Here is a 57,671-nt window from a genome sequence, read left to right on the forward strand (position 1 = left end):
TTAACAATAATACACTCTGCATAAGAAATAATCTTTAAAACTACCTGCCATAAAATCAATCAAAATAAGAACAATTCACTGCTAACACTATATTTTGCTACCTTTACGTCATATTGCCTTAACAATCATAAATAGGTAATCTTCCTGTAATGCTTAGCTAATACCTCTAGTTTGAGCAAATTTATTTCAACTTAAATAGAGAATGATACTAAATAAGCTTCAGTTCTCAGGGAAAAGTTTTTTAAAGGAGTGTTTTATGAAGCGTGAACAATGGGGTTCTCGTGCAGGATTTATTCTTGCAGCAGTAGGATCTGCTATCGGTCTAGGTAATATTTGGCGTTTTCCATACATGGCGTATGAGAATGGCGGCGGTGCTTTCTTCATCCCTTATCTATTTGCAATGCTAACTGCTGGTATTCCATTTATGATCATGGAATTTGGTATGGGTCATAAATTCAGAGGCTCTGCACCACGAACATTTGCAAAACTAAACAAAAAATACGAATGGCTTGGTTGGTTCCAAGTATTAATAGCCGCTGTGATTACAGTGTACTATGTTGCTGTTATTGGCTGGGCTATCTCTTACTTCAGTATGTCTTTTTCTCAAAGCTGGGGACAAGATACTAACGCGTATTTCTTTAGCGAATACCTAAAGTTAGGTGACAACTCACCAACAAAACTTGGTAGTATTCAATGGCACATCGCTATTCCAATGGTTATTGCTTGGGCTATCACTTTTGCGGCTATTTTTGGTGGCGTAAAAAGTGGGATAGAACGTGCAAGTAAGATCATGATGCCTTTACTGTTTATTATGGTAATTGCTCTTATTGCGCGAATGATTTTCTTACCTGGTGCACTCGATGGGCTTAACTACCTATTCCAACCAGATTTTAGCAAGATCACAGATCCAAAAGTATGGTCAGCCGCTTATGGTCAAATCTTCTTTACCCTAAGTGTCGGCTTTGCCATCATGCTGGCTTATTCAAGTTACTTACCTGAAAAATCAGATGTGAATAATAACGCCTTTATGACGGTACTGATTAACTGTGGTTTCTCTATTATCGCCGGTATTCTTATCTTTTCTATTTTAGGTAACATGGCACATGAGCAGAGTAAACCATTAACAGAAGTGGTTAGCGCTGGTGTTGGGCTTGCTTTTGTTACTATTCCGGCAGCAATTAACTTACTACCGGCGCCTTATATTCTTGGACCTCTATTCTTCTTTGCTTTAGTTGTGGCTGGGTTAAGTTCTCACATTTCAATCATTGAAGCGGTAACGTCTGCTTTCATTGACAAATTAAACTGGTCTCGTAAAAAAGCAGCGTCTGTTGTATGTAGTGTTGGTTTAGTGGTTTCAATGGCATTCGCAACTAATGGCGGTCTATTACTGCTTGATTTGGTTGACTACTTCATCAATAACATTGCGCTATTAACTAGTTGTTTAATCGAACTGTTTATTATGGGTTGGTTAGTGAAACTGGCTGATATCCGCTCGCACGTTAATAAAATATCTGAGTTTACGATTGGTAAATGGTTTGAGATCTGCTTACGCTTTGTAAGCCCTGCTTTCCTAGTGGTTATCTTAGGAACAAATATCGTTAATACGTTAACTGATGGTTATGGCGGTTATGCTCAATTCGATTTACTGCTACTTGGTTGGGGTCTTATTGCCGCAATGCTAGTGGTTGGTATCGTAATTAATAAATCAAGCAAGGAGGCTTAATATGACAACTGGTGCAATCATTATGATGGTTCTTGGCCTTGGGATCACTTGGGGAGGCGCAGCCTTCTGTATCCGTAAGGCGATGAACAGTAACTAGAAACTACTTTCTAGAAAATGTTAGTCTTAAAGCAGATCTTCGGATCTGCTTTTTTTTCGCTGTTTCATTTTAAATTAATTTAGAAGGTAAAAATGACCATTCTCTATTCATTTCGCCGCTGCCCTTATGCTATGCGTGCACGGCTTGGGCTTGCTCTCTCTGAAAAATCGGTACAGCTTCGTGAAATCATATTGAAACATAAACCAGAAGCAATGATACAGGCATCCCCTAAAGGCACTGTTCCTGTCTTAATTGAAAAAGATGGGCATGTGATAGATGAAAGCTTAGATATCATGAAATGGGCTTTAGAAGGCTCTCAACTGTTAAATTCAGCAACGAATACCATGCATTTATTAATAAAAGAAAATGATGAGGTATTTAAAGGCTGGTTAGATAAATACAAATACGCAGATCGCTACCCTGAACATTCAGAAGTTTACTACCGTGAGCAAGGTGAGATATTTTTAGAGAAACTAGAACGACAGTTAACTAATTCAAATAGATTATTTAGTGATGAATACAGTTTTGCTGATTTGGCCATTCTTCCTTTTATTCGCCAGTTTGCGTTTGTGGACATTGATTGGTTTAACCAAAGTAAATATCAACACGTACGTGATTGGCTTACGAATTTCATTGATTCAGCGCTGTTTCTCAAAATCATGAAGAAATATCCGACTTGGTTAGAATCACATCAAGAAATCTCGTTCCCTGAAAAATAACCCTTTGTTTCTCTTCTTCTCAAACCAGAAAACAAAAAAGGAGACTCGAAAGTCTCCTTTTATTAATCATCGATAAAACCGATAATTAGTTATGAGTAATCCACTCATTCATGTCTGTTTTCAAGTTATCCGATTTAGTACCGAAGATAGCTTGAACACCAGAACCAGCAACAACAACACCTGCAGCGCCAAGTTGTTTCAGTTTGTCTTGATTTACCGCTTCAACACTTGCTACAGAAACACGTAGACGAGTAATACAAGCATCAAGGTTTGTGATGTTCTCTTTACCACCAAATGCAGCAACCAACTCACCAGCTAACTCAGAACCAGTTACAGCAGGACCTGCATTTTCATCTTCATCTTCACGACCTGGAGTCTTAAGGTTCATCGCTTTAATTACAAAGCGGAATACGATGTAGTAAACAACTGCATAAACAAGACCAAGACCAACAAGAAGAAGCATGTTCTCTGCACGTGGAGATTGAACTACAAAGTCAATGAAACCATTCGAGAATGTGTGACCGTGAACAATACCTAATGCGTTAGTTAGCATGTATGCAACACCAGCAAGTACTGCGTGGATAGCATAAAGAACTGGAGCAACAAATAGGAATGCGAATTCAATCGGTTCTGTGATACCAGTAAGGAATGAAGTTAACGCAGCAGATGCCATGATACCCATTACTTTAGCGCGGTTTTCAGGTTTTGCTGAATGTGCAATTGCGATTGCAGCAGCAGGAAGACCGAACATTTTGAATAAGTAACCACCAGCAAGTTGACCGAAACCGTTACCTGCAGCGCGAGATGCGTCATCAGCAGTAAGGAAACAAGTCATGATACCATTTACTTGCTCACCAGCGTTGTTCACACAAGAACCCGCTTCGTAGAAGAATGGTACGTTCCAGATATGGTGAAGACCAAAAGGAATAAGAGAACGTTCAACAACACCGTAAATACCAAATGCCATTACTGGGTTTTGGTTTGCTGCCCAATCAGAGAATGCCGCAATTGCGCCACCGATTGGAGGCCAAATTACTGAAAGAACTAGACCTAGAGCGATAGATACAAAACCAGTAACGATTGGCACTGCACGCTTACCAGCGAAGAAGCCTAAGTATTCTGGAAGTTGAATACGGTAGAACTTGTTGAAAGCCCAACCAGCAACACCACCAGCAAGGATACCACCAAGAACACCAGTCTCGATACCATCAACACCCATTACTGTTGCCATCACTTTAAGTGTAGCAACCATGATGCCGTAACCAACAACAGCTGCTAGACCAGCAACACCATCATTGTTTGTAAAACCAAGTGCAGTACCTACAGCAAATAGCAGAGCCATTTGACCGAATACTGAACCACCAGCTTGTTCCATTAAGTGAGAAACCACTTCAGGAAGGAAACTAAAGTTGGCTGCACCAACCCCTAAAAGAATACCAGCTACTGGAAGAACTGATACAGGCAACATAAGTGCCTTACCAACTTTCTGTAGATTGGCAAAAAGGTGTTTAAACATGTTTTGCTCCTAATAATTATAAATACAATTGAAACACTCAAGGCCTACTAGTGAATTACGGCAATATCCCCCTTGCCTATATGTAATTAACATAATTGTAAGTAATCGTGTCTCTAATCAAACTGTCGCTAAATATAGACCTATGTAAAAACAGTTTCTAGCATGTTTTCATTTATTGTTTTAAAACCCTGCAGCGATCACAAAAGTAAGGCGTAGCAAAAGTAATACAAAAAATACACCTTAAAGATAAGGTTATGATTTATATAAAAAATAATTAAAAACAGTCGAAAATCAAATGTTATTTTTAGCAACAAAAATAGATAGGGCAAATAAACGGCTACTGCAATCGATTACTTATAAAATAAGTAACGAAAACCTGCAAAAAATCAATTTAATAAAAAAAAGAGAGACTAATGCCTCTCTTTTGATTGTTTTATCAACAAATTCAAATTATTTGTTCAAAAAAAGTTTCTTGAAATTATTGGTGGTTACTTGAGCAACCTCTTCAAATGATTTTCCTTTTAATAAACCAATATACTCAGCAACATCCCTTACATAAGCAGGTTGGTTCTCTTTTCCTCGAAATGGTACTGGAGCTAAATAAGGAGAATCAGTCTCGACTAATAGACGATCTAAAGGTAAACGGCGAACCACATCTTTCAATTCAGCGGCTTTATTAAACGTTACAATTCCTGATATAGAAATGTAAAAACCTAAATCCATCGCTGCTTCTGCAAATTCCCAATCTTCAGTAAAACAGTGTATTACACCACCACATTTATCTGCTTGACCATTTTTTAGAATAGCTAAGGTATCTTCTCGAGCTTGTCTTGTATGAATAATTAATGGTTTATTATACTCAACCGCAACTTCTACTTGCTGCTCAAATAAATCACGCTGACGAGGAGCACTTTCTGGTTGGTAAAAATAATCTAACCCCGTTTCACCTATCGCAATAACACGCTCATTTGCTGCATATTGACGAAAAATAGACAAATCAAACTCAGAATCAACATCTAAAGGGTGGATCCCACAAGAGGCATGAACTTCAGGGTGATCCTTAATCATTTCCATCATATTTGGAAAAGCATCCAAGGTTACCCCTACAGTAAGAAACTGCTCTACTCCACGCTGTTTGGCTTTTTCAAGCACATCTTCAACACTAGTATGTAGATCACTGTAATTTAATTTGTCTAAGTGACAGTGTGAATCAATTAACACATTACTCTCCAATAAACTCAAATAACCATTGAGTTAATAATAATTCTTTATTTAGCCCTGGATGAGCATTCAACTGTTGTCGTAATTCATTCAAGCTTAAATATTGTTTATAAACTATATTGGTTGGGATACTTTTTGCTAAACGCTCAATACTCTCTTGCTCATCACAGTGAACCCAACCTGTAACAACGCCTAATTGTCGCTTTTGAATATCGGACAGTAAGTAGCTTAACCAACAAAGACCTTCATCTTCTAGCTTAATTAAGCTTTTAACGACATCTGACGTCGCACAAAAAGACGATCCCACACAAGCGCTAAAATGAGAAAGAAGCTGTTGGTGACTCGCTTGTTTCTTATCTTGATAAAAGCTTTTAACAGCTAATGGTAAATAATTATTCAATCCTATTGATTGTGGACTAACTGTCAGTTTTTCTGTCTCAGCTAACCATTCAGTAATTACTTCTGCACTAATCTCTGGTTGCAACCAAACTTGGCAACGACTGCGAATTGTTGGTAATAAATGGTGCGCAGAATTGGCTAACAGTACAAATTGACAGTTCTTAGGTGGCGCTTCTAATGTCTTAAGCAATGCATTGGCTGCAGACTCTGTCATTTTCTCAGCAGGCTCAATAATGATCATTCGTTTAGCATTAAACTGTGATGACTCTAATGCCCACGAATTACACTGCCGGATCTGGTCAACCGAAATAGATTTCCCTTCAACTTCGGGTCTAATCCAATGCAGATCAGGATGGTTTCCCGACTCAACCAAACCACAACTATGACAAAAGCCACAAGGCTCGGTTCCTTGTGTTAAACACAGTAAGGTATCAGAAAAATACTGAACGAGAGCATCTCTACCTGTTCCATCTGGCATCGCACACAAGATGGCATGGGGCAATCGATCTGTCGCTATCAATTGCTGCCATTGCTGCCAAACACCTTGCTGCCAAGGATATAATTTAGTTGCCATTAGCCGCTAACCACGTTTCTAATGCACTAATAATTGACTGTGTTACTGTTTCTAAATCTTGTCCTGCATCAATAGTAATAATAGTTTCATCGCTATTGGCAAACTCTAAGTAACGTTCACGACTGCGCTCAAAGAAATCCAGCTTCATCTGCTCAATTCGATCCAATTCTCCACGGGCTGATGCACGTTGAAGACCTAATTTAGGATCAATGTCCATATAGATAGTGAAGTCTGGTTTGAAATCACCAAGAACAGTATTTCTCATTGTCGCCATTAAATCACGATCAAAACCACGACCACCACCTTGATAGGCTTGTGAAGATAGGTCATGTCGATCACCAACAACCCACTCGCCTCTCGCTAATGCCGGCTTAATCACATTACCAACTAGCTGTGCTCGTGCTGCATACAGTAGTAATAACTCGGCCATATCCGTTAATGGCTCATCAGGATGACCTTGTTTAACCAACTCACGCATTTTTTCAGCTAATGGCGTACCGCCTGGCTCTCTTGTCGTCACAGGACTATCAATACCATGCTTAGCAAGGGTCGCTAATACATTTTTAATTGCTGTGCTTTTTCCTGCGCCTTCTAGGCCTTCAATTACAATAAATTTAGACATAATTAATTTCTTAAGGTTCTTAGATAAGCTCTAACTGCTTTGTTATGCTCAACTAGTGATTTAGTGAATTTATGACCGCCTGTACCATCTGCAACAAAATAAAGATAACGACTAGTTTCTGGGTGCAGAGCTGCTTTTATCGATGCAGGGCCCGCCATTGCAATCGGTGTTGGCGGTAGACCATTTATTGTGTACGTATTATAAGCTGTTGGCGTACGTAGATCTTTTTTACGAATATTACCATCGTATTTATCTCCCATTCCGTAAATTACGGTTGGATCTGTTTGTAAACGCATCCCACGCTTTAAACGGTTAACAAATACAGAAGATACTCGTTCTCTTTCTGAATCAATCGCTGTTTCTTTTTCAATAATAGAGGCTAAGATCAACGCTTCATAAGATGATTTTAAAGGTAGGTTTGCTGATTTAGTTTTCCACTCTGCATCCAGTAATGCCACTAATGCATTATGAGAGCGCTCTAGAATATCAAAGTCACTCATACCTGCCGTATAATGGTATGTTTCAGCTAAGAACAACCCTTCTAATTTAGAACGATCAACCCCTAATTTCTCCGCAATTTCTTTTTCTGAAAGATTGCTTAGTTCGTGATCTAAGTAAGGTGCTTGCTCTAATTGTTGCTGCCATTCAGAAAAACGACTTCCTTCAACAAAGGTAATCGAAAATTGATGCTCTTTACCTGTTTTTAATTGAGTTAATACTGTCGCTAAAGATTGGTTAGGTTCAACCCAATATGTGCCTGCTTTAATTTCAGTAAGCTCTGGAAACAATCGATGAGTAAAACGCGCCCATTTAGTCTCTGAGATCCATTGCTTCTGTTCAAATTGACGAACCAGTTTTCGATAACTAGTACCTGGTTTTACCTCAATTAGCTGAGCATCCTTTAATAAAACAGGCTGTTCTGTAAATTGAGTCGCTTGTTGATAGCCCCAAAAGCCAACACCAACCGCGCCTATCGCGATGAGTAAAATAAGGAATAACAATTTCTTTAGCACGAGTACAATTTCTCCTGAAATCTGTGTGTAAATTTATGTTGAGTGAATTTTGTATTAACAATTGCATTGATTGGTACAATTTCAAATAAAGAATTAGTAATAAAAACTTCATCAGCATTTTCTAGCTCACACAGTTCTACACTAACTTCATTTAACTCTAATTGAGATTCTTCTATCAACTGTTGCAGGTGCTTTTTCATCACACCTTCTATACCTGAAAAAGATAAATCAGGAGTAAAGATTCTACCATCCTTAATCCAAAAGATATTACCTATCGAGGTTTCTATAACTTTGTTATTAAGATCAAGAACCACAACATCTGTTGTTTCTGTTTTTTCTATTTCATCTTTGATTAATACTTGCTCTAATCGATTTAAATGCTTCATTCCAGCAAGCTGTGGAGATGATAAACCAAGCTTAATCGTAGAGACACCTAATTCAATGCCATTTTTTTGCCATTGCTTATAATGGCTTGGATATTGAAAATCAGACACAATGACCTGAGTAGTCACACACCCTTCAGGTGAATAACCTCTGCCACCAGCACCCCGACTAATTAATATTTTAATGCCACCAAGCGCCAGACTCTTCGCAACACTGCAAACCTGCGTTTCTAAATCATGCCAATTAGGAGATGTCATCATTAAACGTTTTGCAGAGGTTTTAAGACGTTCTAAATGAAAAGGCCATAAACATACCTCACCATTTTCAACTTTCATGGTGGTAAAGAAGCCATCTCCATATTGGGTACTTCGATCATTAATCGGCAATGTTTCGGATTCAACACCATTAACCCAGTACATAGAAACTCCAGATAATAAAAAAGGCGATTTGATATAATATCAAACCGCCTTCAAAATATAACTAACTGAATGAAACTAATTAAGCTTCATAAACAAGTTATTACATTTTCTTAAAGATTAGTGAACCGTTAGTACCACCGAAGCCGAACGAATTACAAATAGCGTATTCCATGTTCGTTACTTTACGAGCAGTATGAGGAACTAGATCGATATCTAGGCCTTCTTCAGGATCATCAAGATTGATCGTTGGTGGAACAATTTGATCAACCAAAGACAGTGCTGTGATAATTGCTTCAACAGAACCGGCAGCACCTAATAAGTGACCTGTCATTGATTTTGTTGATGATACTAATACTTGCTTAGTACCCGCTTCACCAAGTGCACGTTTAATGCCCTTAACTTCAGCAACATCACCCGCAGGTGTTGAAGTACCATGAGCATTAACATAACCGATTTGTTCACCCGTTACGCCTGCATCACGCATTGCTGCTTCCATCGCTAGCGCACCACCAGAACCGTCTGGTGTTGGTGAAGTCATGTGATAAGCATCACCGCTCATACCAAAGCCAACTAGTTCACAGTAGATTTTTGCACCGCGAGCTTTTGCGTGTTCATATTCTTCAAGAACCATCATACCGGCACCATCACCTAGAACAAAACCATCACGGTTTTTATCCCAAGGACGTGAAGCACCTTGTGGGTTCTCATTGTTTGTTGATAGTGCTTTAGCTGCACCAAAACCGCCCATACCTAGCTCAGTAGATGCTTTTTCAGCACCACCCGCTAGCATTGCATCAGCGTCACCATAAGCGATCATACGTGCAGCATGACCAATATTATGAAGACCTGTAGTACAAGCCGTTGAAATTGCGATATTTGGACCACGTAGACCGCGCATAATCGACATATGACCAGCGATCATATTTACGATAGTTGAAGGCACGAAAAACGGACTGATCTTACGAGGGCCTTTTTCTTTAAATGCTTTGTAGCCAGCTTCGATTAAGCCAAGACCACCAATGCCTGAACCAATTGCAGCACCGATACGGTGAGCATTTTCTTCAGTAACTTTAAAACCCGAGTCATCTAATGCCTGGATGCCAGCAGCTACGCCGTATTGGATAAATAAATCCATTTTACGAGCGTCTTTCTTAGACATATACTCTTCAGCATTAAAGTCTTTAACTAGACCTGCAAAACGAGTAGTAAACTCAGTGGTATCAAAGTGTTCGATATTAACGATACCACTTTGGCCTGCTAGCAGCGCTTTCCAAGATGCTTCAACAGTGTTACCCACCGGTGTTAGCATACCCATGCCTGTAACAACTACACGACGTTTGGACACGATATATTTCTCCGGAATTAATTGATATTAGATAGGGATTGTAGCGTACTAAAAACTCAGGCGGTCAAGATGACCGCCTGGAAGGTATTTCTTTTATTACTGTGCGCTAGTTACGTAGTCGATAGCAGCTTGAACAGTAGTGATTTTCTCAGCTTCTTCATCTGGAATCTCAGTGTCAAACTCTTCTTCTAGAGCCATAACTAGTTCAACTGTATCTAGTGAATCTGCACCTAGGTCATCAACGAATGATGCTTCGTTTTTAACTTCAGCTTCACCAACACCTAGTTGCTCAATGATGATTTTCTTTACGCGTTCTTCAAGATTGCTCATTTTAATTTTCCTAATTACAGATTTCGCTGATTTGCGATACTTGCTGTATTTTATTCATTAATAAGAAAGTTGCAAGGCCAAGATTGCTGGTCAAACCACGAAAATCGTGATTTTTAGTGCAATTTTGACCCAAAATTGACTTAAGTCACCCTTAAGTCAATTTTATAAATTAAACCATGTACATGCCGCCATTCACATGCAAAGTTTCGCCTGTGATGTAAGCTGCTTCTGGAGATGCTAAAAAGACAACTGCAGCAGCAATTTCTTTAGGATCACCTAAACGACCAGCAGGTACAGATGATAGTGTTGCAGCTCGCTGCTCATCATTCAAGGCTTTTGTCATATCAGTTTCAATAAAACCTGGAGCAACTGTATTTACAGTTATGCCACGAGAAGCAACTTCACGAGCCATTGATTTAGTAAAACCGATAACACCAGCTTTCGCCGCTGCATAGTTTGTTTGTCCTGCATTACCCATAGTGCCAACTACTGAACCTACGTTGATAATACGACCATTGCGTTTTTTCATCATGCCACGAAGTACCGCTTTAGATAAGCGGAAAATAGACGTTAGGTTGGTATCAATGATATCCATCCATTCATCATCTTTCATACGCATAAGTAAGTTATCACGAGTAATACCTGCATTGTTTACAAGAATATCTAATGCACCAAACTCATCATTGATGGTTTTTAATACTTCGGCAACAGACTCTGCATCCGTTACGTTCAGAGCAAGACCTTTACCGTTCTCGCCTAGGTACTCACTGATTGCAGCAGCGCCATTTTCAGAAGTAGCTGTACCAATAACCGTTGCTCCGCGCGACACTAATTGCTCAGCAATTGCACGACCAATACCACGGCTAGCGCCAGTAACTAAGGCAATTTTGCCTTCTAAATTCATCATTTACTATTCCCTTTAATTACTTAGCAGCTTCAAGAGAAGCAGCATCATTTACTGCTGCTGCGCTAAGTGATTTAACGATTCGTTTAGTTAAACCAGTAAGAACTTTACCTGGACCAACTTCATATAAGGTTTCAACACCTTGTTCAGCCATTGTTTCAACAACTTCCGTCCAACGTACTGGGCAGTATAATTGACGAACAAGTGCATCTTTAATTTTTGCAGGATCAGTTTCAGCAATAACATCAACGTTATTAATAACTGGCAATGTTGGAGCAGAAAACTCAAGGCTCTCTAATGCTACCGCAAGCTTATCAGCCGCAGGTTTCATTAATGCACAATGCGATGGAACCGATACTGGTAAAGGAAGCGCACGTTTTGCACCCGCTTCTTTACATAATACACCAGCACGCTCAACAGCATCTTTATTACCAGCAATAACCACTTGGCCTGGTGAGTTAAAGTTTACAGGAGAAACAACTTCACCTTGTGCAGCTTCTTCACATGCTTTAGCAATCGAGTCGTTATCCAAACCAATAATGGCATACATTGCGCCAACACCAGCTGGAACGGCTTCTTGCATTAATTGACCACGAAGCTCAACTAATTTAATCGCATCTTTAAAGTCCACTACTCCTGCACATACAAGCGCAGAATATTCACCAAGACTATGACCAGCTAAAACAGATGGTTGTGCTAAACCTTGCTCTTGCCATACACGCCATAATGCAACAGAGGTTGCTAATAATGCTGGCTGAGTACGAAAAGTTTGGTTTAAATCTTCTGCTGGGCCATTTTGAACAAGTGACCACAAGTCATAACCTAACGCTTCAGATGCTTCTGAAAAAGTTTGCGTTACAACTTCGTGTTGCTCACCTAACTCAGCAAGCATGCCAACAGCTTGAGAGCCTTGACCTGGAAAAACGATAGCAAAATTGCTCATGAATATTATTTCCTTTAAATAAGCATATAAAGAAATTAGATCGCTACGATGATCTATTTCTCACTTAAAACTTAACGAGTGCAGAACCCCAAGTAAAACCACCACCAAATGCTTCAAGCAATAAAGTTTGGCCTCGTTGGATTCTGCCATCACGTACTGCTTCATCTAATGCCGTAGGCACCGTTGCTGCAGAAGTATTACCGTGACGATCGAGAGTAACAACAACTTGATCCATCGACATCGACAGTTTCTTCGCTGTTGCTTTAATAATTCGTAAATTTGCCTGATGAGGTACTAACCAGTCTAACTCTGATTTATCCATTTGGTTTTTATGAAGTGTTTCTTTCACCAAATTCGATAACTGAGTCACGGCAACTTTAAAGACTTCATTCCCAGCCATGTGTAGCCACTTATCTGCTTCTTCATTTTTACGAGAAGGAACAGGTAAAGAAAGTAATTCACCAAATTTACCATCAGCATGCAAATGCGTTGAGATAATACCTGGTTCTTCACTTTGACCAATAATCACAGCGCCAGCACCATCACCAAATAAGATAACAGTAGAGCGATCTTCTGGGTTACAGGTATGAGATACAGCATCAGATCCAATCACAAGCACATTTTTTGCCATGCCTGTCTTGATGTGCTGATCAGCCACACTCAATGCATAAACGAAACCAGAACAAGCTGCTGATAGATCAAACGCTGGACAGCCTTGGATTTCTAATAATCCTTGGACTTCACATGCAGCAGAAGGAAATGAGTACGTAGGTGTACTTGTTGCCAAGATAATCAGATCAATATCATGCTTATCTATTCCAGCCATTTCGATTGCATTTACAGAAGCCAAGTGCGCCATAGTAGCCACTGACTCATCTTTGCCAGCAATGCGACGTTCACTAATACCAGTACGAGCTAGGATCCACTCATCACTTGTATCGACCATTTTTTCTAAATCCGCGTTAGAGCGAATTTGTGCTGGTAAATAGCTACCAGTACCTAAAATTTTGCTATACATGAAGACTAATAATGCCTCTCGAGTAAAACTGCCTCCAAGCGATCACTAATACGATTAGGTATTTGACGCTTGACCTCATGAACCGCTTCCTTGATGGCATTGTTAAAGGCAGATATATCTGCACTTCCATGACTTTTTACAACAATGCCGCGCAATCCTATCAGACTTGCGCCGTTATACTGGTCGGGGTTCAACTCTTTTAAGCTAGAAATGACATCACCAAAGAGCCATTTCGCTAAAATTTGTTTAAATTTTGATGTTACTAGATGTGATTTTAGTTGATCTAGAAATAAATGCGCAACGCCTTCGCTTGTTTTCAAGCAAACATTACCAACAAACCCATCACACACTACTACATCAGCAATGCCTTGATAAAGCTTATCACCTTCAATATAGCCAATATATTGAATATCTTGGCATTGATGTAACATTTCAGAGCAACGTTTTATTTGATCATTACCTTTTATTTCTTCTTCACCAATATTCAATAGAGCGACTTTTGCCTTACGCCCTAATGATTGTTCTGCTAATTCAGCACCCATTACAGCAAATTGAAATAAGGTTTCAGCATCGCATGATACATTAGCGCCGAGATCTAGCATCCAAGTACGTTGGTTATTTTTCGTTGGTAATGGACTGATCAATGCAGGGCGTTCTACGCCAGGAAGAAGCTTTAAAGTAAAACGAGATAATCCCATTAATGCCCCAGTATTGCCTGCGCTAATACACGCTTGAGTATCTGAACTGGAAACTAAATCAAGGGCGACTCTCATTGAGCTACCACGACTATGTCGGAGAGCTTTTGAAGGCGGTGTGTTATTACCAATTACGCTGTCGCTATGGACAATTGATAATCTTGAGTTGGGGGTATAATTTAGGTGTGTTAATTGTGTAGAAATCGCATCACGATCTCCAACAATAGTTATTTTTAGCTCTGGGAATTGCGACAATGCCTGCACGGCGGCAGGCACTGTAACTTGGGGACCGAAATCCCCACCCATCGCATCAATTGCAATGGTTAGCTGCTGCAAAGCGTCAACCTTACTTGTTGATTACCTTGCGGCCACGGTAAAAACCGTCAGCTGTAACGTTGTGACGAAGGTGAGTTTCGCCACTAGTTGCGTCTACAGATAAAGCAGCTGTAGTTAGTGCATCATGTGAACGACGCATGCCACGCATTGAACGTGATTTTTTGCTCTTTTGTACGGCCATGGACCCTACTCCTCAATTACTGTTGTTTTAAAGATTTTAAAACATCAAACGGATTCGGTTTCTCTTCCTCTTCAGGAATTTCGCCAAATACCAAATTGTTAGATTTGACCTGACAATCTTTAATGTCATGCATAGCGACTTGCGGCAACGCTAGAATAAACTCGTCAGTTACCAACTCAACGAGATCAACTTCACCTACTTCATTTAAATCTACAAACTCATATTCCTCAGGAACTAGAGCTGCCTTTTCTTCGCTTAAAAAAGGCGTACACTTAAATGATACATTTAGGTGATGTTCAAAATTTTTATTACAGCGTTGACATTCCAACAATACATTGACGCTAGCTTTACCAGAGATAACGGCTAATCGTTGTTCGTCAACTTTAAATGACATCGTGACTTCAGCATCACTTTTCACATCTTCAGTAGATTCAGCCAAACGCTTTAAAATATCAGATTGGATGATTCCATCGTAATCTAATCTTCGTTGAGCGTTTTGGATTGCATCAACTGTTCGTGGTATTTTTACCTTTTGCATAGGGCGCGCATCTTATCTTTCTAAAGCCTTAGAGTCAAAGAAAAATGGCAAAAAATATGCTTTTTTTCTTCCCAGTTGCTATTTCAGCAGAGTTGCTAATAATAAACGAAAAGTTTAAGAAGAAGAACCCATTATGCAACCAAAACTCATTCTAGCTTCAACATCGCCTTTTCGACGCTCGATCTTAGAGAAGATCCAAGTCCCTTTTGATGCAATTTCACCCAATTGCGATGAGACACCGTTGGAAAATGAATCACCTAGAGATTTAGTCACTCGCTTAGCGGAGCAAAAAGCACTCTCTTGCGGCATTAAGGATCCTAACTACTTGATCATAGGATCCGACCAAGTCTGCGAGATTAATGATCGCATTGTAGGAAAGCCATTAACACGCGAAAAAGCCATTACTCAACTTCAGGAAGCCAGCGGGCAAATTATTACTTTCTATACGGGTTTATCGCTATTTAATAGCACGACAATGGTGAGTGAAACCCTTTGTGAAGAGTTTAAGGTTCATTTCCGCCAGTTAACAAAAAAACAAATTGAAAATTATGTGGATAAAGAAATGCCATTGTATTGTGCTGGTAGTTTTAAGTGTGAGGGACTTGGTATTGCCTTATTTGAAAAACTAGAAGGAAAAGATCCAAATACTTTAATTGGTCTTCCCTTGATAACACTGATAGATATGCTGGAACGTCAACAATTCCAAGTTTTATAAGCAATTTTTTGATCGAAAGATGTGAGTAAAAAAAAGCGATAAGTGCTAAATAACACTTATCGCTAGAATAATAAAAAGAGTAACCACACGTTACTTTTTAGAACGTAATCCTTTTAAAACTCTTTCTAGTCGATTTTCCATTGGAGCGCTAATATCCATTAACTCTTCCGTACTTGGGTGAGTAAATTTGATATTCGCTGCATGTAAGAACAATCGGTCTAGACCAAACTTACCTGAATAAGCATCAAATCGTCTATCTCCATAACGATCATCCCAACCAATTGGGTGACCAGTATATTGTGCATGTACACGAATTTGATGGGTACGCCCTGTAATTGGACTCGCCTGAATCAATGTTGCTTGCTCAAATTTCTCTAAAATCTTAAAGCGTGTTTCAGAAGGCTTACCATTAGGGTTCACTCGAACAATACTGTTCACTTCATTTTTAAGCAAAGGAGCATTGACCACTTTACAGGTACTTTTCCATTCGCCCATAACTAAAGCAAAATAATACTTTTGAACCGTCTTATTTCGGAACTGTTCTTGCAATCGACGTAATGCTGAACGCTTTTTAGCAATTAAAAGAATACCTGATGTATCTCTATCAATTCGGTGCACTAGTTCTAGAAAACGAGCCTCTGGACGTAACGCACGTAACGCTTCTATCGCCCCAAATTTTAAACCACTACCGCCGTGTACCGCAGTACCCGATGGCTTATTCAAAATAAGAAGATGATCATCTTCATAGATAATGCAGCTTTCAAGCTCAGAGACTTTTGCCAATTTAACATTCGGCAACTCAGGAGCTGTTGATTCAGGTAACTTCACAGGAGGAACTCGAACTATATCCCCCTCTTGAATTTTATACTCTGGTTTAATGCGTTTTTTATTTACACGAACTTCGCCTTTACGCACAATTCGGTAAATCATACTTTTTGGTACATTTTTTAAGCGGGCAAGAAGAAAATTATCGATTCGTTGCCCTGCAAAATCGTCATCGATCTCGACGAATTGCACTTTAGGTTTATCTTCATTCATTTGTGTATTCTACTGTCTTAATTCTAATTGATGAACCTTTTTTAGCTCACTTTCAAATATTGAAGATTGCTGAGGCTTGATCTGACTGTTATAGTGAGCATCTGAAATCAGCCCAGATGGCTATTTCTTCACCTTGGTGAGCATAAAAGCACCAACACGAACTAAAAATATACTGCTCGAATGCGGTGATGCAGCAATTGGCGTAAGACATCCGTACTGCTTTGAGTTTTTTTGCTTGATATGCCTCAACCATTTTTTATGTTTTAACGACCGCGAATTATTGCGGATCAGCACTATTTTATCGATAGTGTTGATGTGGATTGTGCCCTAGAGCATCCCTGAGTTCCAGCCGTGAGGCTGCACATGTAATCAGCCTTGGGATCTGGCACCATTTGAAATGGATGTGGACAAACAAGCTCGACAATTTGTAATGAGTATTCCCTAATGAAAAGAATGTTGATTAACGCAACCCAAAAGGAAGAGTTGCGCGTCGCATTAGTTGATGGCCAACGCCTTTTTGATCTAGATATCGAAAGCCCTGGTCACGAATCTAAGAAAGCTAATATTTATAAAGGCAAAATCACACGTATCGAACCAAGCTTGGAAGCAGCTTTTGTTGATTACGGCGCTGATCGCCACGGTTTCCTTCCCCTTAAGGAAATTGCAAAAGAATATTTCCCACAAGGTTACACTTATCAAGGCCGTCCAAATATCAAGGACGTATTGAAAGAAGGCCAAGAAGTTATTGTACAAGTTGAGAAAGAAGAGCGTGGCAATAAAGGCGCAGCTTTAACAACATTTATATCTCTTGCCGGTAGCTACCTTGTTCTTATGCCTAATAACCCTCGTGCTGGCGGAATTTCTCGTCGTATCGAAGGTGAAGAACGTACCCAATTAAAAGCAGCACTAAGTACATTAGAACTACCTCAAGGTATGGGTCTGATCGTACGTACTGCTGGTGTTGGTAAGTCTGCAGAAGAATTAGAATGGGATTTAAACGTACTCCTAAATCATTGGGAAGCGGTTAAACACGCCTCAGAATCTAATCAAGCTCCTTTCCTAATTCACCAAGAAAGTAACGTAATTGTTCGCGCAATTCGTGATTACTTACGTCGTGATATTGGCGAAATCTTGATTGATAGCCCAACAATTTTTGATCGTGCTCGTCAGCACATCCAACTTATTCGCCCTGATTTCTTATCTCGCGTTAAGTTGTATGAAGGCGAAGTACCGCTATTTAGCCACTACCAAATTGAAAGCCAGATTGAATCTGCTTTTGAACGTGAAGTGCGCTTACCTTCTGGCGGCTCAATTGTTATTGACCCAACAGAAGCACTGACTTCTATTGATATCAACTCAGCTCGTGCAACTAAAGGCGGCGATATCGAAGAAACAGCATTAAATACTAACCTAGAAGCAGCAGATGAAATTGCTCGTCAATTACGTTTACGTGATCTAGGTGGCCTAGTTGTTATCGACTTCATTGATATGACGCCTGTTCGTCACCAACGTGAAGTAGAAAACCGTATGCGTGAAGCTGTTCGTATGGACCGCGCTCGTGTTCAAATTGGTCGTATTTCTCGCTTTGGTTTATTAGAAATGTCTCGCCAACGCTTAAGCCCGTCTTTAGCTGAAGCAAGCCATCACATTTGTCCTCGTTGTACGGGTACTGGTGTGGTTCGTGATAATGAATCTCTAGCACTGTCTGTTTTACGTCTTATTGAAGAAGAATCTCTAAAAGACAATACAACTCAAGTTCTTGCTGTTGTTCCTGTCTCTATTGCTTCTTACCTGCTCAATGAAAAACGTCGTTCAGTTCAGCACATTGAAAAATTCCATAACGTTCGCGTTATCATTGTTCCTAACTCAGACATGGAAACACCTCACTTTGAAGTGGTTCGTATCCGTGAAGGTGAAGAACAAGAAATGCTTTCTTACCTTCTGCCTAAGAAGCTAGATTCATTACGTGAAGCGGATGCAAAAGAAGCACCGGTTGCTAATACTGCACCAAGAAAACGTGAAGAACCTGTTCTTCAAGGTTTTAGTGCTCCTACTCAAGCTGCCCCAATGGCAAAAGCTCCAGAAGCAAAAGTAGCAGAAACTAAAGCTGTCGCTTCAACAGAAGAGAACCAGGCATTATTAGCCGTTTCTTCTCTGCAATTGCGAACTTCTTCTCAACACCAGAAACAGCGCCTGTTGCTGAAGCTGAGAAAAAAGTAGAAGAAGAAAAACCAGCTCAACCTCAACGTCGTAACCAAAATCGTAATAACGATCGTCGTCGAAATGAGAATGGTCGCAATAATCGTAATCGCCGTAACGGTAATGAACCTCGCAATACCAACGAAAATCGTAACGATAATCGTCGTGGTAAAAAAGTTGAAGACACGCCAGTTGCTACTGCTAAACCAGTAAAACCAGCTGATAATAAGCCAGCTAAACAGCCTAAAGTTCGCAAAGAAATTGTAGAGCAAGGCACTCAATTGGCAGCGGATGCACAACAAGCACCAGTTCAAACACCAGAAAAACCTGTAGAAAAACGCGAGAAAACGGTTCAAGTGAAACAACGCCGTCAACGTCGCCAATTACAGAAAAAGGTACGTACTGGTCAATCTGTTGAAGTTGAAACTAAAGTAGAAGCTGAAGTAGTAACAGCAGTTGAAACTCAAGTTCAACCAGCAGCTCCTGTTGAAGCAAATACCGAGCGTAAAGAAGGTCAACGTCGTAACCGTCGTTCTCCACGTCATTTACGTGCAAGTGGTCAGCGTCGTCGTCGTCGTGATCGTCGTCCTTTCAACCCTTCTCGCTTATTTGCTGGTGTTGCATCACCAGAACTATCGATGGGTAAAGTTTGTCCTGATTACACTCGAATTTTAGAGCAGAAAAAAGCCAAGCTGCAACAAGAGAAATTCGTTGATAACGAAACTCAAAATGCACAGGATAAAGCAAAGCAATCGACACCAGCGAAAGCAAATGTCGGCGGTGTCGCTTTCCCTGAAATGGCAATGGGTAAAGTACTACTTCCTTACATTGCAGCGCCTATTGTAGAAGCTGTAGTTGTAGAAGCGGTCGTTACTGAAACTGTAATTACTGAAACACCAGTAATTGAAACTCCAACAATCAATGAAGCACCTGCGAAAGTAGAAGCACCTATTGTTGAACAAAAAGTTGAAGTTAAAGAAGAAGTAATTACTCCGGCTGTTATCGCAGTTGAAGAAACGCCAACTCCTGCTGTTAATGTTGTTGCTACAAAGCCTCAATATAAAGGTCAAGCATCTTCTGGTATGACAAAAGCAAGCGGTCCAACAGAGATTAAAGAAATCACTGTAACTGCAGCGACATTCAGAACAGAACGCTTTGAACCAAAACAAGCGGGTAGCCAAACAGCCACCTCTCAAGCAAGTGCTGCAATGGCAAAAACTGCCGGTTTATAACTTTTTAGGCTAACGCCTTCTAATAGATAAACCTGAATTAAAGCAAGTTACGTTTCGGCGTAACTTGCTTTTTTTATATTGATAACCTGAATAAATATTGAACTTCATCACGCTTTTCTGTACGATCCGCGGCATAAATGACTGAAAAACAACCAAGAAGATATCTAAAAAACATGTTTGAATTCCCAAAATTTTCTAATCATTCAGTAAAGAATGATGTTCTATCAGGATTAACCGTTGCGTTAGCTCTTGTTCCAGAAGCCGTAGCTTTTGCCTTTGTTGCCGGTGTTGACCCAATGGTTGGCCTTTATGCTGCCTTTATCGTTGGTCTAATTACTTCTATCATTGGCGGACGTCCAGGCATGATCTCTGGTGCTACAGGCGCTATGGCTGTAGTTATGGTTAGTCTTGTTGCTATGCACGGCGTTCAATACCTTTTTGCTGCCATTTTACTCGCCGGTATTCTGCAAATTACTGCAGGCTTATTTAAACTAGGTAAGTTTATTCGTATCGTTCCACACCCTGTGATGATCGGATTTGTAAATGGCTTGGCTATTGTTATTTTCCTTGCTCAACTTGGTCAGTTTAAAGCTCCGGATGCGCTAGGTAATCTTGATTGGTTACAAGGTCCAGAAATGATGTTAATGCTTGGTCTTGTTGCATTAACAATGGCTATCATTCACTTTTTACCAAAACTAACAACGGCTGTTCCTTCTTCTTTAGTTGCTATCATCGTTGTAACTGGTTTAGTTCAAGGGTTAGATTTAGACACACGTACTGTTGTTGATTTCTTGCGTACAATGAGTGGTGATGAAGCTGCAACACTTGCGGGTTCACTGCCTACCTTCTCTGTACCTAACGTTCCTCTTTCTTTAGAAACGTTATACATCATCTTCCCATACGCATTAATTTTAGCGGCAATCGGTCTAATCGAATCATTACTAACCCTAACAGTAATTGATGAGATGACAGGTACTCGCGGTCAATCTAACCGTGAATGTGTTGGTCAAGGCGTTGCAAACGTAACTTGTTCTGTATTTGGTGCGATGGGCGGCTGTGCGATGATTGGTCAATCAATGATCAACGTAAACTCAGGTGGCCGTGGTCGTTTATCAGGTATTACTGCCGCACTTGCTCTACTTGGCTTCATTCTTTTCGCTTCTGGCTTAATTGAAATGATCCCATTAGCAGCATTAGTTGGTGTTATGTTCATGGTTGTTATTGGTACCTTTGAGTGGGCTACATTCAAACTGGCTCGTCGTGTACCAAAACAAGATTTCTTTGTAATTGTTTTAGTAACCGTGGTTACTGTACTAACCGACCTTGCTGTTGCTGTTGGTGTTGGTGTTGTCGCTTCTGCGCTAATGTTTGCATGGCAACACGCGAAACACATTTACTCAACAAATTCAGTTTCTGACGAAGGTTCTAAGGTTTATGAAATTAACGGCCCAATCTTCTTTGGTTCTGCTGCTAACTTCTTAGAGTTGTTTGATGTAGAAAATGATCCGCAAGACATCGTGATTGACTTTGCGGCATCACGAGTTGTCGATCACTCAGCAATTGAAGCGGTTGATACCATCGCTGAACGCTACTCTAAAGCTGGTAAAAAAGTACATCTGCGCCATTTAAGTCAAGATTGTCATGCGCTTCTAAACAAGGCTGGTAGCCTAGTGGAGATTAATGTGCAAGAAGACCCAATCTACAAAGTGGTTAGCCAATAGTTGCTCTTTCATTTTTATAATTGATTGATAATAAAAATCCCGATATGGTTCTCCTATCGGGATTTTTGTATTTATCACGCGACAAAAATTCAAACAGCTTCCCCCCTCTTATTTAATGGAATAAAAAATGACTGACCTAGAACAAAAAAACGAACGCTACAAACAACGTCAATCAAAGATCAAAGAAAATGTAGATAAGCGTGTAGAAGAAGCACAAACAGAAAAAGGTTTACTGATTGTTGTTACTGGCAATGGAAAAGGTAAAACAACATCAGGTTTTGGGACCGTAGCCAGAGCGGTTGGACATGGCTTAAATTGTGTTGTTGCTCAATTTATTAAAGGTACTTGGGATTGTGGCGAAAGAAACCTGCTAGAGGGTCATGGTGTCCCTTTCTATGTAATGAAAACAGGGTTTACTTGGAATACGCAGGATAAAACCGCTGATACAGAAGCCGCACAGCGTGTATGGCAAGATTGTAAGAAAAGCCTGTCTGATAAGTCAATCGATCTCGTTTTATTGGATGAGATGACTTACATGGTCACTTATGGCTATATTGACTTAGAAGAGCTTAAAACAGCTTTGATAAATCGCCCAAAAATGCAATCTGTAGTAATTACAGGACGAGCAGCCCATCGTGAATTAATTGAAATGGCTGATACGGTATCCGAAGTTCGAAATGTAAAACATGCTTTTGATTCGGGCGTTAAGGCCCTAAAAGGCATCGACTGGTAGATCAGCCCTCTATCCTTAATAACAAATAAAAATGGCCTGTATCAATCATGATCACAGGCCATTTTTTTAACTGTTATTATTACGGTAAATTAATTAAAAAGTCCTTTCAGCAGTTTATTTGCCGCTTCTTTTACTTTTTCATCTTTAATTTTATCACCATACTTCTCTTCAAGCTTTTCTATACCACGATCAATTTCTTTCTTGGCTTTTTGCTGCATAACATCATCAAACTCAAGCTTATATTTTGGCTTAGCCCATGGGCCAGTAATTCTAATTGGTATCGTTACGTCTTTTAGATCATCAATGTCTTTACCGCCCTGACCTTTCAGAGAGCCAACGATAGAGGTCTTAATTAGCATATTTGCCGTTTCATCAACGTAATCAGCCGAGCCTTCACCATGAATACGTAGTAATGGGGATACCATCTTAATATTTTTCGTCGTTGCATTGCCTTTTGATAAGTAAAAATCTGCTGTTAGTGCACTAAAGTCTGTTTTTTCAGCTTCTTCACTGCCTTGAACTTTTTCACCTTTGATTTTGGCGTAAGTTGTTCTAATCAGTAATGGGATATTAACGCCATTCACGGCACCATCTGCAAAATTAACGGATGCTTTCCCTTTAAGATTTTGTTTTAGAGCGCTTGGTTTTAAGCTCTTGCCTGAAATATTAAGTGCGATATTACCAGTACCTTCAACTAGACTTTCCCCCATAACATCAGTCAATAAAGGAGCAACCTGTACACCTTTAATTGATTGTTTAAAGGTATACGTTGGCGTGCTATTACGAGCATCCAACATTGCTGTCATATCAATGCCACCACTGTACAAGCTAGAGTGGAATTTTGTCAGTTTTAGCACCCCACGATTCACGGAAAATACAGAGGTTACATTTTGCATCTTGGCATTACTTGCCTTAAATTTATCAATAACTATCGAGCCTGCCACATCAAGTGTTTTTAATGCACTTAAATCAGGTTCCACTTCTTTTGCCTTACTCGCTGATACTTTTTTATTACTGTTTGTTGTCTTTTCAGTTGCTGTTGGTTCACTCTGAGGTAAGGTTGCTAATAACGCATCAACATCAACATTTGGACTCTGCAGTTCAAAACGTACCTTAGGAATATCGTTTAACTGCACGCTCATCTTGCCATTAAAATCAGTATCTACCGCTGACAGAGCCAATTTTTCAATTTTTAAATACGATTTATTTAAATCAAATGAGCTGTTAAAACCAATAACGGCGGTAACATCTTCATTTGGTATCCCTTTTCCTTTAACATTATTTGTACTTGAAAAGTCTTTAACTTGAACAACGTCTAATGCTTTTGGTACATACAATGCAAATGTAGAGTTTGAACTTACTTGAAGCTCATTAGCCTTACCCGCCGCCTTTAAACGAATGTTCGCCCACTCATCAAAAGAGAATTGATCAATGCTGAATGTGATATCTTTAAATTTATTTGATGCATCAGAATAAGAAGCAGTAAACTCTGTCTGCTTTAATGACGCCGCATCTAATGTAGCAGCAATATTTAAATCAGTCTTACCGTCTAACGCCACTTTTTGCTGACCTAGGTCTCCTTTTAAATTAAAGGATAACTTTGCCCACTCACCTGGACTGAACTGAGATAATGACAAATTCATATCACTAAAATACATTTTAGTGCCTGCTTTATCATCTTGAATAAGTACTTCCGCATTGGTTAATGCAATACCTTCTAGAGTCACCTTCCAGTCATTAAGCTGCGTGCTCGGTTTTGTATTTTCAGCGCTAACCGTTTCTTCTGCAGCTGTTTCTGTTGGTATTACTTCCGCGGTATCATCTGTTACTTTTTCTGGCCCAATGTTATCAAGGTTACTCACCCCATTTCTTAATGTATGCAACGTAAAAGAGGCACCATCTAGAGTCACTAATCCAATATTAATTTCATGCTGGAATAATGGACGTACATTAAGATCTAAAACCGCATTATTAAACTTCACAAGATCAGGAGTAGCAAAGCCATCTGGATTACTTAGAGCTACTTCACCAATAGAAAAGCCAATCGTTGGGAAAAAACGCCACTCGATATCGCCATCAATGGTTAACTGGCGGCCAGTCTGCGCTTCTACCTGCTCTTTTATTAGCGGTTTGAAGTCATTTGGATTCACAAGCAGCACTAGCACCAAAAATGCAACGATGACTGCGATAAACGGAATGCTAATTAATAAGGCTATTTTTTTCACGACCAAAATCCATCTATTGTATTTAAAGGGTTACAAGAGTGTTAATTATGCCATCAGTTAGACATAAAAAACATACGGTTATCTATAGTTATATACCTAAATATTTCAAAGTGACAGAAAGCAGACAAAAAAAAGACCAACAATGACGTTGGCCTCTTTTAAAATCACTATATTACGCTTTTAGTAAGCGTGAAATATGAGCTTTCAATACATCAATCGCAATTCGGTTTTTACCACCACGTGGAACAATGATATCTGCGTGTTGTTTTGATGGATCAATAAATTGCATGAACATTGGGCGTACTGTTTTCTGGTATTGCTGGAATACCGATTCCATTGTACGACCACGCTCTTCTACATCACGCTTAGCGCGGCGTAACAAACAAATATCTAATGGCGTATCCATAAACACACTTGCGTGCATTAAATTACGTAAACGCGGATCAGTTAAAAGTAGAATGCCTTCTAAGATGATCACTTTTTTAGGAGTCATCACATCGACTTCAGAAGTACGAGTATGCTCGGTATAGCTGTAGGTTGGAATATCAACCGCTTCACCACGCATAAGCTGCTCAAGATGCTCACAAAGTAATTCGTGATCAAGTGCGCTTGGGTGATCGTAATTTGTTTTGACTCTTTCTTCCATGGTCAGGTGGCTTTGGTCCTTGTAGTAACTGTCTTCAGTTATTACACCAATTTGATGATCGCCAACTTTTGCTCGTAGTTCGTTATAAATAGTCGAAGCGATCAAACTCTTACCTGAAGCTGATGCCCCTGCAATACCTACGATAATACAGTTTTGATTACTGTTCTCTGACATAAAAGATACCTAAAAGTGTGCGAGATGCGGTGATTAAAATAAAACCGCCTAATTATAGGGATTACGAACTACACTTTCCACCGATAATTACACTTAACTTAGACACTATAATGACTTGAACATTATTTGGTCAACAATGACCTCTCCTTGCCAATATAATCGGCTAGACACCTGCTCTGCTAACTCAATATAGAGCTGACTGTGAGCACTTTTCACATTTGAGGCCACACTTGGCGTCCCAGAATCCGTTTCACTTCGAATATCAATATGTAGAGGAAGCTTACCTAATAATGGGATCGCATAATGTTTCGCCATTGATTCAGCACCACCAGTCCCAAAGATCGCTTCTTCATGCCCACATTGAGAACAAATATGCACACTCATATTTTCGACCACACCAACCACTGGAATATCTACTTTAGTAAACATATTAACCCCTTTGATTGCATCCATTAATGCTAGGTCCTGTGGTGTTGTTACGATAACTGCTCCTGTCGTTGGGATCTGTTGTGACAAAGTAAGTTGAATATCACCGGTACCTGGTGGCATATCAATGATCAAATAATCCAAGTCAGGCCATAAGGTTTCATTCACTAACTGTGACAATGCTTTAGAGGCCATTGGGCCACGCCATACTGCCGCTTCTGCTTTATCAACTAAATAACCAATTGAATTACTATAGAGACCATGAGCTTCAACCGGCATCATGCGATTATTATCGACAATGTTTGGCTTTTTATCTTCAACACCCAACATAAGAGGCACAGATGGCCCATAAATATCAGCATCTAAGATCCCAACTCTCGCGCCTAGATGTTGGAGTGCTAATGCTAAATTAACAGCCGTCGTTGATTTACCCACACCACCTTTACCAGAACTTACTGCAATAATATTCTTAACGCCTTTCACTGCCGGTTTATTTATTTTTAAAGTAGCAGGTTTCATTACAATCACGACTGATAATGACGGTATCGCTAAGATTACTTTTTGTGATTCCACCCAAGAGAGTAATTCCTGCTTAATCGAGCCAGAAACAAAGGGTAATGTTACTGTAATCACGCCAGTTGCCGCGATTGAAACCATATTAGGGATCTCAGCCCAACCCTCACAAAGTTGTGGATGCGTAAATTCATTTAACCAATTTTTAATCTCTGCCATCGTTGTAAATGCCATCTTAGCAACTCCTCATCTATTTTTACCCATCCTATCACTAATTGAACCCTTGATCCTCTATGCTTTCTAGCTCGCTTCAGGTACTATTTATCTCTTAAAATTTTCACCCATCACATTAAGCGAAAGAGAAGATATGGCTACAGATCCGAGAAAAATTCTGGTTACATGTGCCCTACCGTATGCAAACGGTTCAATCCACCTAGGTCATATGCTTGAGCATATCCAAGCGGATATCTGGGTTCGTTACCAACGTTTACGCGGCAACGACGTTAACTTTATTTGTGCAGATGACGCTCACGGCACACCAATCATGCTTAAAGCTCAACAGATGGGTATTACTCCTGAAGAAATGATTGCAGCAGTTAGCGAAGAGCATCAAAAAGATTTCTCAGGCTTTGACATTAGCTTTGATAACTATCACAGCACACACAGTGATGAGAACCGTGAACTAGCCTCTCATATCTACTTAGAGCTAAAAAAGAACGGTTTTATTACTAGCCGCACTATCTCTCAGTTGTTTGATCCAGAAAAAGAGATGTTCTTACCTGACCGTTTTGTAAAAGGCACATGCCCAAAATGTAAGTCAGAAGAGCAATACGGTGACAACTGTGATAACTGTGGCGAAACGTACAGCCCTACTGATTTAATCAACCCTAAATCAGCCGTTTCAGGTGCTACACCTGTAATGAAAGATTCAGAGCATTTCTTCTTTGACTTACCTCAATTTGAAAGCATGCTAAAAGAATGGACTCGTTCTGGCTCTCTTCAAACTGAAACAGCAAACAAAATGCAAGAATGGTTTGAGTCTGGTTTGCAACAATGGGACATCTCTCGTGATGCACCTTATTTTGGTTTTGAAATCCCAGGCGAAACAAACAAGTTCTTCTACGTTTGGCTAGATGCCCCAATTGGCTACATGGGTTCATTTAAAAACCTGTGTGACAAGCGTGACGATCTAAACTTTGATGAATACTGGAAGAAAGACAGCACCACTGAACTTTACCACTTCATCGGTAAAGACATTGTTTACTTCCACAGCCTATTCTGGCCTGCAATGCTAGAAGGTTCAGGTTTCCGTAAGCCAAACAATGTATTTGTTCATGGTTACGTTACTGTGAATGGCGCAAAAATGTCTAAATCAAAAGGCACATTCATTAAAGCAGGAACTTACTTAAATCATCTAGATCCTGAGTGTTTACGTTATTACTACGCAGCTAAACTTAACAGCCGTATTGATGATCTTGATTTAAACCTTGAAGATTTCACTCAACGTGTAAACTCTGATGTCGTAAACAAGATTGTTAACCTAGCTTCTCGTAACGCTGGTTTCATTACTAAACGTTTTGATGGAAAACTTTCTGATAACTTTGTTGCTCCTGAGCTTTACAACGAATTCGTTGCTGCTGAAGGTCGCATTGCTGAGCTATACGAAACGCGTGAATTTAGTCGTGCTATTCGTGAGATTACCGCGCTTGCTGATAAAGCAAACCAGTACATTGACGAAAAAGCACCTTGGGTTCTTGCGAAAGAAGAAGGTAAAGAACAAGAACTACAAGAAGTCGCTTCTGTTGGTATTAACCTATTCCGCGTATTAATGGCTTACCTAAAACCTGTAATGCCAGAGCTTGCTGCACGTACTGAAGCTTTCTTAAATGAAACGCTGACGTGGGAAGGCATTGCACAACCACTAACGTCTCATGAGATCACTAAGTTCAAAGCATTATTTGCTCGTATTGATCCTAAGAAAGTAGAAGCAATGGTTGAAGCTTCAAAAGCAGATGCTGCAATTGAAATGGCAGCAAAAGAGAAAGCTGAGGCGGACAAAGAAAAAGCAAGCCAAACTGAACTAGACAAAGAACCAATCGCAGATGAGATTGAATTCGATGCGTTCGAAGCGGTTGATATGCGTATTGCTCGTATTATCTCTTGTGAAGAAGTTCCAAAGGCAAACAAACTGCTTAAATTCCAATTGGACATCGGCGGTGAAACTCGTCAAGTATTCTCTGGAATTAAATCAGCATACAAACCTGAAGAACTAGAGGGCAAGCTAACTGTTATGGTTGCTAACCTTAAACCTCGTAAGATGAAGTTTGGTATGTCTGAAGGCATGATCCTAGCTGCAGGCCCTGGTGGTAAAGATCTTTGGATCCTTGAACCACACGAAGGTGCTCAACCTGGTATGCGCGTAATGTAGTTCTTTTTCTAAAAGAAGCTTACAAACAAAAATAGAGACCAAATGGTCTCTATTTTTTTATCTATTTATCGGTGATTACAAATTCAGAATCTTTCACCTATCAGATTACACACTTATAAAACAGACGCTAAAGAAAGATTAATCTCATTTAATACTTGCGATGGATTCTCAGCTTGTGTAATTGGGCGACCAATCACTAAATAATCAGAACCTGAAGTAATAGCATCTACTGGCGTCATAATACGTTTTTGATCACCTACAGCAGAACCTGCTGGACGAATGCCAGGAGTCACTAATTTAAATTCTTTACCTAGGTCAGCTTTTAACATTGATGCTTCTTGTGCTGAACACACAACACCGTCTAAGCCACTATTCTTAGTCAATGCAGCAAGACGTTTCACTTGTTCTTGTGGTGCAATATCTAAACCAATGCCCGCTAAATCTTGTTGCTCCATACTTGTTAGTACTGTTACACCAATAAGTAATGGACGATCTTTACCATACGGTTCTAAAATCTCACGTGATGCGGTCATCATACGCTCACCGCCACTAGCATGAACGTTAACCATCCATACACCCATTTCAGCAGCCGCACGTACCGCTTTTGAACACGTATTCGGAATATCATGAAACTTTAAATCTAGAAAAACAGAAAAACCACGCTTATGAAGCTCTTTTACAAACTCAGGGCCAAATAAAGTAAACATCTCTTTACCTACTTTTAGTCGGCAAGAGCTAGGATCAATTTTATCAACAAATGCTAATGCGTCTGCTTGATTGTCATAATCCAATGCCACAATCACCTTTTGGTCTTTCATTTTCTCTCCTTGGGAAATTAATCTACTTACATTTTATTCAAAAAAAGAGGCACAAATTGCGCCTCTTAATTATTCACCATCTAAACCTTTAATAGGCTTAATAACGCCCCATCCTTTACAAGAAGGACATTGCCAAAATAATCGATGTGCAGAAAAACCACACTTGGCACAGCGATAGTTTGGCTTCATTTTTAACTGTTCCCCTACCAAGTTTTGTAAACTTGCTAGGCTTGCTTTTGCTCGACCATCTTCAGCTTCATCAACATGATAGCCCATCAGACGATAAAAGCCTTTCATTGTTGGGTTTTTAAGAAGCTGCTTAGTCATATAACCTTGTGCTAATGCCGTACCTTCATGCTTAGCTATTAAATTAGAAAGCATGAGTTCTGCACTTGCTCCAGCCCCTTTTGCAATCGCTTCTTTTAAGAAGTTAAGCAGTGAACCTTCTCTATCTAGATGTTCGTAACACTCAGCTAACAGCGGCAATGCTTCACTTATAAAGTCAATATCTTGATCTAGTACCGACTCTAACTGGCTTGCAGCGCCTTTGTAATTTTCTTCTTCTATGAGTAATTTAGCCATCATAATTGATGCACGTACACATTGATTATCAACTGATAATGCTTTTTTTAAATTCTGCTTGGCTTTGTTTAGGTTACTCTCTGCAAGTTCCTGCATTGCTAATTCGCAGTAGTAATGAGCAATATCAGGTTTTAGCTTTTTCTTACCCATTTTGACTAAACTGTTAGCAAAGGTAATGGCTTGTTCCCATTCACGAGTTTGTTGATGAATAGCGACAAGTTGCAATAAAGCCGCTTCTCTATGATCGGGTTCATCAATCAATTGCTCAAATATTTTTTCAGCTCGATCGAGAATACCAGCAACCATATAATCTTTGGCTAATTGCTGTAGAGCGATATTACGTTGGTCTAACGTTAGGTTTGGGCGAGCAATGAGGTTTTGGTGAATTTTAATGGCTCGATCAACCTCTCCTCGGCTCCTAAAAAGATTACCTAGCGCAAGGTGAGTATCAATCGTATCGCTATCAACTTGGAGTAGTTCGATGAAGTGATCTACCGCTTTATCTGATTGGTCAGAAAGCAATAGATTCAAACCCGCCACATATTGACGTGACAGGTGATTAGTATCTCTTTGACGTTGTTGTCTCGCACTCCTATTACCCATATACCAGCCGTATCCTGCTGCAATAGGTAATAATAGGAATAGCAACTCTAACATTCAGCTATTACCCTTTTGTTGAATCTAAACGTAATTTATCCAACTCAACCGTTTTCTTTTCAAGACGTTTACGTAAACGGCGTTGAGTCATACTTACTTTTAAATACATACTTCCGCAAATCAACCAACCTAGGCCAAAACCAGTAGCAAAGAAAATACCAAGCAAAGTAGATAATTGGAAATCACCTTGAGCTAACAAGTAATTAAAATTCACAACAATCTGATTCTGTGCTCCCACGGCTAATGAGATCAAAAATAAAATAATCAATAAAACAGCAACAACAATTTTCACTGGTATTTCCTCCAGTTAATGAATATCCAAAGTATCTTATTTTACAGATCTAAAGATACACCTAAACGCACTGAAAATGAACATAAAAAAACGGCATACTAAAAAGTATGCCGTTTTTATATGCCAATTCACATTAGCTGAAATTCACACGTTCACGCAGTTCTTTACCTGGTTTAAAGTGAGGAACGAATTTACCGTCCAATTCAACTTTATCGCCAGTTTTTGGATTACGACCTAAACGAGGCTCTCGATAGTGTAGAGAAAAACTACCAAAACCACGAATCTCTATACGATCCCCGCCCTCTAGCGTTGTTGCCATCTGTTCAAGGATTTCCTTGACTGTATCTTCAACCTGCTTAGCAGAAAGTTGAGGCTTTTTACTACACAGTTGTTCAATCAGTTCAGATTTTGTCATAAATGACCTCTCCTACGTTATCGAAAGAAAAGGGAGCATTACGCTCCCTTTAAATTTACTTATTCGCCTTTAGCAGCTTTGAAAGCGTCAGCCATAGCGTTACCGAAACCACCGTCTTCAGACTTAGTGTTCAGTGAAGCCATTGCTTCTTGCTCGTCAGCTTCATCTTTAGCTTTGATAGATAGGTTAACTACGCGGTTCTTACGGTCTACACCAGTGAACTTCGCTTCAACGCTATCGCCAACGCTTAAGATTAGAGATGCATCTTCAACACGGTCACGAGAAAGCTCAGAAGTACGGATGTAACCTTCTACGCTGTCTGCAAGAGTGATTGTAGCGCCTTTAGCGTCAACAGCTGAAACAGTACCGTTTACTAGAGTACCTTTCTTGTTGTCTGCTAGGTAGTTGTTAAATGGGTCTTCTTCCATTTGTTTAACACCTAGAGAAATACGCTCACGTTCTGCATCTACTGCTAGAACTACAGCAGAGATTTCGTCGCCTTTCTTGTACTCACGTACCGCGTCTTCACCTGTAGCATTCCAAGAAATGTCAGATAGGTGAACTAGACCGTCGATGCCGCCGTCAAGACCGATGAAGATACCAAAGTCAGTGATAGATTTGATCTTACCAGTAACGTGGTCGCCTTTAGCTTGCGCTTCAGCGAATGTCTGCCATGGGTTAGCTTTACATTGCTTAAGACCTAGAGAGATACGACGACGTTCTTCGTCAATCTCAAGAACCATAACCTCAACTTCGTCGCCTACATTAACAACTTTAGAAGGGTGGATGTTCTTGTTAGTCCAATCCATTTCAGAAACGTGTACTAGACCTTCAACGCCTTCTTCGATTTCAACGAAGCAGCCGTAGTCAGTTAGGTTAGTAACACGACCAGAAAGTTTGTGACCTTCTGGGTAACGCTTAGCGATAGCTACCCATGGATCTTCGCCAAGTTGCTTAAGACCTAGAGAAACACGAGTGCGCTCACGATCGAACTTAAGAACTTTAACATTGATCTCGTCACCAACATTTACGATCTCAGATGGGTGCTTAACACGCTTCCAAGCCATATCTGTGATGTGTAGTAGACCGTCAACGCCACCTAGATCAACGAATGCACCGTAGTCAGTAAGGTTCTTAACGATACCTTTAACTTCCATGCCTTCTTGTAGAGAAGCAAGTAACTCGTCACGCTCAACACTGTTTTCAGATTCGATAACAGCACGACGTGAAACAACAACGTTGTTACGCTTTTGGTCAAGTTTGATTACTTTGAACTCTAGCTCTTTGCCTTCAAGGTGCAGAGTGTCGCGTACTGGACGTACATCAACAAGAGAACCAGGTAGGAATGCACGGATACCGTTAAGTTCAACCGTGAAGCCGCCTTTAACTTTACCGTTGATAACACCCATAACTGTTTCAGCATCTTCGTATGCTTTTTCAAGTTGGATCCAAGCTTCGTGACGCTTCGCTTTCTCACGAGAAAGTTGAGTTTCACCGAAACCGTCTTCAACAGCGTCAAGAGCAACGTCTACTTCAGAACCAACTTCAACTTCAAGTTCGCCAGCAGCGTTCTTGAATTGTTCAGCAGGAATTGCTGCTTCAGACTTAAGGCCAGCGTCAACAAGAACGAAACCGTTCTCGATAGCTACTACAGTACCTTTAACGATGCTGCCTTGTTGGAATTCAGTTTCAGATAGAAACTCTTCAAAGAGTTGAGCAAAAGATTCAGTCATTAATTTGATCTTCAATATTAAACGTCCATGGGTATCCTACCGCATGGGGTTGATAGTAAGGTTAGTTATCATCCTTGCAACTAACTAAGTTTTTAATTATAGCTTAGATTCAATAAAAGCAATAGCTTGAGCAACCACTTCTTCAATATTCATTGACGTTGAATCTAATACTAAAGCGTCTTCAGCAGGACGTAATGGCGCGACAGCTCTATTGCGGTCTCGATCATCACGTTCTTGAATTTCGCCTAAAAGACGGTCAAATCTAACATCTAACCCCTTCTGTTGCAACTGCTTCATTCGGCGATTCGCTCGTTCTTCAGCACTTGCATCTAAAAATATCTTAACTTCTGCGCCCGTAAATACAACAGTTCCCATATCTCGGCCATCAGCAACAAGGCCAGGAGCCGAAGCAAAGGCTCTTTGACGACGCAATAAAGCTTCACGAACCTGTGGTAATGCCGCGACTTTTGAAGCCGCCATTCCGGTCTCTTCTTTACGAAGTTCAGAAGATACATCTTCGCCTTCTAAGATGACTTTTACTAAATCACCTTCGGCTTTAAATTGTACGTCTAGATTTGCAGCAAGAGGAACAAGTGCATCTTCTGAATCTAAATCAACGCCATGGTGGATTGCTGCTAATGCTAACACGCGATAAATCGCACCAGAATCTAATAAGTTATAACCTAGCTTTTCTGCAAGTAACATGCACAATGTGCCTTTACCTGCTCCACTTGGACCATCAACAGTAACGACTGGTGAATGAGTTGTCATGGAGTTCTCCAATTATTTATTGTGATTGGTTTCTACGGGCGCATTATACCCAAGTCAGATTATTTATATACTCTAGATAGCCAAAAACTAAAAAAGCCCTGTATCTTTTTATACAGGGCTTATGTCAATAAAATCGTACTCTTATTTATAAATCAAAAATTACACACTTAACTCTTTTAATTTATCAAAATAATCAGGGAACGTTTTTGATGTACAACCAGGATCATTAATAGTCACTGGTGTGTCACTCAATGCTACGAGTGAAAAACACATCGCCATACGGTGATCATCATAAGTATCAATTGCTGCATGCTTTAATGATGTCGGTGGCGTTATCGTAATGTAATCCTCACCTTCTTCGACTTCTGCTCCCACTTTTCTTAATTCTGTCGCCATCGCCGCTAAGCGATCAGTTTCTTTTACACGCCAGTTATATACATTGCGAATAGAGGTCGTGCCCTCTGCGAATAACGCTGCAGTCGCTATTGTCATCGCGGCATCAGGAATATGATTAAAATCCATATCAACGGCTTTTAACTCACCTTTGCGGGCAATAACATAATCATCACCCCATTCAATGTCAGCACCCATAGCCGCTAACGCATCAGCAAACTGAACATCGCCTTGAATGCTTTTTTTGCCAATTCCCGTGACTTTAACTGAACCACCTTTAATGGCTGCCGCCGCTAAGAAATAAGACGCTGACGATGCATCACCTTCAACAAGAAAGTCACCCGGTGCAACATACGTTTGATTAGCAGGAACAACAAAGGTTTGATAGTTTTGGTTATCAATCTTAACCCCAAACGTTGCCATGATATCTAAGGTAATATCGATGTATGGTTTAGAGACTAAATCACCCACAATATTAATTGTCGTATCTTGATTTGATAATGGTGCCGCCATTAAGAAAGCCGTTAAAAATTGGCTTGAGATAGAACCATCGATTTCTACCGTTCCGCCTTTTAAGCCAGTTCCTTTAATTTTTAATGGTGGATAGTTTTCATTTTCTAAATATTCGACATCAGCACCAGCCGCTTTTAATGCGGAAACTAAATGACCAATAGGACGCTCTTTCATACGAGGTTCGCCAGTAAGAACAAACTCACCCTTGCCTAGGCATAATGCAGCCGCTAATGGTCGCATTGCTGTCCCTGCATTACCAAGAAATAGCTCCAAAGCTTCAGTTGGCTCAAAAGCATGACCTAAGCCAATAACTTCACAAACTGTTTTATCTTCGGATAAATTATATTCCACACCTAATGACTTTAGTGCATTGAGCATATGACGAATATCATCACTATCAAGTAGATTAGTAAGTATTGTTTTCCCTGAAGCCAATGCAGCAAGTAATAATGCTCGATTTGAAACACTTTTTGAGCCAGGTAGATTTATTTGACCATCAATTTTTGAAATTGGTTGAAGAGTTAAGCTTTCCATGTTTATGTAAAAATTCCTATACAAATAAATAATAATGCTACGCTCGGTATTTCACCTCATGATTGCATAGCTGTTTCAGCTTTCATTGTTATTTTTTGTTATTCTTCATACTTTCAGAGTAACGAAAACCAAAGCGTTGTACCAGAGGCAATGTCGTCTCTTTACTTAAAAATAATGAATACTTATTTCTTTTGCTTATGACTATCTATTTGCCCCAACTTGATTCAAATGAAACAAGCCCTTTCCCTGCCATCGAAAGTGCATTAAATGATCCTGATGGATTGCTTGCAATGGGGGGAGACTTATCTTCAGTTCGTCTACTCAATGCTTACCAACATGGTATTTTCCCTTGGTATAGTTCTGGTGATCCTATTTTATGGTGGAGCCCAAGTATTCGAGGTGTTTTTTTACCGACTCAATTTTCACCATCGAAGAGTTTAAGAAAGTTTTTTAGAAAATCGAACTATGAAGTCACCATAAACAAATCAACAGCTCAAGTGATTGAACTTTGTGCATCCACTAGGAGTGCAGAAGAGACGTGGATCATGCCTGAAATGATTCACGCCTATAAGCAGCTCGCAACATTGGGGATTTGTCATTCTGTTGAAGTCTGGTGCAATAATGAACTTGTTGGTGGGCTGTATGGTCTCCAAATCGGCCAAGTATTTTGTGGTGAGTCTATGTTTTCATTACAGACAAACGCTTCTAAGATTGCCTTATGGCTATTTTGCGAACACTTTGTTAACTCTGGAGGGAAATTAATCGACTGCCAAATGATGAACCCTCACCTTGAAAGTCTAGGTGCAGTAGAAATGAAACGATCTGACTTTAAGGTCACACTGGACAAACTTGTAAATGCTCACGTCGCATCAAATTGCTATCTACCACAATTATTAGGGGTTAAGTAATCACCATGAGTCAATACTCTCTTGAAGTTGGATTAACCCCCGAAGGCCCTTGTAGCTACCTTCCCGAACAGCGAGAACGCCTAGCTGTCGCTATGGATCAAGAGCTGCATTCACCTCTGGGTTATCAAGCATTAATTCGCCTTGGATTTAGACGCAGCGGATCTACTATTTATAAACCTATGTGTAACGCTTGTAGTGCTTGCCAACCTTTACGAATTGATGCTGAAGAATTTTCACCAAGTAAAAGCCAAAAACGAATTTTAAATAAATTATCTGCGTTTACTTGGGAAATAAAAACAGAAATGGATGATGAATGGTTCGCATTATATGAACGATATATAACCGCCCGCCACCAATCAGGCAGTATGTTTCCTGCGAATGAGGAACAATTTTTTGAATTTTCTCAAGCAGAATGGTTACCTAGCCATTTTCTTCATATTTATGAAAATAATGTTCTTATAGCAATTGCAGTAACCGATATCTTAGTTGACTCAGTCAGCGCTATGTATACCTTTTTTGAGCCAGAGCATCTGTTATCTCTAGGAACCGTTTCTATTCTAATTCAACTAAAATTATGTAAACAATTGCAAAAAAACTGGCTTTACCCTGGTTACCAAATAGACGATTGTCCAGCAATGAAATATAAAGATCGATATAAACCTAACCAAAAGCTAGTAAATATGGTCTGGCGAGGGTAAAATGCCCACCAAACTTTACATACATCATTTTTAAGGGCATTATTGGCCGCTTAAAAATCAGCCAAAGCTATCTATATAAAGAGGATTCAATGGCAAAAGAAGACGCAATTGAGCTGCAAGGCACGGTTCTAGATACTCTACCAAACACAATGTTTCGCGTAGAATTAGAAAACGGTCACGTTGTTACTGCTCATATCTCAGGTAAAATGCGTAAAAACTACATCCGTATTCTTACTGGTGACAAAGTAACAGTTGAAATGACTCCTTACGATTTATCTAAAGGCCGTATTGTCTTCCGTGCTCGTTAATTTGTCATTTTTAGCAAATTAGTTTGCTATAAATAATAATAAAAAAACCCAGTCAATGACTGGGTTTTTTATTATTTAAACATTAATCAATTAATGTACCGCTTCTGCTTCACTGGTAAACTCAAAGGCAAGCTCTCCGCCTTTATTCAGTTTAACTCGAACCGTACCACCATTAACTAACTCACCAAATAACAATTCATTTGCCATTGGTTTTTTCAGGTTTTCTTGAATAACTCGAGCCATTGGGCGTGCACCCATTGCTTTATCATAGCCTTTCTCTGCAAGCCATTCTTTCGCTTCTTTTGATACTTCCATTGAAACACCGCGAGCATCCAACTGCACTTGCAATTCAACAATGAACTTCTCAACAACAAGAGATATCACATCTTTGCTTAAATGCTCGAACCAAATAATGTTATCTAAACGGTTTCTAAATTCAGGCGTAAAGATTTTTTTAATCGCCGCCATTGCATCAGTACTATGATCTTGTTGAATAAGACCAATCGATTTCTTCACCGTTTCTTGAACCCCAGCATTGGTTGTCATAACAAAAACCACATTACGGAAATCTGCTTTACGACCATTATTATCAGTCAGCGTACCATTATCCATAATTTGAAGTAGTAAGTTAAAAACATCTGGATGCGCTTTTTCTAGTTCATCAAGTAAAACCACTGAATGAGGGTGTTTAATAACTGCATCTGTTAGTAGGCCACCTTGTTCATAGCCAACATAGCCAGGAGGAGCACCGATCAAACGACTTACTGTATGACGCTCACCATATTCAGACATATCAAAACGAAGAAGCTCAATACCAAGAGCTTTTGCTAATTGAACCGTTACTTCTGTTTTACCAACCCCTGTAGGTCCAGCAAACAAGAATGAACCAACTGGTTTATTATCCGCACCTAAACCTGCTCTACTCAGCTTAATAGCTTCACATAACACATCAATGCCTTGGTCTTGCCCAAACACTAACATTTTAAGCTTCGCATCCAGTTTCTTCAGTACATCTTTATCACTAGAAGATACTGATTTTTCAGGGATCCTTGCCATCTTAGCCACCATCGACTCAATATCAGCAACATTGATGGTTTTCTTTCGACGACTAGCAGGCATTAAACGACAGCGAGCTCCCGCCTCATCAATTACATCAATCGCTTTATCTGGTAGATGACGTTCATTAATATACTTAGCAGACAACTCTACCGCCGCTCGTAGCGCTTTATTGGTATAACGAACTTCATGATGCTCTTCGTATTTACTCTTAAGACCAATAAGGATCTTAGTAGTGTCATCCAATGATGGTTCTAAAATATCAATTTTTTGGAAGCGTCGAGCCAAAGCACGTTCTTTTTCAAAAATAGTGCTGTGCTCTTGATAAGTTGTTGAACCAATACAGCGTAACTTACCGCTGCTTAATAACGGTTTAATTAAGTTAGCAGCATCAACTTGACCACCCGAAGCTGCACCCGCACCGATAATAGTATGGATCTCATCAATGAATAATACCGCATGTTCTTCATTTTCAAGCTGTTTTAAGATGGCTTTAAAGCGTTTCTCAAAGTCACCACGATACTTAGTTCCTGCAAGCAATGAACCTATATCTAATGAATAAATAATGCAGTCTTTAATTACATCAGGAACTTGCCCCTCAACAATGCGCCAAGCCAGCCCTTCAGCAATGGCCGTTTTACCAACGCCCGCTTCACCAACAAGTAATGGGTTATTTTTACGACGACGGCATAGCACTTGAATTGTGCGTTCAAGCTCTTGATCACGTCCAATAAGAGGATCAATCCCCCCATTTTTCGCTACTTGATTTAAGTTAGTAGCAAAACTTTCTAACTGATCTTCGGAATTAGCTTCGACTGCTGTTTCGACATTATTTGAATTGCTATTTTCATCTCCGTGCTCTGGAGCACCGTGAGAGATAAAATTAACAATATCTAATCGGCTAATGTCATTCTTTTTAAGGAGGTATGCGGCATGCGATTCTTGCTCACTAAAAATAGCGACAAGAACATTTGCACCAGTGACTTCACTGCGACCTGATGATTGAACATGAAAAACAGCTCGCTGAAGAACACGTTGAAAGCTTAACGTAGGCTGAGTTTCACGACTTTCATCATCAACAGGAATCAACGGCGTCGTTTGTGTAATGAATTCATCAATTTCAGTTGCCAATGCCTTTAAATCGGTATGGCAAGCTAAAAGAGCTTCGTGAGCAGATGGGTTCTCTAATAGAGCAAATAACAAATGCTCTACTGTCATGAATTCATGACGCTTTTCTCGTGCACGAGCAAACGCGCTGTTTAAACTCGCTTCTAATTCTTTATTTAGCATAGGAACCTCCCAAAACACCAAAATATGGTGTAACGAACAAACTTACGCTTGTTCCATTGTACACAGCAGTGGGTGCTCATTATCACGCGAATACGTATTGACTTGCGCAACTTTAGTTTCTGCAACTTCAGCAGTGAAAACCCCACATACTGCTTTCCCTTCATAATGCACTGTTAGCATTAATTGTGTTGCTTTTTCCAAATCCATGGAAAAAAATTTATCTAAAACTTCGACAACAAACTCCATTGGAGTGTAATCATCATTATTTAAAACCACCTTATACATTGGTGGTGGTTTTAACCCAGTTTTCTCCAATTCCAATACATCTGAATCAGGAGAAATCCATTCATATGGTTTGCTCATGTCGCCAACTGATTAGTTAAATAACATTCCCAGATACCTTTTAGTATCCCCTTATTATTCAGCCTAATCCAGACCGGTAACGACATCAAACAAAAGATGTCATTTTCATGTCTTTATCACTTATTTTTTACTTAATCGAATACAAAATCGACGATACAAACTAAAGGATAGTGCGTTTTTTTTGTTATCACCAACTTATTTATCAATCTGATATTACTGATAATAATGTTAATCTCAGATGTGATATAATGCGTGAATGTTACAAAAGTAAATAAATTGTACTTGACTCCCTCTTTAGATTTAATAGAGTGTAGTAATTAGTGGTTATCAATTAATCAGATTTTTAATTGATGAACATTATGCTAGGTAAATTAAATGCAGAAGGATGTATAGCATGGCAACAGGTACAGTAAAATGGTTCAATAACGCTAAAGGGTTTGGCTTCATTTGTCCTGAAGATGAAGATGGTGATATTTTTGCTCACTATTCTACAATTGAAATGGATGGCTACCGCACATTAAAAGCAGGACAAGCCGTTACCTACGAAATTCATGAAGGACCAAAAGGCTTTCACGCAAGTGAAATTAAACCACTTGAAGGAGAGCTTGCTAAATAACCTTCGTGACGACTAAAAAGGTGAGTATTGGTACTCACCTTTTTTGAACCTATCAAAATAGCCACACTCCAACTCTTATCACGTCCAACTTTAGGCCTTAACTTTGAAATATTTATTATCCTTCGTATTGTTCATTTTTCTAAGTGGTTGCGTGTCAGAAACCATTGAAGAAAAAAGCACGATTAATCTTGTTACCATTGGCAATATCAATGATGTGGTTGCAGGAAAACATTTTTTTTCTTGGCACCCAACGATTAGTGCGAATTACTTAAACACTGAACTGAATGATAATAATACGGAACAACAATTTATTACCTCATTAAAAAACGAGTTAATACAAAAAGGCTTTATCTACACTGACAACCTAACACAAGCAGATTTTTATATTGGCTATGGATTGGGTATCGATAGTGCGATTAGTGATCAACAGATTTTAAATAAAACAGGTCTACTGACAGGTCTACAGCCTTTAAATACAGCAGATGAACAAGAAAAAAATAAAGCCAGCGTATTTATCGCTGTATTTCTACCCAATCAAGTCAATGCCTCTTGGACTATATTGGCACAAGGTTACACCAATACCGATGATAGTAGAAAAGATGCCATGAACGAATTACTGCAATTCATGTTTCACAGCTTAGAAAGTAAGATTTAGATCACACAGATTAAATGTTAACCAAAAATAAAGAAGCAGCGAATATCGCTGCTTTTTTATTTCTAAGATTATCGATTATGAGGAACAGCTAATTTCCATTTTCTTACCCCACTCAGGAGGTAATTGAGCATACTGTTCAAATTCAGGGTGTTCATCAAATGGCGACACTAATAACATAGCTAATACATCAACCTCCCTGTAATCCCCTTCTTTAGCCTTATCAATCGCTTGCTGAGCTAAATAGTTTCGAAGAATGTATTTAGGGTTTACCTTTCTCATCTCCCGACAACGCATCTCGGTGTTCTCTGCTTCACTTTCACAGCGTATTAGATAAAAGTCCATCCATAATGTTGCTGCGTCTCTATCTATAAATAAATCCACCACCGTATGCTTATCTTGAGTATCTAAATAAGACAAAGCTCTCATAAAGCGAGTGTAATCGACTGAATTTTGAGACAGCAACTCAAACATCGATTCAAATAAACGACTGTCTCCTTCTTGCTTAGACAGAAGACCCAATTTTTTCCGCATCGCCTGACTAAAATAACCGTGTAATTGAATTTCGTATTGCTCTAAAGAGGTTTCTAAATCTGATTTATCAATCAATGCAGAAAGAGAATGAGCCAGTGCAGATAAATTCCATAACCCTATTTTAGGCTGCTGGTTAAATGCATAGCGTCCTTGGTAGTCAGAATGATTACAAATGTAGCCGGGCTCATAATCATCAAGAAAACCAAAAGGACCATAATCAAAGGTTTGACCAATAATCGACATATTATCCGTATTCATAACACCATGAGCGAATCCAACCGCTTGCCACTGTGCAATCATATATGCCGTTCTATCTATGATTTGATTGAACATTGCAACATATGGTTTCTCTTCATTTAAGCAATCTGGAAAATGCCATTCAATTACTTTATCCGCTAATAACTTCTGCTCTGCCAATAAATTTGAATAAAACAAATGCTCAAAATGACCAAATCGAATATGAGTCTCAGCCATTCGGATCAGTAAGGCTCCTGTTTCATAACCTTCTCTAAAGACAGGCGTATCACTCGTCATCATCCCTAATGCTCTTGTTGTAGGGATACCTAATCCTGCCATGGCCTCACTGCACAAATATTCACGAATAGTAGATCGAAGTACTGCTCGACCATCACCAGAGCGAGAATAAGGCGTTAGCCCTGCTCCTTTTAAATGAAGATCAAAACGGTTTCCTTCTTTATCTGCTATTTCAGCAAGTAATAACCCGCGGCCATCACCAAGATCAGGATTATAGCTACCAAATTGATGTCCGGCGTATTTCATCGCTAATGGTGAAAAAGCAGACGGCACAGTCTCCCCAGAAAAAGAAGATAATAGCTCTGGGTTATTCTGCGGCATTTCAGGTAAACCAAATCGCATAGCCAATTCACTGTTCCATATTAGCCAATCAGCGTTTTCTAATGGCGTTGGCTGAACATAAGTAAAAAAACAATTCGGCAGTTCTGAATAACGGGTGGTAATTGAAAAGGCGTTCCAAAAAGACATGAGAGTAATCCATTAATAGTGCAATGGACTAACGCTAGCATATTGATAAATGATATGACAGAAATGAAAAAAGCCGCACTAACCATGAGGTTAATGCGGCTTTTCCAATTTGGTACGCCCTGAAGGATTCGAACCTTCGACCACCTCCTTAGAAGGGAGGTGCTCTATCCAGCTGAGCTAAGGGCGCTCTATGGGGTAGGATTATACGAATATACGAAAACAGATCAATCCTTTTCTTATCATTATCTTACTGAATGCTGAAAAATAAAGCAGATTGGCTATTGTTTGATTAAATATAGGCTTTTAACTTCATACTCAATAACATATTTATGGGTGCTGCTATTTTTAAAACTTCACAAACGGAGAAAGCAATCGTTTGCGTCTAGCTATTACTATTTAATTCTGAGACAATACGCACGTCAATCAGTCAAAGCCCTTGTATAGGATTATTATGACCGCTCAAATTATCGATGGAAAACTTATCTCCCAAACTGTTCGCTCAGAAGTTGGGGCTCGTGTTAAAGCTCGCGTAGAAGCCGGATTACGTGCTCCAGGGCTAGCCGTGGTATTAGTAGGACAAGATCCTGCCTCTCAAGTTTATGTTGGAAGTAAACGTCGAGCTTGTGAAGAAGTCGGCTTTATTTCAAAATCTTATGATTTACCAACAACAACGACAGAAGCTGAATTGCTGTCTATTATTGATACATTAAATCAAGATGCTGAAATTGATGGTATTTTAGTTCAACTCCCTCTTCCTGCAGGAATGGACAGCACTAAAATTTTAGAGCGCATTGACCCAGAAAAAGACGTCGATGGCTTCCACCCATACAACGTAGGTCGTCTTTCTCAACGTATTCCAAAGTTACGTTCATGTACCCCAAAAGGTATTATCACTCTGCTTGATCGTTACAATATTCAAGTGCGTGGAATGCACGCAGTTGTGGTTGGAGCATCAAACATCGTTGGTCGCCCAATGACACTTGAATTGCTGCTTGCTGGTTGTACTACTACAACTTGTCACCGATTCACTAAAGATCTTGAACACCATATTCGTCAAGCCGACCTTGTTGTGGTTGCCGTTGGTAAACCAAACTTCATTCCAGGAGAGTGGATTAAAGAAGGCGCTGTCGTGGTCGATGTAGGCATCAATCGCTTAGATTCAGGTAAATTAATTGGTGATGTTGAATACGATGTAGCAAAAACAAAAGCAAGTTACATCACCCCAGTTCCTGGTGGCGTTGGCCCAATGACAGTGGCTAGTTTGATCGAAAATACCTTATTAGCTTGTGAGCAATACCACAGCAAATAACATAAACTATTAACTAAAATATCAATTAGCGAGCTTTATTAGGCTCGCTTTTTTTATATCTGCGCACTGCCACACTTCTTGATTAAATTTCATCCTATTTTCAGTTTTTTCTTGGACAAAATAAGGGTTTAGTAACTAACCTTAAGATGCTTAATAAAAAAAACGGATGACAAGAGGAAATGGATATGAGTATTTTTGACCACTATCAAGCCCGTTATGAAGCGGCAAAAGATGAAGAGATTTCACTGCAAGATTTCTTGTCCTTATGTAGTAATGACAAAAGTGCTTATGCCAATGCAGCAGAAAGACTTCTCATGGCTATTGGGGAACCTGAAGTTATCGATACTGCTCTTGACCCTCAACTTAGCCGTATATTTTCCAACCGTGTGATCTCTCGCTATGAGACATTTAAAGACTTCTACGGTATGGAAGAGCCTATTGAACAAATTATTTCTTACCTAAAACATGCAGCTCAAGGTCTCGAAGAACGTAAACAAGTGCTTTACCTATTAGGCCCAGTAGGTGGCGGTAAATCATCATTAGCAGAAAAGCTAAAAAGCTTAATGCAAAAATTACCTATCTATATTCTAAGCGCGAATGGCGAAAGAAGTCCCGTCAATGACCATCCCTTCTGTTTATTTGACGTAACAGAAGATGGCGAACTGCTAAAAAAAGAATATGGTATTGAACCTCGTAACCTTCGTTCAATAATGTCCCCTTGGGCCGCAAAACGATTAAATGAATTTGGTGGTGATATCACTAAATTTAAAGTCATTAAAGTTCACCCCTCAATTCTTGAGCAGATCGGTATCGCCAAAACCGAACCCGGTGATGAGAATAACCAAGATATTTCATCATTAGTTGGGAAAGTTGATATTCGTCAGTTAGAGCATTTTGCCCAAGATGATCCCGATGCTTACAGCTATTCAGGATCACTCTGTAAAGCCAATCAAGGCTTGATGGAATTTGTAGAGATGTTCAAAGCACCAATTAAAGTACTCCACCCTCTTCTAACTGCAACCCAAGAAGGCAACTTTAATGGGACAGAAGGCTTATCCGCCCTACCATTTGATGGCATGATTTTGGCTCACTCAAATGAATCAGAATGGCAAACGTTCAGAAACAACAAAAACAATGAGGCCTTTCTAGATAGGGTATACATAGTTAAAGTTCCTTATTGTTTACGAGTATCTGAAGAAGTCAAAATCTATCAAAAGCTATTGGAACACAGTGATCTATTTCATGCGCCTTGTTCTCCAAGTACCTTAGATATTTTGGCTCAATTCTCGATACTTTCACGCCTAAAAGATCCTGAGAACTCATCTCTGTTCTCAAAAATGCGCGTTTATGATGGTGAAACACTTAAAGACACCGATCCAAAAGCCAAAAGCTATCAAGAGTATCGTGATTTTGCAGGAGTCGATGAAGGCATGTCAGGGCTTTCAACACGGTTCGCTTTTAAAATTCTATCTCGTGTATTTAACTTTGACCAAACCGAAGTTGCCGCCAACCCTGTTCATCTATTCTATGTTATTGAACAACAGATCGAACGAGAACAATTTGCTCAAGATATTGCCGATAAATATACCGAATTCGTCAAAGGCTTCTTAGTCCCTAAATATGTCGAATTTATTGGAAAAGAAATCCAAACCGCTTATTTAGAGTCGTATTCAGAGTATGGTCAAAATATCTTTGATCGCTATGTCACCTATGCCGATTTTTGGATTCAAGATCAAGAATATAGAGATCCAGAAACCGGACAATTGTTTGATCGCTCTGCCCTCAATGATGAATTAGAAAAAATTGAAAAAACCGCAGGGATCAGTAACCCGAAAGATTTTCGAAATGAAATTGTTAACTTTGTTCTAAGAGCGAAGGCAAATAACAATGGCCAAAATCCAAATTGGACAAGTTACGAAAAACTTCGTGTCGTTATCGAGAAAAAAATGTTCTCCAATACTGAAGATTTACTTCCAGTGATCTCTTTCAATGGAAAAACGTCAACTGACGATCAGAAAAAACACGATAACTTCGTTGCTCGTATGATGGAAAAAGGCTACACCAAAAAGCAAGTCCGTCTATTAGCAGAGTGGTACTTACGTGTTCGAAAATCTTCATAAGTAAACAACAGGACGTTGCAGCCCATAATCAATTATGGGCTGACCCAGTAACATTTTGATTAAATTACTGTCTATATAAGTAGGCAGAATACTTTATCAAGGTGGTATGAATTAGGAGGGCAATATTATGGCTCAATTTATTGACCGAAGGTTGAATGGCAAAAAGAAAAGCACGGTCAACAGACAACGCTTTATTCGTCGCCATAAAGATCAAATTAAACGTGCAGTCTCTGATGCCGTAAATCAACGTTCAGTCACTAATACTGAGGGTGGTGAAAGCATTTCGATTCCAAAAGGAGACATTTCCGAGCCTGTTTTTCATCAAGGCCAAGGTGGTATTCGCGAGCGTGTTCTTCCTGGTAATGACCAATTCATCAAAGGCGATAAAATTGACCGTCCACAAGGGGGAGCTGGTGGTGGTTCAGGCGCAGGAGACGCAAGTGCTGATGGTGAGGGAGAAGATGAGTTTAGCTTTCAGATCTCAAAAGATGAGTATTTAGACATTCTATTTGAAGAGCTTGAGCTTCCTAATTTAGAAAAAAATCAAGTCCAAAAGATCACCGAATGGGAAACCCACCGAGCGGGCTATCAAACCGCAGGGATCCCGTCCAATATTGATATCGTTCGCTCATTGCAGCAATCACTGGCTCGCCGAACCGCCATGACCGCAGGCAAAAAACGCTTACTGAGCGAACTTGAGCAAGAATTAGAACAGATCAAAAACAGTGAACCCGCTCACCCACTTGCTGTTCGTAAAATGAAAGAAGAAATAGAAGAGCTACGAGAAAAGATTAAACACGTCCCTTACATTGATTCTTTCGATCTACGCTATAAAAACTACGAACGAACCCCGATTCCATCAAGTCAAGCTGTCATGTTTTGTTTAATGGATGTCTCAGGCTCAATGGACCAAGCAACCAAAGACATAGCAAAACGCTTTTATGTTCTACTTTATTTATTTCTTACTCGTACTTATGAAAATGTCGAAGTCGTTTTTATTCGCCACCACACTCAAGCAAAAGAAGTTAACGAACACGACTTTTTCTATTCTCAAGAAACGGGCGGAACCATGGTTTCTAGTGCCCTAAGATTAATGAAAGAAGTCATAGCAGAGCGATTTCCGGTTAATGAATGGAACATCTATGCAGCTCAAGCGTCTGATGGCGATAACTGGGCAGATGATTCACCAAAATGTAAAGAGTTACTCACGGCTTCAATTCTTCCATATTGCCAGTACTACTCTTACATTGAAATAACCAAACGTCACCACCAAACATTATGGACTGAGTACGAAAAGCTAGCACAAGGATTTGATAACTTTGCGATGAAAAACATTCGTTCGCTTGAAGACATCTACCCTATTTTTAGAGAATTATTTAAAAAACAGCTGGCTTAGGAGGCAAGGATGAAGAACAAAAAAATGCTACCTGATGGGCCAGATTGGACCTTTCAAATGCTAGAGCAATATCATGTTGAGATAAAAAAGGTCGCAGAATTTTATCGCCTAGATACTTATCCCAACCAGATTGAGATTATTACCGCAGAGCAAATGATGGATGCTTATTCTAGTGTCGGTATGCCGATTAACTACCACCACTGGTCTTTTGGTAAAAAATTCATTCAAACAGAACAAAACTACAAACATGGCCAGATGGGATTGGCCTATGAAATAGTGATCAATTCCTCACCATGTATTGCTTATTTAATGGAAGAAAATACCATCACAATGCAAGCCTTAGTCATGGCTCACGCCTGCTATGGGCATAACTCTTTTTTTAAAGGTAATTATCTATTTCAAACATGGACTGATGCGAGTTCAATTGTCGATTATTTACTTTTTGCTCAACAATACCTTACTCAATGTGAAGAAAAGTATGGAGTTGATGAGGTAGAAAAGATCCTCGATTCTTGCCATGCCTTAATGAACTACGGGGTAGACAGATATAAACGCCCAGAGAAAATCTCGATCGCAGAAGAGAAAATCCGCCAAGAAGACAGAGAAGCCTATCTTCAATCTCAAGTGAATGACTTATGGCGAACCGTGCCAAAAGCAAAAGAAGAAAATAGTGAAGAAAAAATACGTTTTCCCTCAGAGCCTCAAGAAAACATTCTTTATTTTATAGAAAAACACGCGCCGTTATTAGAGTCATGGCAACGAGAAGTGGTTCGAATTGTCAGAAAAATCAGCCAATATTTTTACCCACAAAAACAAACTCAAGTCATGAATGAAGGCTGGGCAACATTTTGGCATTACACCATCTTAAATCACCTTTATGATGAAGGCCTAGTCTCAGAAAAGTTTATTCTAGAGTTCTTACATAGCCATACTAATGTGGTTGCTCAACCTGCCTATAACAGTCCTTATTATAACGGGATAAACCCTTACGCTCTTGGCTTTGCTATGTTCCAAGATATTCGCCGGATATGTGAAGAACCCACCGAGGAAGACAAAGAGTGGTTTCCTGATTTAGCAGGTAGTGATTGGCTTGATGCTACCCACTTTGCAATGCATAACTTCAAAGATGAGAGTTTTATTAGCCAATATTTATCGCCTAAACTCATACGTGAATTTAAACTATTTTCTATTTTAGATAATGACAAAAATAAACATATTGAAGTTAATGCAATTCACGATGAAACAGGTTATCGGGAAATAAGAGAAAAGCTAGCAGCTCAATATAACTTAAGTAACCTTGAACCTAATATTCAAGTATGGAATGTCGATGTTCGAGGAGATCGCTCTTTAGTTCTTCGTCATATTCCACATAACCGCATTCCTTTAGATAAAGGCCATGACGAAGTCATGAAACACCTTCATCGTCTATGGGGATTTGATGTAATTCTTGAAGAGGTTATTTCATTTAATCGAGCAGAGATTATCTCTTCTTGCCCAAAGCGTAATTATTACAATACGAGTATTTAACTTCTTTTATTCTAACCACCATTAAATAGAAAAAGCCTGAGGTATCGCTACCTCAAGGCTTTATTTTATCTATCGACTATTTATAAGTAATCGATAAATTATAGTGACGCTAATGCTGCATTTAATGTAGCACTTGGACGCATTTCTTTCGCAGCAAGCTCAACAACAGGCTGGAAGTAACCACCCACATCGCCAACCACACCTTGTGCTGCATTTAGCTCATCAACAATCTTAGTTTCATTAGACGTTAATGTTTCAGCTAAAGAGCCAAAGTAAGCTTGAAGCTCTGCATCTTTTGTTTGTACTGCTAACTCTTGAGCCCAATACATTGTTAGATAGAAGTGGCTACCACGGTTATCTAACTCACCGACACGACGTGATGGTGATTTATTTGTTTCAAGGAACTTAGACGTTGCAGCATCTAACGTATCTGCAAGAATTTGTGCTTTTGCATTACCCGTTGTCACACTTAAGTGCTCAAATGAAGCAGCAAGCGCTAAGAACTCACCTAAAGAATCCCAACGTAAATGGTTTTCTTTTTCAAACTGTTGAACGTGTTTTGGAGCAGAACCGCCCGCACCCGTTTCAAACAGGCCACCACCATTCATAAGAGGAACAATAGACAGCATTTTCGCTGATGTACCAAGCTCTAGAATTGGGAATAGATCCGTTAGGTAATCACGCAGTACATTACCCGTTACAGAGATAGTATCTTCACCTTTGATAATACGCGCTAACGTATATTCAGTGGCTTCAACAGGAGATAGGATTTGAATATCAAGACCTGCTGTATCGTGATCGGCAAGGTAAGTATTTACCTTTTTAATCAACTCAGCATCATGAGCACGATTTGCATCAAGCCAGAAAATAGCAGGAGTACCTGTTGCACGAGCACGGTTTACTGCTAATTTAACCCAATCTTGAATTGGAGCATCTTTCGCCTGACACATACGCCAGATATCGCCTTCACCCACAGAATGTTCAATTAGAGCAGAACCCGCACCATCAATCACTCGTACCGTTCCTGCTTCAGAAAGAATGAACGTCTTATCGTGAGAACCGTATTCTTCTGCTTTTTGAGCCATCAAGCCTACGTTTGGCACAGAGCCCATCGTTGTTGGATCAAATGCACCGTTTGCTTTACAAAATTCAATCACTGATTGATAAACACCCGCATAACAACGATCTGGGATCATCGCTTTAGTGTCTTTTAGTTGGCCATCAGGACCCCACATACGGCCAGAAGTACGTAGTGCAGCAGGCATAGATGCATCGATAATCACGTCACTTGGCACGTGAAGGTTTGTAATACCGCGATCTGAGTCCACCATAGCAAGTTCAGGTTGGTATTCGTAAACAGCCGCAAGATCAGCTTCAATCGCTGCTTTTTCAGCTTCTGGCAATGAGGCGATTTTAGTGTAAACATCACCTACACCATTGTTTGCATCAACACCTAGCTTTTCAAAGGTTGCTGCATGTTTTGCAAACACCTCTTTATAGAACACTTTTACGGCATGGCCAAAAATAACAGGATCTGATACTTTCATCATGGTTGCTTTCATATGCAAAGAAAGCAGAACATCTTCTTCTTTGGCTTTTTTGATTTCAGCGTCAAAAAACTCAACTAATGCTTTCTTGCTCAGACAAGAACCATCAATGATCTCTTTATCTTTCAGTGCCAAACCTTCTTTAAGAACCGTCACTGCACCATTGTTAGCAACAAATTCAATACTCACATTTGTTGCACCATCAATCGTTACTGATTGTTCACTTGAGTAAAAATCGCCTTCACTCATACTTGCAACGTGTGACTTGGAATCAGCAGACCAAGCACCCATTGAGTGCGGGTTATTACGAGCGTATTGCTTAACTGCACCAGGCGCACGACGATCAGAGTTACCTTCACGAAGAACTGGGTTTACCGCTGAGCCTTTAATCTTGTCATAAACCGCTTTAACCGCTTTTTCTTCATCTGTTTTTGCTTCTTCTGGGTAGTTAGGTAGAGCATAGCCTTTTGCTTGAAGCTCTTTAATTACCGCATGAAGCTGAGGAATTGACGCACTGATATTTGGAAGTTTAATAATATTGGCTTCTGGCGTTTTTGCTAGTTCGCCAAGCTCTGCTAATGCATCACTAATGCGTTGTTCTTCTGTTAAGTACTCAGGAAAGTTTGCAATTACACGACCAGCAAGTGAGATGTCACGTGTATCAACGTCAATATCCGATGACGCTGCAAATGCTTGAATAATTGGAAGAAGTGAATGCGTCGCCAGTGCTGGCGCTTCATCAGTGATAGTATAGATAATCTTAGATTTTTGCGTTGTCATTTAATTTCCCTATTTAATCTACAAAACCCGTAACAAAACGTATAATAGGCTTTGTAATTTACCGACTTTATTTTTATTAGTCTCTTGTTTCACGCGCGTACTATAGCGAAAAGCGATGAACTTTAAAACTAAACACCACAAAAGCTTTACAATTTTGCAAGGTAGTTAACATGACATTCAAGCGTTCCCCTAATTGGAAAAAACCGGCCTTTAAGAAAAAAGCGATTCAAAAGCCACGACCTGCACCAAAAGATCGTAAAGTCCTTATCTTTAATAAACCTTTTGATGTATTGAGTCAATTTACTGATGACCAACATCGCCAGACGCTCGCAGATTTTATTTCAGTAAAAGATGTTTACGCCGCTGGTCGCCTTGATCGCGATAGCGAAGGGTTATTAATCTTGACCAATGATGGTGTCTTGCAAGCACGATTAACTCAGCCAGAATCGAAATCACCAAAAACCTATTGGGTACAAGTTGAAGGTGCTCCAACCGAAGAAGATTTAGAAAAACTTCGCCAAGGCGTAGAATTAAAAGATGGAATGACACTGCCAGCAAAAGTAGAAATGATGACAGAACCTGATTTATGGGAGCGTAATCCTCCGGTTCGATTCCGAGCTGCCATTCCAACCACTTGGATTGCGATAACGATTATTGAAGGCCGTAATCGTCAAGTTCGACGCATGACGGCACATATTGGCTTCCCAACGTTACGTTTAATTCGTTACTCAATGGGCGATTGGACTATAAAAGATGTCCCTCACGGTGAATGGAAAGAAGTCACTCTATAGTCACAGCAACAAACAATGTAAATAATAAGTTAAAAAAGCGCTACACGTTTAGTCCTTTTTCACTTAGACTCAAGAAAAGACGATGAAGTTATGAAGGAATAAAAATGAATGTAATCATTAAGGTAGCAGGGATTGCTAGTGTACTATTATTATCTGCCTGTGCTCCAGCAGATAGAGCAGATATAAACTCTACTGAACTGACTAACGAGCATTATAAGAACCAAGAAAAACAACAACAAAACTGTATGCTAACAGGTGAAATTGGCTGTGCTAATTAATTAGGCTAAGCCCAGAACAAACTTATTAAGCCAATAAAAAGGCCTGATAGAATCACTACTATCAGGCCTTATTTCAACATCAAAAAGACAGTTTACTGCCCTTTCGTATTGAGTTTATTCATCACCCATAAAGCTCATATCTGGTAATGATTCTAGATTTTCTTTATAGCGTTTTTGATTAAATTCTGCGCCATTTTTCATCACATCAAAAACTTCAACAGCCAACGCACACGCCATCATTTCAATCGCATCTTCGCGTGGGTTACCTGTCATTACCAAGCGCATTAATGTCTCTTTTACTGCAACTGGGCTGCCATCTTCAATTTGATTTTTTACGGTCTCAATCAATGTTTCTTCAGTCATGAAATCGTCTTGTTGATCTGTCATCTTACTTCTCACTCAATAATTTCGCCTACTATGCCATAAATGCAAAGTAAAGAGGCGTAAATTATTTAGCATTGAACATTTTCTTACCGGTCTTATCTTGATCTGACCAAAAATTAATATTGAATTGAGCATCATCACTCAACTCAACTCGATGCCAGTACTGAGGAGGGCTTGTTGCAAATTGCCCTGCGTTAATAACGACTTTAACTTCAGGCTCTGTCGCTTCTGAATCTGCAAAGCCATAATAAGTGACCACACCTTCCATTACACATAACTGACCAAAAACATCAGCCGCTGTATTATGATGCGATAATAGTGCCTCAGGTACATTATCTTTCGTGAAAAATGGGGTAGAACGTTGGATTTTCCAATTTTTTGGGATACGTAAATGGTTCATAATAATCTCTCCAAATAAATTTTTTATTCTTTCGTCATCATATATTTATCGGTTCTTACCAATAGTTTTCAGAACTAAACTGCCCTGCTTTACGACGAAGATGTTTGTTAAAACCTAACTCTTTTAGCGCATCAGATGTGTCTTTAACCATGTTAGGGTTGCCGCAGATGTATAAGAAACTACGCGTTTTACTAAGCTGGCATTTGGCACGACTCTCGATCTCTCTGCTGAGCAGCAAAGTCGGGATTCGTCCACATAAAGTTCCGGTGACATGTTCTCTAGAAACAATTGGTACATAATGAAACCTCTTGTTATATCTATTAATTAATTGTTGGACCCGCTCTTGATAAATCAACTCAGACTGCGTTCTTACTGCATGAACTAACACAATATTTTTAAATCGAGTTTCAAGTAATGGTGTTTCTAATATTGAGATAAATGGCCCTATGGCCGTACCTGTTGATAATAACCATAAATCCTCTACACCTTGAGGCATTTCATTAATGGTCATAAACCCTGAAGCTTCTTTACCAACAAAAATCTCGTCACCAGAATTTAGCGCTTTAAGACGAGGAGATAACTCCCCGCTTTCATCTGCAATGATCAGAAATTCCATCTGTTGGTGCCCTTCCGTCTGCTTTGGGTTGTTCACTATGGAATAAGCTCTTCTTACCCAATCTCCCTGCCCATCAGGTAGTGCTAATTTAGTAAATTGTCCCGCCTGATAAGCACTAATTGGCGCTTCAACAAATAAACTGAATAAATGATCAGTCCAGTCATAACGACGAAGAACAACCCCTTTAATTAATCCATGTGGAATTTCTGTCATAGCTCATCTCTCATTATTTCGTATTATGTATCTCTCTAAATAAAGGAAATGCGTTCTTAACTAATTCATTGGTTACCACAAATCCAGTTAACTGATTATTGGCATTGTAAGCTTTAGCACATAACCCCTGTGTCTCGATATCAACAGCCCAACGTTCAATGTCGACTGATGTATTACCCGCAAGCTGTATTGGATAATGGGGTGTTTTCACCTTCACCATCATATTTGGTAATTCAAGTATCGTCTCAGTTCCTAATAAGGTTTTTGCTAACGCATTCGCACTCAATAAGATAGGTTGTAGGTATGCCATTACCTTGCCTTCTATTTCAGCACAGTCACCTAATGCATAGACATTATTCGCTGACGTTTTCAGTATTGAGTCAACAACAATCCCTCGATTAACCATAATGTCCGACTTTATGGCTAGCTGCGTATTAGGTTTTAGCCCAGCGGCTGATATCACACAATCCACTAAATACGATTGACCATTCGTTGTCGTTACTCGATATCCATTATCTTGTTTATTTACCGCTTGCACACAATCCGACAAAGTAACGGTAACCCCTTTTTCTCTGCATGCTTTTTCAAGTGGCAGTGAAATAAAGTCAGGGATCATATTAGCCAGTAGATGACTATTTGGCTCAACCAAGGTCACCATTTTCCCTGCATTTGCCAAATCCATTGCGAGCTCTGTACCTATTAAACCACCACCAACAACAAGTACTTTTTTAGACTCCAATACTTTTTGTTGAATACCAGCAAACTCTTTTAGGCTATTTAATGTCAGGATTTCTTCACATCCATCACCGTGAAAAGGTGGAATAAATGTTTGAGACCCTGTTGCTAATACCAATTTCCCATAAGCATACTGCTCATCATTTACAGTAATCGCTTGGTTCTCAGCATCTATCGACTCAACGAAGGCATGCGTATGTAAAATGACATTGTATTGCTCAGCAAAAGCTCCTCCAGTTAATGTAATCATATCTTCTGGATTTTGTTGCTTTGAAAATACGTGACTCAAATCTGGCTTGTTATAGTCATCACCACTGTCATTCGTAAACACATGAATCGGACAATCACTATTAGTTCGACGAATAGTTTTAATTAATTGGTAAGAGGCAAAACCACTACCAATAATAACGATAGGTAAACTCATCATTTATCCTCCAACTACTTAATTTCAACAAATACGTCTTTACCTAGATGACACTCAGGGCATAAGAAGTAATCAGGTACTTCTGACCAAGGAGTATTAGGCTCTACACCTTGATTTGGCTCACCAAGAGCAGGATCGTACACCCAGTTACATACTGTGCATAACATGCACTGTGAAGCGCTGCTTTCTCCGGTAGCTCCGACTTCTGTATCGTTTGCCGCTAATTCAACAGCAGGTTCAATCATGACGACTGGATCTTGGGCTGTTACTTCTTTAGCCACCGTTGGTTCAATGACTTTTGTTGTTTGCTCTTTTTTTTCTACATTAATGGTATTAAACGTGGTAGTTAGTGGTTTTAGTGCCCACTGCTTTGCAATAAATTGCCCATGCTCTCGACATAACTGCATTGCTTTACCATCTGGACGCCATTTCGCTTTTAAACCCACCGCGGTTTCAAAACCAGCATCAGTTAAGCGAGAATGAATTCTGTCAACAGCACCACCATTCCAACCGTAACTACCAAATGCACCTGCTTTTTTCGCTTTAAATCGAAGGCCTGTAATTTCTTCTAACATGCCCGCAATTTTAGGCATCATCACATTGTTCATGGTTGATGAGCCAACAAGGATCCCTTTTGAGCGGAAAACACTGGTTAAAATATCATTCTTATCTTGGCGAGAAACATTGAATACTTTGACCGCAACAGCAGGGTCAATATCATGAATACCTTGAGCAATCGCATCAGCCATCATTCGAGTGTTGTTTGACATAGAATCGTAGAAAATAGTAATACGATCTTCTTGATAATTATCAGCCCACTCTAAATATTGATGAATGATTTGAGTTGGATTATCTCTCCATACACAACCGTGAGAAGTTGCGATCATATCGACAGGTAAATTAAAGCTTAATACTTCTTTGATTTTTGCCGTTACTAATGCACTGAATGGCGTAAGGATATTAGCGTAGTAACGTAGGCATTGATCCATCAATTCCGTTTGATCTACTTCGTCATTAAACAAGCGCTCATCACAATAGTGTTGGCCAAATGCATCATTACTAAACAAAATTGCATCACCGGTTAAGTACGTCATCATACTGTCTGGCCAGTGCAGCATTGGCGCTTCAACAAAAATCAATTGCTTGCCATTGCCTATATCTAACGCATCGCCCGTTTTAATTGGATTAAAATTCCATTCAGGATGATGATGGTGACCAACAATTGAATCAATCGCGTTTTCAGTGCAATAAATTGGCGTACCCGGGATCTTATCCATTAACGCAGAAAGCGCCCCTGCGTGATCTTCTTCAGCATGATTAATTACGATGTAATCAATGCTAGCAAGATCAATTTCCATTTCTAAATTTTGAATAAATTGATGACTAAAACGATGGTCAACTGTATCAATTAATACTGTTTTTTCTTCTTGAATAAGATAACTGTTATAGCTTGTGCCTTTGGTCATTTTAAATTCAGTGCCATGGAAGTCAGACACTTCCCAATCACGTTGGCCAACCCAGTTAACATTATTTTTAATATGAATAGTCATTGTTTTTCTCATTTAATTATTAGCGTTACAATACCTATTGCATTGAGTGTGCCAGTTTTCATATAATTGATTTAAAAGGAATTAATAAAACAAGGAACCCGTACAATGTCATTGTGACACCTGTTTACTTTTGTCAAAAAGACACTACAATAGTCAAATTGACAATTAAAGAGTTGGGTAGAATAATGAGGAACATGAAAGAAGAATGGGCTCAAATTGCATTGGATTTAACGTCCGGATTAGACAGTAAAGACCGTTTTGAACGTTTATTATCAACCATTCGAAATGCGTTAAAATGTGACGCTTCTGCTTTACTCTTATTTAAAAATCAATACTTCTCACCACTAGCAACCAACGGCCTAGACAGTGATGTGATTGGGCGTCGTTTTGCTATTTCACAACATCCTCGTTTAGAAGCCATAGCACGAGCTGGTGATAT

General features: G+C 39.6%; 53 protein-coding genes, 1 tRNA gene and 1 pseudogene (1 of these 55 only partly in view). 20 read left to right on the forward strand and 35 right to left on the reverse strand.

Features of this window, described 5'->3' with window-relative positions; genetic code table 11:
* Positions 1-256: 256 nt before the first annotated feature.
* The 3 genes from AC2INI_RS09370 (at position 257) to AC2INI_RS09380 (ending at position 2,539) form a co-directional block, all read left to right on the forward strand.
* Positions 257-1,723 (forward strand): sodium-dependent transporter, encoded by a 1,467-nt coding sequence (locus tag AC2INI_RS09370; RefSeq protein WP_486304692.1) that lies wholly within the window; start codon positions 257-259, stop codon positions 1,721-1,723.
* Position 1,724: 1 nt separating this feature from the next.
* Positions 1,725-1,820: a MetS family NSS transporter small subunit gene (locus tag AC2INI_RS09375; protein WP_099047736.1), complete on the forward strand. Its 96-nt coding sequence runs from the start codon at positions 1,725-1,727 to the stop codon at positions 1,818-1,820.
* 92 nt (positions 1,821-1,912) lie between these two features.
* The gene (locus AC2INI_RS09380) at positions 1,913-2,539 is read left to right on the forward strand and encodes a glutathione S-transferase (RefSeq protein WP_486304693.1); all 627 of its coding nucleotides are present in this window, start codon (positions 1,913-1,915) and stop codon (positions 2,537-2,539) included.
* Between the two features lie 85 nt (positions 2,540-2,624).
* Here the strand turns inward: AC2INI_RS09380 and ptsG are convergent, their stop codons facing one another.
* The 14 genes from ptsG to yceD all read right to left on the reverse strand — a co-directional run bounded on the left by ptsG (position 2,625) and on the right by yceD (position 14,977).
* The gene (gene ptsG, locus AC2INI_RS09385; protein ID WP_122033898.1) at positions 2,625-4,055 is read right to left on the reverse strand and encodes a PTS glucose transporter subunit IIBC; all 1,431 of its coding nucleotides are present in this window, start codon (positions 4,053-4,055) and stop codon (positions 2,625-2,627) included.
* A gap of 450 nt (positions 4,056-4,505) precedes the next feature.
* On the reverse strand, positions 4,506-5,276 hold the full coding sequence (locus AC2INI_RS09390; RefSeq protein ID WP_486304694.1) for a TatD family hydrolase: 771 nt from the start codon (positions 5,274-5,276) through the stop codon (positions 4,506-4,508).
* Position 5,277: 1 nt separating this feature from the next.
* On the reverse strand, positions 5,278-6,249 hold the full coding sequence (holB, locus tag AC2INI_RS09395) for a DNA polymerase III subunit delta' (RefSeq protein ID WP_122033903.1): 972 nt from the start codon (positions 6,247-6,249) through the stop codon (positions 5,278-5,280).
* Entirely contained in the window at positions 6,239-6,871 is a 633-nt protein-coding gene (tmk, locus tag AC2INI_RS09400; protein WP_122033906.1) for a dTMP kinase, read from the reverse strand. The genes holB and tmk overlap by 11 nt, the downstream gene beginning before the upstream one ends.
* 2 nt (positions 6,872-6,873) lie before the next feature.
* Entirely contained in the window at positions 6,874-7,884 is a 1,011-nt protein-coding gene (gene mltG, locus AC2INI_RS09405; RefSeq protein ID WP_122033910.1) for an endolytic transglycosylase MltG, read from the reverse strand.
* Positions 7,878-8,687: an aminodeoxychorismate lyase gene (gene pabC / locus AC2INI_RS09410; protein ID WP_486304695.1), complete on the reverse strand. Its 810-nt coding sequence runs from the start codon at positions 8,685-8,687 to the stop codon at positions 7,878-7,880. Before pabC ends, mltG begins: the two co-directional genes overlap by 7 nt.
* Before the next feature lie 100 nt (positions 8,688-8,787).
* A complete protein-coding gene (fabF, locus tag AC2INI_RS09415) occupies positions 8,788-10,032 on the reverse strand; it encodes a beta-ketoacyl-ACP synthase II (RefSeq protein ID WP_122033915.1) in 1,245 nt (414 codons plus the stop codon).
* A gap of 96 nt (positions 10,033-10,128) precedes the next feature.
* Complete coding sequence (gene acpP, locus AC2INI_RS09420) at positions 10,129-10,362, reverse strand: acyl carrier protein (protein WP_122033917.1); 234 nt, start codon at positions 10,360-10,362, stop codon at positions 10,129-10,131.
* Between the two features lie 169 nt (positions 10,363-10,531).
* On the reverse strand, positions 10,532-11,266 hold the full coding sequence (gene fabG / locus AC2INI_RS09425) for a 3-oxoacyl-ACP reductase FabG (protein WP_162922545.1): 735 nt from the start codon (positions 11,264-11,266) through the stop codon (positions 10,532-10,534).
* A gap of 19 nt (positions 11,267-11,285) precedes the next feature.
* The gene (fabD, locus tag AC2INI_RS09430) at positions 11,286-12,209 is read right to left on the reverse strand and encodes an ACP S-malonyltransferase (RefSeq protein ID WP_122033923.1); all 924 of its coding nucleotides are present in this window, start codon (positions 12,207-12,209) and stop codon (positions 11,286-11,288) included.
* A gap of 64 nt (positions 12,210-12,273) precedes the next feature.
* Positions 12,274-13,227 carry a beta-ketoacyl-ACP synthase III gene (locus AC2INI_RS09435; protein ID WP_122033926.1) on the reverse strand — a complete coding sequence of 318 codons (954 nt, stop codon included), beginning with the start codon at positions 13,225-13,227 and terminating at the stop codon, positions 12,274-12,276.
* A 5-nt stretch (positions 13,228-13,232) separates the two neighbouring features.
* The gene (plsX, locus tag AC2INI_RS09440) at positions 13,233-14,258 is read right to left on the reverse strand and encodes a phosphate acyltransferase PlsX (protein WP_486304696.1); all 1,026 of its coding nucleotides are present in this window, start codon (positions 14,256-14,258) and stop codon (positions 13,233-13,235) included.
* A gap of 10 nt (positions 14,259-14,268) precedes the next feature.
* Positions 14,269-14,439, reverse strand: a complete 171-nt coding sequence (rpmF, locus tag AC2INI_RS09445; protein ID WP_122033932.1) for a 50S ribosomal protein L32 — start codon at positions 14,437-14,439, stop codon at positions 14,269-14,271.
* A gap of 16 nt (positions 14,440-14,455) precedes the next feature.
* Positions 14,456-14,977, reverse strand: a complete 522-nt coding sequence (yceD, locus tag AC2INI_RS09450) for a 23S rRNA accumulation protein YceD (protein WP_122033934.1) — start codon at positions 14,975-14,977, stop codon at positions 14,456-14,458.
* A gap of 133 nt (positions 14,978-15,110) precedes the next feature.
* Between yceD and AC2INI_RS09455 the strand changes: the two genes are divergently transcribed.
* A complete protein-coding gene (locus tag AC2INI_RS09455; RefSeq protein WP_486304697.1) occupies positions 15,111-15,692 on the forward strand; it encodes a Maf family protein in 582 nt (193 codons plus the stop codon).
* Positions 15,693-15,782: 90 nt separating this feature from the next.
* On the opposite strand, the gene rluC is transcribed toward AC2INI_RS09455, so the two are convergent.
* The gene (gene rluC, locus AC2INI_RS09460; RefSeq protein ID WP_122033940.1) at positions 15,783-16,730 is read right to left on the reverse strand and encodes a 23S rRNA pseudouridine(955/2504/2580) synthase RluC; all 948 of its coding nucleotides are present in this window, start codon (positions 16,728-16,730) and stop codon (positions 15,783-15,785) included.
* Positions 16,731-17,174: 444 nt separating this feature from the next.
* On the opposite strand from rluC, the pseudogene rne reads away from it, so the two are divergent.
* The 3 genes and pseudogenes from rne (at position 17,175) to cobO (ending at position 22,615) form a co-directional block, all read left to right on the forward strand.
* A pseudogene (gene rne, locus AC2INI_RS09465) lies at positions 17,175-20,161 on the forward strand (ribonuclease E).
* A 173-nt stretch (positions 20,162-20,334) separates the two neighbouring features.
* Positions 20,335-21,882 (forward strand): SulP family inorganic anion transporter, encoded by a 1,548-nt coding sequence (locus tag AC2INI_RS09470; RefSeq protein WP_486305716.1) that lies wholly within the window; start codon positions 20,335-20,337, stop codon positions 21,880-21,882.
* Between the two features lie 127 nt (positions 21,883-22,009).
* Positions 22,010-22,615 (forward strand): cob(I)yrinic acid a,c-diamide adenosyltransferase, encoded by a 606-nt coding sequence (cobO, locus tag AC2INI_RS09475; RefSeq protein WP_486304699.1) that lies wholly within the window; start codon positions 22,010-22,012, stop codon positions 22,613-22,615.
* Positions 22,616-22,704: 89 nt separating this feature from the next.
* Here cobO and AC2INI_RS09480 read toward each other — a convergent pair whose 3' ends face one another.
* The 3 genes from AC2INI_RS09480 to apbC all read right to left on the reverse strand — a co-directional run bounded on the left by AC2INI_RS09480 (position 22,705) and on the right by apbC (position 26,833).
* Positions 22,705-24,840 carry an AsmA family protein gene (locus tag AC2INI_RS09480; RefSeq protein ID WP_486304700.1) on the reverse strand — a complete coding sequence of 712 codons (2,136 nt, stop codon included), beginning with the start codon at positions 24,838-24,840 and terminating at the stop codon, positions 22,705-22,707.
* 172 nt (positions 24,841-25,012) lie between these two features.
* Positions 25,013-25,660, reverse strand: coding sequence for a uridine kinase (gene udk, locus AC2INI_RS09485; RefSeq protein ID WP_122033954.1), 648 nt, complete (start codon positions 25,658-25,660; stop codon positions 25,013-25,015).
* A 105-nt stretch (positions 25,661-25,765) separates the two neighbouring features.
* On the reverse strand, positions 25,766-26,833 hold the full coding sequence (gene apbC / locus AC2INI_RS09490) for an iron-sulfur cluster carrier protein ApbC (protein WP_486304701.1): 1,068 nt from the start codon (positions 26,831-26,833) through the stop codon (positions 25,766-25,768).
* Positions 26,834-26,966: 133 nt separating this feature from the next.
* Between apbC and metG the strand changes: the two genes are divergently transcribed.
* Positions 26,967-29,027, forward strand: coding sequence for a methionine--tRNA ligase (gene metG, locus AC2INI_RS09495; RefSeq protein ID WP_045102541.1), 2,061 nt, complete (start codon positions 26,967-26,969; stop codon positions 29,025-29,027).
* A gap of 113 nt (positions 29,028-29,140) precedes the next feature.
* Here the strand turns inward: metG and pyrF are convergent, their stop codons facing one another.
* The 7 genes from pyrF to aroA form a co-directional block, all read right to left on the reverse strand.
* Entirely contained in the window at positions 29,141-29,845 is a 705-nt protein-coding gene (pyrF, locus tag AC2INI_RS09500) for an orotidine-5'-phosphate decarboxylase (protein ID WP_122033959.1), read from the reverse strand.
* A gap of 69 nt (positions 29,846-29,914) precedes the next feature.
* The gene (lapB, locus tag AC2INI_RS09505; RefSeq protein WP_486304702.1) at positions 29,915-31,084 is read right to left on the reverse strand and encodes a lipopolysaccharide assembly protein LapB; all 1,170 of its coding nucleotides are present in this window, start codon (positions 31,082-31,084) and stop codon (positions 29,915-29,917) included.
* Positions 31,085-31,091: 7 nt separating this feature from the next.
* Positions 31,092-31,376, reverse strand: coding sequence for a LapA family protein (locus tag AC2INI_RS09510; protein ID WP_122033965.1), 285 nt, complete (start codon positions 31,374-31,376; stop codon positions 31,092-31,094).
* Between the two features lie 133 nt (positions 31,377-31,509).
* Positions 31,510-31,791, reverse strand: a complete 282-nt coding sequence (gene ihfB / locus AC2INI_RS09515; RefSeq protein ID WP_045102545.1) for an integration host factor subunit beta — start codon at positions 31,789-31,791, stop codon at positions 31,510-31,512.
* Positions 31,792-31,850: 59 nt separating this feature from the next.
* Positions 31,851-33,524, reverse strand: a complete 1,674-nt coding sequence (gene rpsA / locus AC2INI_RS09520) for a 30S ribosomal protein S1 (RefSeq protein ID WP_060991473.1) — start codon at positions 33,522-33,524, stop codon at positions 31,851-31,853.
* Positions 33,525-33,620: 96 nt separating this feature from the next.
* Positions 33,621-34,295 carry a (d)CMP kinase gene (gene cmk / locus AC2INI_RS09525; RefSeq protein ID WP_045102547.1) on the reverse strand — a complete coding sequence of 225 codons (675 nt, stop codon included), beginning with the start codon at positions 34,293-34,295 and terminating at the stop codon, positions 33,621-33,623.
* A 159-nt stretch (positions 34,296-34,454) separates the two neighbouring features.
* The gene (gene aroA / locus AC2INI_RS09530; RefSeq protein WP_486304703.1) at positions 34,455-35,735 is read right to left on the reverse strand and encodes a 3-phosphoshikimate 1-carboxyvinyltransferase; all 1,281 of its coding nucleotides are present in this window, start codon (positions 35,733-35,735) and stop codon (positions 34,455-34,457) included.
* Between the two features lie 197 nt (positions 35,736-35,932).
* On the opposite strand from aroA, the gene aat reads away from it, so the two are divergent.
* The 3 genes from aat (at position 35,933) to infA (ending at position 37,649) form a co-directional block, all read left to right on the forward strand.
* Positions 35,933-36,643: a leucyl/phenylalanyl-tRNA--protein transferase gene (gene aat / locus AC2INI_RS09535; protein ID WP_486304704.1), complete on the forward strand. Its 711-nt coding sequence runs from the start codon at positions 35,933-35,935 to the stop codon at positions 36,641-36,643.
* Between the two features lie 5 nt (positions 36,644-36,648).
* Positions 36,649-37,341: an arginyltransferase gene (locus AC2INI_RS09540; protein WP_486304705.1), complete on the forward strand. Its 693-nt coding sequence runs from the start codon at positions 36,649-36,651 to the stop codon at positions 37,339-37,341.
* A gap of 89 nt (positions 37,342-37,430) precedes the next feature.
* Positions 37,431-37,649, forward strand: coding sequence for a translation initiation factor IF-1 (gene infA, locus AC2INI_RS09545; RefSeq protein ID WP_005420180.1), 219 nt, complete (start codon positions 37,431-37,433; stop codon positions 37,647-37,649).
* Between the two features lie 90 nt (positions 37,650-37,739).
* On the opposite strand, the gene clpA is transcribed toward infA, so the two are convergent.
* Together clpA and clpS are read right to left on the reverse strand one after the other, a co-directional pair.
* Positions 37,740-39,995: an ATP-dependent Clp protease ATP-binding subunit ClpA gene (clpA, locus tag AC2INI_RS09550; protein WP_122033976.1), complete on the reverse strand. Its 2,256-nt coding sequence runs from the start codon at positions 39,993-39,995 to the stop codon at positions 37,740-37,742.
* 42 nt (positions 39,996-40,037) lie between these two features.
* Positions 40,038-40,358 carry an ATP-dependent Clp protease adapter ClpS gene (gene clpS, locus AC2INI_RS09555; RefSeq protein ID WP_122033979.1) on the reverse strand — a complete coding sequence of 107 codons (321 nt, stop codon included), beginning with the start codon at positions 40,356-40,358 and terminating at the stop codon, positions 40,038-40,040.
* 394 nt (positions 40,359-40,752) lie between these two features.
* Between clpS and cspD the strand changes: the two genes are divergently transcribed.
* The gene (gene cspD, locus AC2INI_RS09560) at positions 40,753-40,974 is read left to right on the forward strand and encodes a cold shock domain-containing protein CspD (RefSeq protein WP_122033982.1); all 222 of its coding nucleotides are present in this window, start codon (positions 40,753-40,755) and stop codon (positions 40,972-40,974) included.
* 151 nt (positions 40,975-41,125) lie between these two features.
* On the forward strand, positions 41,126-41,629 hold the full coding sequence (locus AC2INI_RS09565) for a hypothetical protein (RefSeq protein WP_254052625.1): 504 nt from the start codon (positions 41,126-41,128) through the stop codon (positions 41,627-41,629).
* Between the two features lie 75 nt (positions 41,630-41,704).
* On the opposite strand, the gene AC2INI_RS09570 is transcribed toward AC2INI_RS09565, so the two are convergent.
* On the reverse strand, positions 41,705-43,162 hold the full coding sequence (locus AC2INI_RS09570; protein WP_486304706.1) for a protein adenylyltransferase SelO: 1,458 nt from the start codon (positions 43,160-43,162) through the stop codon (positions 41,705-41,707).
* Positions 43,163-43,272: 110 nt separating this feature from the next.
* Positions 43,273-43,349, reverse strand: a tRNA-Arg gene (locus AC2INI_RS09575).
* Positions 43,350-43,613: 264 nt separating this feature from the next.
* On the opposite strand from AC2INI_RS09575, the gene folD reads away from it, so the two are divergent.
* From folD to AC2INI_RS09595, 4 genes are all read left to right on the forward strand, one after another.
* Positions 43,614-44,471 carry a bifunctional methylenetetrahydrofolate dehydrogenase/methenyltetrahydrofolate cyclohydrolase FolD gene (gene folD / locus AC2INI_RS09580; RefSeq protein WP_122033989.1) on the forward strand — a complete coding sequence of 286 codons (858 nt, stop codon included), beginning with the start codon at positions 43,614-43,616 and terminating at the stop codon, positions 44,469-44,471.
* A 185-nt stretch (positions 44,472-44,656) separates the two neighbouring features.
* Positions 44,657-46,591: a PrkA family serine protein kinase gene (locus AC2INI_RS09585; RefSeq protein ID WP_122033992.1), complete on the forward strand. Its 1,935-nt coding sequence runs from the start codon at positions 44,657-44,659 to the stop codon at positions 46,589-46,591.
* Positions 46,592-46,718: 127 nt separating this feature from the next.
* Complete coding sequence (locus AC2INI_RS09590; protein WP_486304707.1) at positions 46,719-47,987, forward strand: YeaH/YhbH family protein; 1,269 nt, start codon at positions 46,719-46,721, stop codon at positions 47,985-47,987.
* A 9-nt stretch (positions 47,988-47,996) separates the two neighbouring features.
* Positions 47,997-49,514, forward strand: a complete 1,518-nt coding sequence (locus AC2INI_RS09595) for a SpoVR family protein (protein ID WP_486304708.1) — start codon at positions 47,997-47,999, stop codon at positions 49,512-49,514.
* Between the two features lie 98 nt (positions 49,515-49,612).
* Here the strand turns inward: AC2INI_RS09595 and AC2INI_RS09600 are convergent, their stop codons facing one another.
* Positions 49,613-51,841, reverse strand: a complete 2,229-nt coding sequence (locus AC2INI_RS09600; RefSeq protein ID WP_486304709.1) for an NADP-dependent isocitrate dehydrogenase — start codon at positions 51,839-51,841, stop codon at positions 49,613-49,615.
* A 170-nt stretch (positions 51,842-52,011) separates the two neighbouring features.
* Between AC2INI_RS09600 and AC2INI_RS09605 the strand changes: the two genes are divergently transcribed.
* Both AC2INI_RS09605 and AC2INI_RS09610 read left to right on the forward strand, forming a co-directional pair.
* Positions 52,012-52,632 carry a pseudouridine synthase gene (locus AC2INI_RS09605; RefSeq protein ID WP_486304710.1) on the forward strand — a complete coding sequence of 207 codons (621 nt, stop codon included), beginning with the start codon at positions 52,012-52,014 and terminating at the stop codon, positions 52,630-52,632.
* Between the two features lie 104 nt (positions 52,633-52,736).
* Positions 52,737-52,910, forward strand: a complete 174-nt coding sequence (locus tag AC2INI_RS09610; RefSeq protein WP_122034007.1) for a hypothetical protein — start codon at positions 52,737-52,739, stop codon at positions 52,908-52,910.
* A 114-nt stretch (positions 52,911-53,024) separates the two neighbouring features.
* Here AC2INI_RS09610 and AC2INI_RS09615 read toward each other — a convergent pair whose 3' ends face one another.
* The 5 genes from AC2INI_RS09615 to norV all read right to left on the reverse strand — a co-directional run bounded on the left by AC2INI_RS09615 (position 53,025) and on the right by norV (position 57,232).
* A complete protein-coding gene (locus tag AC2INI_RS09615) occupies positions 53,025-53,297 on the reverse strand; it encodes a hypothetical protein (protein WP_045102562.1) in 273 nt (90 codons plus the stop codon).
* Positions 53,298-53,358: 61 nt separating this feature from the next.
* Complete coding sequence (locus AC2INI_RS09620) at positions 53,359-53,694, reverse strand: TehB family protein (protein ID WP_486304711.1); 336 nt, start codon at positions 53,692-53,694, stop codon at positions 53,359-53,361.
* A 55-nt stretch (positions 53,695-53,749) separates the two neighbouring features.
* Positions 53,750-54,523 (reverse strand): ferredoxin--NADP reductase, encoded by a 774-nt coding sequence (locus tag AC2INI_RS09625; protein WP_486304712.1) that lies wholly within the window; start codon positions 54,521-54,523, stop codon positions 53,750-53,752.
* 13 nt (positions 54,524-54,536) lie between these two features.
* Entirely contained in the window at positions 54,537-55,682 is a 1,146-nt protein-coding gene (gene norW / locus AC2INI_RS09630; RefSeq protein ID WP_486305717.1) for an NADH:flavorubredoxin reductase NorW, read from the reverse strand.
* A 14-nt stretch (positions 55,683-55,696) separates the two neighbouring features.
* Positions 55,697-57,232, reverse strand: coding sequence for an anaerobic nitric oxide reductase flavorubredoxin (gene norV / locus AC2INI_RS09635; protein WP_122034016.1), 1,536 nt, complete (start codon positions 57,230-57,232; stop codon positions 55,697-55,699).
* 185 nt (positions 57,233-57,417) lie between these two features.
* Between norV and norR the strand changes: the two genes are divergently transcribed.
* Positions 57,418-57,671, forward strand: the 5' end (the start) of a protein-coding gene (gene norR, locus AC2INI_RS09640; protein WP_122034018.1) for a nitric oxide reductase transcriptional regulator NorR. The gene runs 1,285 nt beyond the window's last position; only the first 254 of its 1,539 coding nucleotides appear in the window; it begins with the start codon at positions 57,418-57,420; its stop codon lies off the right edge, out of view.

It is taken from the genome of Aliivibrio friggae, assembly GCF_057368515.1.

Coding starts and splice junctions, on each gene's coding strand:
- udk (WP_122033954.1), bottom strand. CDS start 25,660: ATGTCAGAGAACAGTAATCAAAACTGTATTATCGTAGGTATTGCAGGG.
- AC2INI_RS09455 (WP_486304697.1), top strand. CDS start 15,111: ATGCAACCAAAACTCATTCTAGCTTCAACATCGCCTTTTCGACGCTCG.
- cspD (WP_122033982.1), top strand. CDS start 40,753: ATGGCAACAGGTACAGTAAAATGGTTCAATAACGCTAAAGGGTTTGGC.
- AC2INI_RS09540 (WP_486304705.1), top strand. CDS start 36,649: ATGAGTCAATACTCTCTTGAAGTTGGATTAACCCCCGAAGGCCCTTGT.
- clpA (WP_122033976.1), bottom strand. CDS start 39,995: ATGCTAAATAAAGAATTAGAAGCGAGTTTAAACAGCGCGTTTGCTCGT.
- folD (WP_122033989.1), top strand. CDS start 43,614: ATGACCGCTCAAATTATCGATGGAAAACTTATCTCCCAAACTGTTCGC.
- AC2INI_RS09585 (WP_122033992.1), top strand. CDS start 44,657: ATGAGTATTTTTGACCACTATCAAGCCCGTTATGAAGCGGCAAAAGAT.
- pabC (WP_486304695.1), bottom strand. CDS start 8,687: ATGTACTGGGTTAATGGTGTTGAATCCGAAACATTGCCGATTAATGAT.
- AC2INI_RS09610 (WP_122034007.1), top strand. CDS start 52,737: ATGAATGTAATCATTAAGGTAGCAGGGATTGCTAGTGTACTATTATTA.
- AC2INI_RS09590 (WP_486304707.1), top strand. CDS start 46,719: ATGGCTCAATTTATTGACCGAAGGTTGAATGGCAAAAAGAAAAGCACG.
- rpmF (WP_122033932.1), bottom strand. CDS start 14,439: ATGGCCGTACAAAAGAGCAAAAAATCACGTTCAATGCGTGGCATGCGT.
- norW (WP_486305717.1), bottom strand. CDS start 55,682: ATGAGTTTACCTATCGTTATTATTGGTAGTGGTTTTGCCTCTTACCAA.
- rluC (WP_122033940.1), bottom strand. CDS start 16,730: ATGAATGAAGATAAACCTAAAGTGCAATTCGTCGAGATCGATGACGAT.
- ihfB (WP_045102545.1), bottom strand. CDS start 31,791: ATGACAAAATCTGAACTGATTGAACAACTGTGTAGTAAAAAGCCTCAA.
- AC2INI_RS09435 (WP_122033926.1), bottom strand. CDS start 13,227: ATGTATAGCAAAATTTTAGGTACTGGTAGCTATTTACCAGCACAAATT.
- apbC (WP_486304701.1), bottom strand. CDS start 26,833: ATGGCATTTACAACGATGGCAGAGATTAAAAATTGGTTAAATGAATTT.
- ptsG (WP_122033898.1), bottom strand. CDS start 4,055: ATGTTTAAACACCTTTTTGCCAATCTACAGAAAGTTGGTAAGGCACTT.
- norV (WP_122034016.1), bottom strand. CDS start 57,232: ATGACTATTCATATTAAAAATAATGTTAACTGGGTTGGCCAACGTGAT.
- aat (WP_486304704.1), top strand. CDS start 35,933: ATGACTATCTATTTGCCCCAACTTGATTCAAATGAAACAAGCCCTTTC.
- aroA (WP_486304703.1), bottom strand. CDS start 35,735: ATGGAAAGCTTAACTCTTCAACCAATTTCAAAAATTGATGGTCAAATA.
- AC2INI_RS09605 (WP_486304710.1), top strand. CDS start 52,012: ATGACATTCAAGCGTTCCCCTAATTGGAAAAAACCGGCCTTTAAGAAA.
- AC2INI_RS09380 (WP_486304693.1), top strand. CDS start 1,913: ATGACCATTCTCTATTCATTTCGCCGCTGCCCTTATGCTATGCGTGCA.
- AC2INI_RS09370 (WP_486304692.1), top strand. CDS start 257: ATGAAGCGTGAACAATGGGGTTCTCGTGCAGGATTTATTCTTGCAGCA.
- tmk (WP_122033906.1), bottom strand. CDS start 6,871: ATGTCTAAATTTATTGTAATTGAAGGCCTAGAAGGCGCAGGAAAAAGC.
- pyrF (WP_122033959.1), bottom strand. CDS start 29,845: ATGAAAGACCAAAAGGTGATTGTGGCATTGGATTATGACAATCAAGCA.
- fabD (WP_122033923.1), bottom strand. CDS start 12,209: ATGAGCAATTTTGCTATCGTTTTTCCAGGTCAAGGCTCTCAAGCTGTT.
- clpS (WP_122033979.1), bottom strand. CDS start 40,358: ATGAGCAAACCATATGAATGGATTTCTCCTGATTCAGATGTATTGGAA.
- yceD (WP_122033934.1), bottom strand. CDS start 14,977: ATGCAAAAGGTAAAAATACCACGAACAGTTGATGCAATCCAAAACGCT.
- lapB (WP_486304702.1), bottom strand. CDS start 31,084: ATGTTAGAGTTGCTATTCCTATTATTACCTATTGCAGCAGGATACGGC.
- metG (WP_045102541.1), top strand. CDS start 26,967: ATGGCTACAGATCCGAGAAAAATTCTGGTTACATGTGCCCTACCGTAT.
- fabG (WP_162922545.1), bottom strand. CDS start 11,266: ATGAATTTAGAAGGCAAAATTGCCTTAGTTACTGGCGCTAGCCGTGGT.
- rpsA (WP_060991473.1), bottom strand. CDS start 33,524: ATGACTGAATCTTTTGCTCAACTCTTTGAAGAGTTTCTATCTGAAACT.
- AC2INI_RS09600 (WP_486304709.1), bottom strand. CDS start 51,841: ATGACAACGCAAAAATCTAAGATTATCTATACTATCACTGATGAAGCG.
- AC2INI_RS09375 (WP_099047736.1), top strand. CDS start 1,725: ATGACAACTGGTGCAATCATTATGATGGTTCTTGGCCTTGGGATCACT.
- AC2INI_RS09595 (WP_486304708.1), top strand. CDS start 47,997: ATGAAGAACAAAAAAATGCTACCTGATGGGCCAGATTGGACCTTTCAA.
- cmk (WP_045102547.1), bottom strand. CDS start 34,295: ATGACAACTCATTCACCAGTCGTTACTGTTGATGGTCCAAGTGGAGCA.
- AC2INI_RS09470 (WP_486305716.1), top strand. CDS start 20,335: ATGTTTGAATTCCCAAAATTTTCTAATCATTCAGTAAAGAATGATGTT.
- cobO (WP_486304699.1), top strand. CDS start 22,010: ATGACTGACCTAGAACAAAAAAACGAACGCTACAAACAACGTCAATCA.
- AC2INI_RS09620 (WP_486304711.1), bottom strand. CDS start 53,694: ATGAACCATTTACGTATCCCAAAAAATTGGAAAATCCAACGTTCTACC.
- acpP (WP_122033917.1), bottom strand. CDS start 10,362: ATGAGCAATCTTGAAGAACGCGTAAAGAAAATCATCATTGAGCAACTA.
- AC2INI_RS09570 (WP_486304706.1), bottom strand. CDS start 43,162: ATGTCTTTTTGGAACGCCTTTTCAATTACCACCCGTTATTCAGAACTG.
- infA (WP_005420180.1), top strand. CDS start 37,431: ATGGCAAAAGAAGACGCAATTGAGCTGCAAGGCACGGTTCTAGATACT.
- holB (WP_122033903.1), bottom strand. CDS start 6,249: ATGGCAACTAAATTATATCCTTGGCAGCAAGGTGTTTGGCAGCAATGG.
- AC2INI_RS09625 (WP_486304712.1), bottom strand. CDS start 54,523: ATGACAGAAATTCCACATGGATTAATTAAAGGGGTTGTTCTTCGTCGT.
- AC2INI_RS09615 (WP_045102562.1), bottom strand. CDS start 53,297: ATGACAGATCAACAAGACGATTTCATGACTGAAGAAACATTGATTGAG.